This window comes from Paludibaculum fermentans (genome assembly GCF_051172195.1).
GTDB classification, from domain to species: domain Bacteria; phylum Acidobacteriota; class Terriglobia; order Bryobacterales; family Bryobacteraceae; genus Paludibaculum; species Paludibaculum fermentans_A.
Window position 1 is genome coordinate 1 of the sequence record NZ_JBPJAQ010000006.1, and the last position, 57,525, is coordinate 57,525.

At 62.6% G+C, this 57,525-nt stretch carries 47 protein-coding genes; 25 read left to right on the top strand and 22 right to left on the bottom strand.

Going from position 1 to position 57,525, the window contains the following annotated elements:
- The coding region (locus tag ACR9Y2_RS39700; protein WP_435047474.1) for a transposase at window positions 1–335 on the bottom strand (335 nt) is incomplete at its 3' end.
- A gap of 1,945 nt (window positions 336–2,280) precedes the next feature.
- Here ACR9Y2_RS39700 and ACR9Y2_RS39705 point away from each other — a divergent pair.
- Both ACR9Y2_RS39705 and ACR9Y2_RS39710 read left to right on the top strand, forming a co-directional pair.
- Entirely contained in the window at window positions 2,281–2,784 is a 504-nt protein-coding gene (locus ACR9Y2_RS39705; protein WP_435047475.1) for a hypothetical protein, read from the top strand.
- A 10-nt stretch (window positions 2,785–2,794) separates the two neighbouring features.
- On the top strand, window positions 2,795–3,763 hold the full coding sequence (locus ACR9Y2_RS39710) for a hypothetical protein (RefSeq protein WP_435047476.1): 969 nt from the start codon (window positions 2,795–2,797) through the stop codon (window positions 3,761–3,763).
- Between the two features lie 308 nt (window positions 3,764–4,071).
- Here the strand turns inward: ACR9Y2_RS39710 and ACR9Y2_RS39715 are convergent, their stop codons facing one another.
- The 3 genes from ACR9Y2_RS39715 to ACR9Y2_RS39725 form a co-directional block, all read right to left on the bottom strand.
- Window positions 4,072–6,711, bottom strand: coding sequence for an ADOP family duplicated permease (locus ACR9Y2_RS39715; protein WP_435047477.1), 2,640 nt, complete (start codon window positions 6,709–6,711; stop codon window positions 4,072–4,074).
- Window positions 6,708–7,046, bottom strand: coding sequence for a PadR family transcriptional regulator (locus ACR9Y2_RS39720; protein ID WP_435047478.1), 339 nt, complete (start codon window positions 7,044–7,046; stop codon window positions 6,708–6,710). Before ACR9Y2_RS39720 ends, ACR9Y2_RS39715 begins: the two co-directional genes overlap by 4 nt.
- Window positions 7,047–7,383: 337 nt before the next feature.
- A complete protein-coding gene (locus tag ACR9Y2_RS39725; protein WP_435047479.1) occupies window positions 7,384–8,748 on the bottom strand; it encodes a transposase in 1,365 nt (454 codons plus the stop codon).
- Window positions 8,749–9,385: 637 nt separating this feature from the next.
- Between ACR9Y2_RS39725 and ACR9Y2_RS39730 the strand changes: the two genes are divergently transcribed.
- From ACR9Y2_RS39730 to ACR9Y2_RS39745, 4 genes are all read left to right on the top strand, one after another.
- Window positions 9,386–10,507, top strand: coding sequence for a CHASE2 domain-containing protein (locus tag ACR9Y2_RS39730; RefSeq protein ID WP_435047480.1), 1,122 nt, complete (start codon window positions 9,386–9,388; stop codon window positions 10,505–10,507).
- Entirely contained in the window at window positions 10,479–11,336 is an 858-nt protein-coding gene (locus tag ACR9Y2_RS39735) for a hypothetical protein (protein ID WP_435047481.1), read from the top strand. The genes ACR9Y2_RS39730 and ACR9Y2_RS39735 overlap by 29 nt, the downstream gene beginning before the upstream one ends.
- Window positions 11,337–11,484: 148 nt before the next feature.
- Window positions 11,485–14,445 carry a CHAT domain-containing protein gene (locus ACR9Y2_RS39740; protein WP_435047482.1) on the top strand — a complete coding sequence of 987 codons (2,961 nt, stop codon included), beginning with the start codon at window positions 11,485–11,487 and terminating at the stop codon, window positions 14,443–14,445.
- A gap of 223 nt (window positions 14,446–14,668) precedes the next feature.
- Window positions 14,669–14,974 carry a hypothetical protein gene (locus tag ACR9Y2_RS39745; RefSeq protein ID WP_435047483.1) on the top strand — a complete coding sequence of 102 codons (306 nt, stop codon included), beginning with the start codon at window positions 14,669–14,671 and terminating at the stop codon, window positions 14,972–14,974.
- 235 nt (window positions 14,975–15,209) lie between these two features.
- Here ACR9Y2_RS39745 and ACR9Y2_RS39750 read toward each other — a convergent pair whose 3' ends face one another.
- Window positions 15,210–16,577 (bottom strand): acyl-CoA thioesterase/bile acid-CoA:amino acid N-acyltransferase family protein, encoded by a 1,368-nt coding sequence (locus tag ACR9Y2_RS39750; RefSeq protein ID WP_435047484.1) that lies wholly within the window; start codon window positions 16,575–16,577, stop codon window positions 15,210–15,212.
- 974 nt (window positions 16,578–17,551) lie between these two features.
- Between ACR9Y2_RS39750 and ACR9Y2_RS39755 the strand changes: the two genes are divergently transcribed.
- From ACR9Y2_RS39755 to ACR9Y2_RS39775, 5 genes are read left to right on the top strand one after another with little or no spacing between them, the layout of a single operon-like run.
- Window positions 17,552–18,058 (top strand): RNA polymerase sigma factor, encoded by a 507-nt coding sequence (locus ACR9Y2_RS39755; protein ID WP_435047485.1) that lies wholly within the window; start codon window positions 17,552–17,554, stop codon window positions 18,056–18,058.
- A complete protein-coding gene (locus ACR9Y2_RS39760; RefSeq protein ID WP_435047486.1) occupies window positions 18,055–18,510 on the top strand; it encodes a hypothetical protein in 456 nt (151 codons plus the stop codon). Before ACR9Y2_RS39755 ends, ACR9Y2_RS39760 begins: the two co-directional genes overlap by 4 nt.
- On the top strand, window positions 18,507–19,322 hold the full coding sequence (locus tag ACR9Y2_RS39765; protein WP_435047487.1) for a hypothetical protein: 816 nt from the start codon (window positions 18,507–18,509) through the stop codon (window positions 19,320–19,322). The genes ACR9Y2_RS39760 and ACR9Y2_RS39765 overlap by 4 nt, the downstream gene beginning before the upstream one ends.
- A gap of 17 nt (window positions 19,323–19,339) precedes the next feature.
- A complete protein-coding gene (locus ACR9Y2_RS39770) occupies window positions 19,340–20,377 on the top strand; it encodes a zinc-dependent alcohol dehydrogenase (RefSeq protein WP_435047488.1) in 1,038 nt (345 codons plus the stop codon).
- Entirely contained in the window at window positions 20,374–21,843 is a 1,470-nt protein-coding gene (locus tag ACR9Y2_RS39775) for a rhamnulokinase (RefSeq protein ID WP_435047489.1), read from the top strand. The genes ACR9Y2_RS39770 and ACR9Y2_RS39775 overlap by 4 nt, the downstream gene beginning before the upstream one ends.
- Before the next feature lie 25 nt (window positions 21,844–21,868).
- Here the strand turns inward: ACR9Y2_RS39775 and ACR9Y2_RS39780 are convergent, their stop codons facing one another.
- From ACR9Y2_RS39780 to ACR9Y2_RS39800, 5 genes are all read right to left on the bottom strand, one after another.
- The gene (locus ACR9Y2_RS39780) at window positions 21,869–23,077 is read right to left on the bottom strand and encodes a DUF7482 domain-containing protein (protein ID WP_435047490.1); all 1,209 of its coding nucleotides are present in this window, start codon (window positions 23,075–23,077) and stop codon (window positions 21,869–21,871) included.
- Window positions 23,078–23,169: 92 nt separating this feature from the next.
- Window positions 23,170–23,910, bottom strand: coding sequence for a helix-turn-helix domain-containing protein (locus ACR9Y2_RS39785; protein WP_435047491.1), 741 nt, complete (start codon window positions 23,908–23,910; stop codon window positions 23,170–23,172).
- 209 nt (window positions 23,911–24,119) lie between these two features.
- Window positions 24,120–25,250, bottom strand: coding sequence for a PepSY-associated TM helix domain-containing protein (locus ACR9Y2_RS39790; protein ID WP_435047492.1), 1,131 nt, complete (start codon window positions 25,248–25,250; stop codon window positions 24,120–24,122).
- 8 nt (window positions 25,251–25,258) lie between these two features.
- Window positions 25,259–25,939, bottom strand: a complete 681-nt coding sequence (locus ACR9Y2_RS39795; protein WP_435047493.1) for a Fe2+-dependent dioxygenase — start codon at window positions 25,937–25,939, stop codon at window positions 25,259–25,261.
- A gap of 15 nt (window positions 25,940–25,954) precedes the next feature.
- On the bottom strand, window positions 25,955–28,375 hold the full coding sequence (locus tag ACR9Y2_RS39800; RefSeq protein ID WP_435047494.1) for a TonB-dependent receptor: 2,421 nt from the start codon (window positions 28,373–28,375) through the stop codon (window positions 25,955–25,957).
- A gap of 357 nt (window positions 28,376–28,732) precedes the next feature.
- On the opposite strand from ACR9Y2_RS39800, the gene ACR9Y2_RS39805 reads away from it, so the two are divergent.
- The gene (locus ACR9Y2_RS39805; protein WP_435047495.1) at window positions 28,733–29,158 is read left to right on the top strand and encodes a hypothetical protein; all 426 of its coding nucleotides are present in this window, start codon (window positions 28,733–28,735) and stop codon (window positions 29,156–29,158) included.
- A gap of 20 nt (window positions 29,159–29,178) precedes the next feature.
- Here the strand turns inward: ACR9Y2_RS39805 and ACR9Y2_RS39810 are convergent, their stop codons facing one another.
- Both ACR9Y2_RS39810 and ACR9Y2_RS39815 read right to left on the bottom strand, forming a co-directional pair.
- Window positions 29,179–31,518 (bottom strand): ATP-binding protein, encoded by a 2,340-nt coding sequence (locus ACR9Y2_RS39810; protein ID WP_435047496.1) that lies wholly within the window; start codon window positions 31,516–31,518, stop codon window positions 29,179–29,181.
- Between the two features lie 40 nt (window positions 31,519–31,558).
- The gene (locus ACR9Y2_RS39815) at window positions 31,559–33,424 is read right to left on the bottom strand and encodes an ABC transporter ATP-binding protein (RefSeq protein WP_435047497.1); all 1,866 of its coding nucleotides are present in this window, start codon (window positions 33,422–33,424) and stop codon (window positions 31,559–31,561) included.
- A 7-nt stretch (window positions 33,425–33,431) separates the two neighbouring features.
- Between ACR9Y2_RS39815 and ACR9Y2_RS39820 the strand changes: the two genes are divergently transcribed.
- Both ACR9Y2_RS39820 and ACR9Y2_RS39825 read left to right on the top strand, forming a co-directional pair.
- A complete protein-coding gene (locus ACR9Y2_RS39820; protein ID WP_435047498.1) occupies window positions 33,432–34,448 on the top strand; it encodes a peptidylprolyl isomerase in 1,017 nt (338 codons plus the stop codon).
- 111 nt (window positions 34,449–34,559) lie between these two features.
- The gene (locus tag ACR9Y2_RS39825; protein ID WP_435047499.1) at window positions 34,560–35,471 is read left to right on the top strand and encodes a DnaJ domain-containing protein; all 912 of its coding nucleotides are present in this window, start codon (window positions 34,560–34,562) and stop codon (window positions 35,469–35,471) included.
- Between the two features lie 21 nt (window positions 35,472–35,492).
- Here ACR9Y2_RS39825 and ACR9Y2_RS39830 read toward each other — a convergent pair whose 3' ends face one another.
- Together ACR9Y2_RS39830 and ACR9Y2_RS39835 are read right to left on the bottom strand one after the other, a co-directional pair.
- The gene (locus ACR9Y2_RS39830; RefSeq protein WP_435047500.1) at window positions 35,493–36,704 is read right to left on the bottom strand and encodes an efflux RND transporter periplasmic adaptor subunit; all 1,212 of its coding nucleotides are present in this window, start codon (window positions 36,702–36,704) and stop codon (window positions 35,493–35,495) included.
- A 10-nt stretch (window positions 36,705–36,714) separates the two neighbouring features.
- Window positions 36,715–37,254 (bottom strand): hypothetical protein, encoded by a 540-nt coding sequence (locus tag ACR9Y2_RS39835; protein WP_435047501.1) that lies wholly within the window; start codon window positions 37,252–37,254, stop codon window positions 36,715–36,717.
- Window positions 37,255–37,283: 29 nt separating this feature from the next.
- Between ACR9Y2_RS39835 and ACR9Y2_RS39840 the strand changes: the two genes are divergently transcribed.
- The 3 genes from ACR9Y2_RS39840 to ACR9Y2_RS39850 all read left to right on the top strand — a co-directional run bounded on the left by ACR9Y2_RS39840 (window position 37,284) and on the right by ACR9Y2_RS39850 (window position 39,068).
- Window positions 37,284–38,042, top strand: coding sequence for a patatin-like phospholipase family protein (locus ACR9Y2_RS39840; protein WP_435047502.1), 759 nt, complete (start codon window positions 37,284–37,286; stop codon window positions 38,040–38,042).
- A 34-nt stretch (window positions 38,043–38,076) separates the two neighbouring features.
- On the top strand, window positions 38,077–38,415 hold the full coding sequence (locus ACR9Y2_RS39845) for a hypothetical protein (protein ID WP_435047503.1): 339 nt from the start codon (window positions 38,077–38,079) through the stop codon (window positions 38,413–38,415).
- A 71-nt stretch (window positions 38,416–38,486) separates the two neighbouring features.
- On the top strand, window positions 38,487–39,068 hold the full coding sequence (locus ACR9Y2_RS39850) for a 2'-5' RNA ligase family protein (protein WP_435047504.1): 582 nt from the start codon (window positions 38,487–38,489) through the stop codon (window positions 39,066–39,068).
- Here ACR9Y2_RS39850 and ACR9Y2_RS39855 read toward each other — a convergent pair.
- The gene (locus ACR9Y2_RS39855) at window positions 39,046–39,531 is read right to left on the bottom strand and encodes a DUF6982 domain-containing protein (RefSeq protein WP_435047505.1); all 486 of its coding nucleotides are present in this window, start codon (window positions 39,529–39,531) and stop codon (window positions 39,046–39,048) included. The two genes, ACR9Y2_RS39850 and ACR9Y2_RS39855, sit on opposite strands and share 23 nt — an antisense overlap.
- A 94-nt stretch (window positions 39,532–39,625) precedes the next feature.
- Here ACR9Y2_RS39855 and xerD point away from each other — a divergent pair, with 94 nt between their 5' ends.
- From xerD to ACR9Y2_RS39880, 5 genes are read left to right on the top strand one after another with little or no spacing between them, the layout of a single operon-like run.
- Window positions 39,626–40,525 carry a site-specific tyrosine recombinase XerD gene (xerD, locus tag ACR9Y2_RS39860; RefSeq protein WP_435047506.1) on the top strand — a complete coding sequence of 300 codons (900 nt, stop codon included), beginning with the start codon at window positions 39,626–39,628 and terminating at the stop codon, window positions 40,523–40,525.
- A 43-nt stretch (window positions 40,526–40,568) separates the two neighbouring features.
- Window positions 40,569–41,891, top strand: coding sequence for a hypothetical protein (locus ACR9Y2_RS39865; protein ID WP_435047507.1), 1,323 nt, complete (start codon window positions 40,569–40,571; stop codon window positions 41,889–41,891).
- 16 nt (window positions 41,892–41,907) lie between these two features.
- Window positions 41,908–43,161 carry a BamA/TamA family outer membrane protein gene (locus ACR9Y2_RS39870; RefSeq protein WP_435047508.1) on the top strand — a complete coding sequence of 418 codons (1,254 nt, stop codon included), beginning with the start codon at window positions 41,908–41,910 and terminating at the stop codon, window positions 43,159–43,161.
- Window positions 43,107–44,699: a hypothetical protein gene (locus ACR9Y2_RS39875; protein ID WP_435047509.1), complete on the top strand. Its 1,593-nt coding sequence runs from the start codon at window positions 43,107–43,109 to the stop codon at window positions 44,697–44,699. The genes ACR9Y2_RS39870 and ACR9Y2_RS39875 overlap by 55 nt, the downstream gene beginning before the upstream one ends.
- Window positions 44,700–44,701: 2 nt before the next feature.
- On the top strand, window positions 44,702–45,481 hold the full coding sequence (locus tag ACR9Y2_RS39880; RefSeq protein WP_435047510.1) for a phosphatase PAP2 family protein: 780 nt from the start codon (window positions 44,702–44,704) through the stop codon (window positions 45,479–45,481).
- On the opposite strand, the gene ACR9Y2_RS39885 is transcribed toward ACR9Y2_RS39880, so the two are convergent.
- From ACR9Y2_RS39885 to ACR9Y2_RS39905, 5 genes are all read right to left on the bottom strand, one after another.
- Window positions 45,431–47,614: an ATP-binding protein gene (locus ACR9Y2_RS39885; RefSeq protein WP_435047511.1), complete on the bottom strand. Its 2,184-nt coding sequence runs from the start codon at window positions 47,612–47,614 to the stop codon at window positions 45,431–45,433. The two genes, ACR9Y2_RS39880 and ACR9Y2_RS39885, sit on opposite strands and share 51 nt — an antisense overlap.
- Before the next feature lie 144 nt (window positions 47,615–47,758).
- A complete protein-coding gene (locus ACR9Y2_RS39890) occupies window positions 47,759–48,112 on the bottom strand; it encodes a DMT family transporter (protein WP_435047512.1) in 354 nt (117 codons plus the stop codon).
- Complete coding sequence (locus ACR9Y2_RS39895) at window positions 48,109–48,486, bottom strand: hypothetical protein (RefSeq protein ID WP_435047513.1); 378 nt, start codon at window positions 48,484–48,486, stop codon at window positions 48,109–48,111. Before ACR9Y2_RS39895 ends, ACR9Y2_RS39890 begins: the two co-directional genes overlap by 4 nt.
- Window positions 48,487–48,493: 7 nt before the next feature.
- Window positions 48,494–50,026 (bottom strand): hydantoinase B/oxoprolinase family protein, encoded by a 1,533-nt coding sequence (locus ACR9Y2_RS39900; RefSeq protein WP_435047514.1) that lies wholly within the window; start codon window positions 50,024–50,026, stop codon window positions 48,494–48,496.
- Window positions 50,023–51,147, bottom strand: a complete 1,125-nt coding sequence (locus ACR9Y2_RS39905; protein ID WP_435047515.1) for a DUF309 domain-containing protein — start codon at window positions 51,145–51,147, stop codon at window positions 50,023–50,025. Before ACR9Y2_RS39905 ends, ACR9Y2_RS39900 begins: the two co-directional genes overlap by 4 nt.
- A gap of 9 nt (window positions 51,148–51,156) precedes the next feature.
- Between ACR9Y2_RS39905 and ACR9Y2_RS39910 the strand changes: the two genes are divergently transcribed.
- Window positions 51,157–51,942 carry a 3-keto-disaccharide hydrolase gene (locus ACR9Y2_RS39910; protein ID WP_435047516.1) on the top strand — a complete coding sequence of 262 codons (786 nt, stop codon included), beginning with the start codon at window positions 51,157–51,159 and terminating at the stop codon, window positions 51,940–51,942.
- A complete protein-coding gene (locus ACR9Y2_RS39915) occupies window positions 51,939–52,343 on the top strand; it encodes a hypothetical protein (protein ID WP_435047517.1) in 405 nt (134 codons plus the stop codon). The genes ACR9Y2_RS39910 and ACR9Y2_RS39915 overlap by 4 nt, the downstream gene beginning before the upstream one ends.
- Before the next feature lie 7 nt (window positions 52,344–52,350).
- On the opposite strand, the gene ACR9Y2_RS39920 is transcribed toward ACR9Y2_RS39915, so the two are convergent.
- Window positions 52,351–54,639, bottom strand: a complete 2,289-nt coding sequence (locus tag ACR9Y2_RS39920) for an NADP-dependent malic enzyme (RefSeq protein ID WP_435047518.1) — start codon at window positions 54,637–54,639, stop codon at window positions 52,351–52,353.
- Window positions 54,640–54,749: 110 nt separating this feature from the next.
- On the opposite strand from ACR9Y2_RS39920, the gene ACR9Y2_RS39925 reads away from it, so the two are divergent.
- Complete coding sequence (locus ACR9Y2_RS39925; RefSeq protein WP_435047519.1) at window positions 54,750–55,550, top strand: hypothetical protein; 801 nt, start codon at window positions 54,750–54,752, stop codon at window positions 55,548–55,550.
- Window positions 55,551–55,577: 27 nt separating this feature from the next.
- Here the strand turns inward: ACR9Y2_RS39925 and ACR9Y2_RS39930 are convergent, their stop codons facing one another.
- Window positions 55,578–56,060: a hypothetical protein gene (locus tag ACR9Y2_RS39930; protein WP_435047520.1), complete on the bottom strand. Its 483-nt coding sequence runs from the start codon at window positions 56,058–56,060 to the stop codon at window positions 55,578–55,580.
- Between the last annotated feature and the right edge of the window lie 1,465 nt (window positions 56,061–57,525).

Genomic DNA, 57,525 nt, shown 5'->3' on the forward strand with positions numbered 1-57,525 from the left:
CCTTCCTCCCAGAAAAAGGCGACTCTCTTCGGAGCGGCTTCGAAAATGCACTTGAGCTGCCCTTCTGGTACCGGCGGCGGTGCGAACGCGGCTGCGCGACTTCCGCCACAGGCTGCTCGGACGGGCGCCTCGTGCGGCACGGCAATCAGGTGTATGTGATTGGCCATCAGGCAGTAAGCCAGAATCGGGAGGTTGCTGACGGCCGCCTGTTCCCTTAACAAGCTCAGGTAGGTCAGCCGGTCACGGCGGGAATGGAAAACCGACTGGCGGTCGATACCACGTTGAGTAATGTGATGCGCTACACCAGGCGCAATGAATCGAGCGGATCGAGGCATTCTGATCAATCAGTACGCTGCAGGATGATTATTTCTCATCCAAATACGAGAATGACAGGCCAGGACGTCCACCCTCCACCCTTCCCAGGATGCGACAAATGGATGCTTGGCCACGCCGGCATTCGGCGATGGTCCAATCTGAAGCTGGGGACGTCAACAGAAGACTTATCATGGATGCCCCTTTCCTGTTCGACATTCGACATCATGGCTCACCGGCATCGCACAGCGGCCTTCTGCTTCGGAGACGTTTCAATTCGTCGCCCTTGATAGTAGCTCTCTTTCGGATTGCTTTCTGATGACGCTGCAAAGACGATGACGTAAGTAGTTCGCAGTGCCCTGCTGTTCGCCAAACGTCTCCGGTCCAGGGGTTGACGGCAAAGTATCCAATTAGTGGACTTCCGGTTGGATTCGGCCAAGTGGCTGCGAAGAAATAGAAGTCAGGATCAAAACTTCGAGGGGAAAATGTGAGGTCCGATCCACGATTGTGGTTCGACAGAGCTTCATATACCAGCTTGCGGGCCTCATCAATATCGACTTTCTTCGCCCCGGAAGGCTGAGCGCACGATTCGAGAAGGGTGCCTGTGAAGGCTGCGAAGATGAGTAAAGTAAAAATCATCATGGAAAAGGGGCGTCCTCGACTGCCACTCTCGATTTTTCTATATATCTTTCCAGACCATACACTCCAGCATTCTACTCCAAGCGACAACTTCCGATCACCGTGACCCCGCCTCATTCACCCTCTGGCTCTCGGTACCTCGACCTCCCTCGCTGGAGCCAACTTTCCGGCACCTTTGCCCAAAGCTCAGCCCGTTGCGCGTGCATTTCCTTCGTAAACGCCTGATCCCCAAACGGCTGACCAGAGTGTGTCGCACGGCGCAGCGCTTTAAGCTCGATTTCCACTTCCGGTTCCGCCAAACGTGCCCACAACGACCCCGGCGAGCGTGCAAATACTGCGCGCACCGGCCGTGCACTCGCTGCATCACTTCGGCTAGCAGTCTTTGGCGGAAGTCCCGCTAGCAGCGCGGCAAGGGCTTGCGAGCCCAGGGCGCGAAGAGCCGGCCGAACTAGTGCCGGCCACTCGGAGGCCGGCTCGACCCTGCCATGGGCCGCAACCCCTTGTCGCCCTTTGGGTTCGCTCCGCCGCCGGCCTTCCTCCCAGAAAAAGGGGACTCGCTTCGGAGCCCCCATGACCCTGCGAGCCGCCAAATCAGATGAAGCCGCAAACGGAGCCGTGAACGTCAGTGAGCGGATAGCCACCGAAAGGCTCCACTCCGTTCAACAGCGCGACCCATCGCGTGAGCGTTTTCAACGGAGCGGCCCCCACCGCGCTGCGAACCGCGCACGGCAGGGTTTGTGAAGAAATCCCACCTCGCGAAAACGGGCAAAAATGCTCGCGAGAATGGCCTCGCCAGAGGCCCTAGGAGCGATCGCAGCTGGTCGCCCAATGGTTTGCGTACCCCCCCGCGGGGGGCTTGATTGCGCGTTTTGATTTTTTCACAGTCCCGGCAGTAAGCGGGCACCCGGCAAAGTCGCATTTTCAACGGAGCGACTTCGAAATTGCGCTTGAGCTGCCATTCTGATACCGGCGACGTTGCGAACGCGGCTGCGCGACATCCGCCGCAGGCTGCTCGGACCGGCACCTCGTGCGCCACGGCAATCAGGTGTATGGGATTGGTCATCAGGCTGTAGTTCAGAATCGGGGGCTTGCTGACGGCCGCCTGTTCGCGCAACAAGCTCAGGTAGGTCAACCGGTCACGGAGGGAATCGAACACCGGCTGGCCCTCAACACCACGTTGGGTAATGGGATACTCTGCACCGGCGCAATGAATCGAATGGTGGAGGAATTCTGATCAATCAGTACGCTGCAGGATGATTTTTCTCATGCAAATGCGCAAGCGAGTGGATTGGGGGAGGTGGCGGCGGTGGTGGTGGTGGCGGTCGCTCATTGCCGTTTCTTTCTACTGCGAAGTGGAAGAACGATCCGGCGGGCGCTGTCCGCGAGTGGGATCTCCTGATTGCAGCCTCCATTGCAAGGGCCATTAAGAAAACCGTAAGCTACCTCATGTACTTGGAGGTTATGGAAGAGTGCATCACCACCGATGCTTTTACAGGTTCGCTGGAACTCCGGAGGCACTACTCGCTGAAGGATCAATTTGGAAGGGAAATGCCGGGCAGCACGTTTACGGAGTTCAACGCGGTAGTAACGGGCGACACGACATCAGGAAACGCGACGTTTCGCAGCGACGATTGGGATTACATTTTGGCGGGCAACCAAAGCCAGTACAACTTCTACCAAACGTTCGTTGGGAACGGTGGACCAGGAATCGGCCGTTCGCCGATCTTCGTTTGGGATCACGGTGTCGCCTACGGAACGCTGGCAGTTGAAACCACTCGAATGTCGATCAAGATCAACGGCGTCGATAAATCGAACATACGCCGCTGTGATTGAGGCCTTCACGATGATGCTCAGAAACTGGCTTCTGCTAGGGACGGCAATCCTCAGCCTCGTCCAGGTGGGCTGCGCACAGGGGACGCGATATCCTCTACGTCTGTATGATTTCGACGAACGACAACTGCTCGAAAAGGCCACGACCGTTGTTGTGGCGAAGACAGTCGGGTTTGAATGGGAAGCGGCCAGTCAGTCAATCCATTGGAGCAAACAGTATGGCGTCCAAAGTGCGCGGCTTGTGAAGGTGAAACTCTCGGTCGAGCAGGTGATCCGTGGGTCCGCGGAGGGCGCTGAAATGACGGCGTACTACTGGGCGCCGGAGTACTACACCAACGGCAGTTCGTTGCACCTACCTATGCAAGGGGAAAGAGCTGTACATTACTTCGTGACCGATCAGGGTGTTTTGCGATATGTGACCGATCTGGTGCGGAGCACAAGCCCGGTCTTCACTGGTTATCACCATCAGCCCCCGAAGGCACGTGGCACCGGAGCTGAAGCCAAGATCGCCGCAGTGCTGCTCACACCGGGTGAAGGCACGGACATTGCCATGTTGGTTACGAATCTCTCAACGGCTACGGGGGGGGCATTGCAACTTGTGGGTTATGTTGGGACTCTGCCGTTACTCGCAGCCCTGGCAGACAACCCCGTTGAGGAGATCAGGTGGGAGGCGTGCGTAGAGTTTTATCGCGGTAGCTTCGAAGGGCATGACGGTTGCATCGACAAGCTTGCGTCTGAGGCTGTAGAGCACGGGCGAAAAGCAGAGCTCCTTCGCCTCCAGAGCCAAAGAATGCGTGGAAACCAGGCGTTCCGGCAGGCATTCCTTTCTGATCCCTTCCGGACAGCGAAGCAGTATGCGGTTCTTCCAGGAGATAGTGGGATTGCTGACTTTCTGAATATGCTGACGCAGCATCCGGACAAGGGAATCGCCGATCGAGCTCGAGAAGCGCTGCGAACGTGCTGCCGGAACGGCCCAGCATAGCGAACGCGCACCGTCGAGCGCTTTCGGCCGCGTCCGCATCCGGCACGCTGGTGAACAGTACTGGCGGCGGCAGTAGCCTCCGCTGCGGAAGAACCGGAAGGGGAACGGCGACAGCTTAGAGTGAACCCCTCAACTGAGCTGAGCAATCCGAGGCGTCCTGAGGGTGGACCGCCCTGAGCGCCGGCGGAATCTCAAGGACAACCGAAGCAGCACGGCTCCGAGGGAATCCGCCTGTCGAGACGGTGAAAGGGCCAAGCCGGGTGGTGCCCGTTTACCGGTCCTCGGGCCGTTGTGATTTACACCTTGGGTCAGCCGTCCTCACGGAGGATTCTCACCGGGTCCAGGCGGGCGGCCCGCATTGAGGGGACAAAGGCAGAAGCCAGGCCGACCAGGGCCATCGTGAGGCAGGCAGCGGCCAGGACGGCCGGGTCCAGGGGAGGAACGGCGTAGAGAATGCCCTTCATCAGGCGCGTGAGCGCGAAGATGCCCGCGAGGCCGCAAAACAGGCCCACCAGGATCATGGAGCCGGCTTCGCCCAATACCTTGCGAACAATGTTGCCTCGCGCGGCTCCGAGGGCCAGGCGGATGCCGAGTTCTTTCCGCTGACTGGTGACCGTGTGCGCCAGCACGCCATAGAGGCCGAGGGCCGCCAATAACAGGGCGACCACCGCGAAGGCGGCGATGACGGACGCCGGCTGGGAGGCGCCGCTGAGGCTGCGCTCCCGGATTTGTTCCACAGTTCGAAATTCGCCGGGCGCCAGGTGAGGGTCGATCGTCCGGATGACCTGCCGGATGGCAGGTACCGAGGCGACGGACTCCGCGGTAGTCCGGAGGACAAAGCTGGCGTGGCGCGGGGGCACCTGGTCGATGGGGATGTAGGCGACGGGCGCCTCGGCCGCTGCCGGATTGCCCGTCAGCTCGCTGCGGATAATGCCGACTATCTCCGTGCTCACCAGTTTCGAGTCGAGCTTCACCCAGTCCGGAGTGACGACATCCAGGGAGTGGCCGACGGGGGCAGCGAGCCCAAACACCTCGGTGAGCCTGGCGGCCAGGGCCTGATTGACCACCACCACGGGCGGAGATCCCGCGCGGTCACGGCCCGTGAGACCACGGCCGGAGAGAAGAGGAATGCCCAGCGTCGAGAAGTATTCCGGGCTGACGCGCTTGTAGCCGATGTCGACCCACTTGTCGCGGGATGCATTCAGGATCGCCATGCCCTCGCCAACCCGCTCCAGCGGCGGCGCGGAGGAGACGGACGCGTCCACCATTCCAGGCAACGCCCGCAGACGGTCGGTTGCGTCCCGGTAGAAGCGTGATGCCTGCTCCGCGGTGGGATATGCGGACAAAGGCAGATCCACGGTCGTCGTGATCACGTTTTCGGTCCGGATGCCGGTGCTGACCGATTGGAGATTGAAGAGACTTTTCAGCAGCAGCAGCGCTCCGCAGATGAGGACCAGGGAGACCGCAACCTCGGCGGAGACAATGGTGCGCCGCAGGCCGTCCCGCCGCTGGGAAGAGCCGCGCTGGCCCTGGTTGATGAACGAAGCGATGCCGTGGGAGGAGGTCTGGAGAGAGGGCAGCAGGCCGACGGCCAGGGTGATGCTGAAGGCGATGGCAGCGGCAAAGGCGAGCACGCGGAGGTCAAGACCGACCTCGGCGGTAAACGGCAGCAGGTCGCCGAGCAGTGGCACGGCCGCACGCAGCAGGAGGTGGGCAACCGCTACGCTGGCCACGCCTCCGGCGAGACAGAGAACCAGGGTTTCCGTGAGAAGCTGGCCAACGAGGCGGCCGCGGCTGGCGCCGAGCGCGGCCCGGACGGCCATTTCCTTTGCGCGTGCGGCCCCCCGGGCCAGCAGAAGGTTCGCCACATTCGCGCAGGCGATGAGCAGTACAAAGACTACCGCCCCGAAGGCGATATACATCGACCGCTTCAGCTTCTCGCCGACAAGATCTTCGCGGAACGGGTCCACACTCACAGTCCAGTCGCGCTTCCAGGGCGGAGAGAGCTCACTGAGACGCGCGTCGATGGCGAGCATCTGCTGATTGGCCTGCTGGATGGTGACGCTGGGGGCGAGGCGTCCGGCCACAAGCAGCCAGTGGAAGCCGCGTGTTCTCTGCGAGGGGGTGAACTGAAGAGGCTTCCACATGGCCGCCTGTTCGCGATCGAACGGGCCGGGTGGCAGCACGCCCACGACGCGGTGCGGTTCGCCGTCGAGGAGGACTTTGCGCCCGATGATGTCAGGACGGCCGCCGAAGCGGCCCTGCCAGGAAGCGTGGCTCAGGACGAGGACCGGCTCGGCTCCGGACGAATCATCCCCGGCCTCGAAGGTTCGGCCCATGCGCGCGTTCACGGCGAAGACCTGGAAGTAGGCGGCAGTCACCAGTTTCAGGGGGACACGTTCAGGCTCACCCTCGGCGGCGAGTGTGGCGGTCGTGGAACTCTCGGCCGCCAGCGCCTGAAAGACCGTGTTCATGCGCTGCCAATCGAGGAAGTCGAGCGTGTTGACGGAATTGCGATGCGCGGAAGACGGAGTCTCCCAGACGCGGACTATGCGATCGGGCTCAGGGAATGGGAGCGGGCGCAGGAGCGTGGCGTCCAGAAGGCTGAACATGGCCGTGTTGGCGCCGATGCCGAGGGCGAGTACGCCGATCGTGATGCAGGCTAACACGGGGTCGCGTTTGAGGGAGGCGGCACCCAGCCGGAGATCCCGCAAGATCGTCTCGAGCCAGTTCACGGTGCGGGCGTCGCGGTGGTCCTCCTGGATCTGGGCAATGCCGCCGAAGTGGCGTCGTGCCTCGTCGGCAGCCTCTTCCGCTGTGAGGCCACGGGCCATCGCCTCGCGCTGCGCGAGTTCCAGGTGCGCCAGGATCTCACCGTCGAGTTCGGACTCGAGGCGCCGGCGCTGGAGGGAGGCGAGCAGGCGTTGGAGGAGGGTGGGCAGGCTCATGGCTTGGCCTCCAGGAACCTTTCGACCAACAGCGTGGTTTCGTGCCATTTGGCCACTTCGGTTTCCAGGCGCTTTTGGCCGAGCTTCGTAAGGGCGTAGACCTTTACTTTGCGATTGGTCTCCGAGACGCTCCATTCAGTGGCGATGAGGCGGGCCTGCTCCAGCCGGATGAGGGCCGGATAGATGGAGCCCTGGTTCAGGCGCAGCAGGTCGCCGGAGACCTGTTCCATACGGCGGGCAAGTCGATAGCCGTGCATGGCGCCCATGGTGCTGAGGGTCTGGAGGATGAGGAGGTCGAGAGTGCCGTAAGGGATGTCGGTCTTGGGTTCTGACATGTGGTCCGCCTACACGTTGATGGTAAGCAGGGTACCGGTAATCTGTCAACAGGTAGCTTCAGGGAAGGCTGAAACGTTACGTGGGTGATTCGGGGGCACTGGTTTGTTGGCGGCAGGCTGACCAGAAGGTCCGCCGTCCTCCTGAATTGTTGGACGTCGCGGAAGGTGACAGCCTGAGAGCCTGTCGGAACGAGATCCAGAGCGAAACCCGACCCAGTCGGCGATCTGGCGCCTCCCAGCGGTCATATTCAACGACAGCCGAGGCCACCGGGCTTCCTGGAGCGCTTGTGCGCTAAATTGCACCGGAGTTTCCGGGAATTCGGTCAACATCTCAGCCTCACGCAAGCTCCACTTGCGGTTGGTGGCGGTGCAGCTTCCACACGTTCATCGCCATGCAGATCATTTGCCACTCCGCTCTCACCTTTTCCAACCCTCGGAACAGAAATCGGCGGTAATGTCTCAGCTCCTTGATGAGTCCGAACACCGGCTCCACAATGCCGCTTCCCTTCTTGTATTGCGTCGCGTCGGGCTCGCTCGTCAGCCACTCCCTCATCTTCACCGCCAGTGGTCCTCTGGCCCCATTGCGAGGCAACGTCCCGGTCCGTCGCCACGTCGCAAATCCATCCGGCGGCACCATCACGTCCACTCTGCGCTCGCCCAATTCCCCAATGCGTCCTTCATTCCAGTAGCCGGTGTCGGCCACTGCCAAACTGCACTTGGCCTGGACATTCGTCTCCACTGCATCCACCATCGGGACCAGTTGCTGCCGGTCATTTTGTTGGATGGTCACTTCCGCCGCCAAGATCACCTGCTGCTTCTGATCCACCGCGATTTGCGTGTTGTAGCCTTGGATATAGCGGTTATTCGCTCCATCAATCATCACGCCCGACTGCGGATCTGCCAGATTGCCTAGCTCTTTCTGCGGCGGCACGCCCTTGGCCGACCGGCACCACCGCTTACGCTGTGATTCGTTCTTCGGCCCGCCGCCCTGCGTTTCCTGCTCTTTCGCGGCCTGTTCGGCGCGCCGCCGGGCTTCTTCTTCCAGTTCTTTCTTAGCCGCGCGAATACGGTCTAATTGCTGCTGCGCCGTCGCCAAATCCGCCGGCAATTCGTTCCTTCTCCGCCCAGGCCCAAACTCGTTGTCTTCCAGTTCGTCCTTCGCCGGGGCCTCTTTGAGGATCTGCTCCACGGTCTCCAGCCACCTCTGCTCGCGTTCGCTCAGTTTGGCGTAACTGTGCGATCTGCGATGGCTCGCATTGGCCGCGAGTTTGCTGCCATCAATGGCGATCTGGCCCAACTGCACCATGCCGGCCTTCCGGCAGAGAGCGAGAACCTGCAGAAACAATCTCGCGAGTTCCTGTAAGTGGACCTGGCGGAACGTGGAGATAGTGTCGTGATCGGGCTGCTGATCTGCGGCAAGGTAGCGAAAGGGCACTTCGTCGTAAGTGGCGCGCTCCAACTGACGAAAACTCCGCTTGCCCACGGCATAGGCGTAGACGAGGAGGCGCACCAAGAGAATCGGATGATAAGCGGCTTTACCGCGGCCGTCCTTGCGCGCGTGCGTGTCGAGGATGGGGCTCAGATCGAGGGCGTCGACGACGTTGGCGACAAAGCGGGCCAGGTGGCCCTCGGGCAGCCAGCCCTGCAGGGAAGGGGGAAGGAGAAAAGGCTGATCCAGATCACAGGGCCGAAATCTCTTCATTGAGGATAGAGGTTGGATGTAGACAAGACCAATGAGGCTTCAGCAAATCGGCGGCGGGGCGCAGTCTATTTCCGACAGGCGCTCGGGGCCTCCACCTTTCGCTCTCACTAGACAAAGCGGAAGTGTTTCCTTGGTGTTGGCACGGAGGGGATTGAGGAGTGAGGCGGTGGATGGCTAGTCCGAGTACGGTCTCGGATGAGTCGTGCTTTTGAGGCGGATGGGAGTATCCGGGCTCACTGCGGCTGGTTTCCGAGGTGTGGGCTAATCTCGCCCGGTCCGTGGCTTCAATGGGGCCGCAATCCGGGAGTCGCGGAAGGGCAGGGGGAAGGTCAGACTGAAGGTCATCATGTACACAAATGGGTACTGTTGCGCGAGGTTCAGTTTATGCTATAACGACCCTTTCCTCCTAATTGATTAGCTGCCTCGATGGCCTATGAACACTGCACTCAGACGATTCTCGAACTGGGCCCTGCATCGGCGGAGGCTCGTCCCATGGTTGCTGAGTGTCGCAATCGGATTCGCGCTGGAACGGGGGGCGCATTTAGTAGGGTCGATATCCTTGGATCCGCATCGTCCTGATGTCATTACCAGCGTCGCATTCGACTATGTAACGAAGCACTGGCGGTGGAGACCCGGAGTGCAGAACGTGGCATTGATGACGCTCCAGCAAGGCCGCGAACCCCAATCGCTTATGGGCGTTGACCCAGGGCCGCGGCGTGAGTATTTGATGAGACTCGTAGATGTTATCGATAGCCACTATAACCCGCAGAAGATAGTTGTCCTGGACTTCGCGTTTGAGGCCACGAAAATCGACCTGACGGTCAAGGACGCTTTGCGGCAGACAATCGCAAGAGTGAAGGACCCTCAGGACATCGTCGTCGCGTGCGACGATCGGGACGTTGCTCGACTGCGCCATCTCCCTACGGAAATACTCAGACAACTCGAAAGACACAACGCGGTGCTTCGGCAGGAAGGTGAGGAATTGCCGCATCCCACCGGCAAGAACGTGGAGTGTGGTCTGTCCACCTTCCCCGCCGACACACGACGGATTCCGTTGGGCTGGCGCTCATATCTGGCAGCTCCACCAGTTCAAACGGCCCGGCTGGAGCTACAATACGAGGGCGTTCGAAAATCATTGAGCTACATCGCCGCGGAACGGTTCTTCAAAGATGAAAGATCTGGACTTCCGTCCCATGAGCTGGCAGATCCACCGTATTCGATTCTCTACCAACGAAATGAGTTCCTTGAGGTGGCCGCTAGCTCCGTGTTAAGGTGCACACCCGAGCAGTCCTACGCTTCAGATTGGGCGGCTTGCAGCCCTGACAAGACAGTGCTTAATCAGCTCGGAAGAGCCTCTGTTGTCTTGCTGGGCAGCGTGCGTGGTGAGGACTTCCATCCGACACCCGCCGGGCCGATGCCAGGGGTGGTGCTTCACGCCAACTACATCGAGGCGCTCACTTCCAAGACGCTTTTTTTCCCCTCCGAATGGGCCGGCATCCTCGTCTCATTCCTTCTGTTTTGCGCAATCGAATGGTCGCAGGAGCACTACGGGTTGGTCCGCGCTTGGTCGTTAACGCTGGCAGCTTCTGCCTGTACCTTCGCACTCGCTTACGTTCTATTTGTTCTTTTCAGGGTGTATTTGACTCTATGGCTTCCGAGCCTCATTGTCCTCCTGTTGAAATACACCGTTCCGCGTTTGGCACGCCACTATGAGTCCCTGACGGCTACATATGAAACGATCAATCCTGCTCATCGTTAACACACTTCTCATTGGGGCGCTCACGGTAGACATCGTATCCGCCACCCAAGGGCAGAAGTCCACAGAGCTGCCACGGCCCGAAGCAATCAAGGCAGCATTGCGCCGACTTGCAGGTCAGCTATCCAAAGAAGACCGGGCGACGACTGAACAGAACCTTGCGAGACGCGGTAAAGCCGTAATCGATCCGGTCCGCGAATTTATCGATGAGCTCCTGAAACGAAAGGCATCGGCCGGCGAAAGAGAGAAAGCCACTTCCGTTCAAGCAGCTTTGTCCGCTGCGAACGTGCTGATTCGGGTCGGCGATGAAGAGGTGGTTCCCATTCTGAGGAAGCTGCAACAGGACCAAGACTTCAGAGACTGGTGGCCAATGCTCCAGGCTGCTATTCTTCGGAAGCTTCCAAAACCACAAGAACATCCTGACGACCCAGGTGGTCCCGATGTACTGCCCGGCCTGGGCGGTGTGCAGGTAACCGAGAAGATTCCACTCGGCCGAACGACGGAGTACCCAAGTGTCGAACTGCCCATATACACAGGATCTATGGGAACGAGCGCTGGCGTACTGAAACTGCCTTCGGGCAAGTACGACATCCTACTGCGGCTGGCCCTCCCTCCCAAAGCGCGGCGAGTGCGAGAGGCAAGCGTATCGGTGGAGGACAAAAAGATTAAGGGGCCGCTGGCGGCGGGCATTGCCATCGTGGATGGCCATGCGACCCTCTGCCTACACACGAGCCAACCCCCTCCGGCCGGCAGCAGATTGGAAATCTCACTCATGGTGGTTCTGGAGCTAGAGAATGTCCGTCAATTTACATACGTCTGCACTTTTCCTTAGTGTTGCGGCCTGCATTTCAGCAGTCGCACAATCGACAGGTGGCTGTGAACCAGCACGCATCCAGAATTTGTCCGGGCCTGTCCTTACGCGAGTGGCGTCACCATTACGCCATCTTCCGCGTTGCACTCTACACTCATACAGTCTGGCAATGAGCGCGGGTGAAGTAGCCATCGTCGAGATCGCCTATCAGGGCATGAACGTTCAGGCTATTGTTCAATACGGGCCATCATTTGGAACGCAGGCGCAACATTGGGCGGGGGGAGTCGAAAACAGCGCAGGTGTTAGAAATGTCATCGTCTCCAACCCGAGCGAGTCAGGCGAGCATGTGGAACTTCTTCTCCTCCGCAATCCCCGCCCCGAACTGGAGGAGGCCAAATACTCCATCCGGATCGTCGAGCGGATCGCCGCTTCCGCACGCGCACGATCCATCCGGAATGGAGCCAATTGCTGGTACTCCGCACAGGTACTTTCGAGCAAGTTCCAAGGATCTAAAGAGCAAAGCCAAGAACTGCACCGGCTTCTGAACGAGTCTCAAAGCGCGTTTGAATTGATGGCATCCCCCCGCGTCGCCCTTGAAATCAATGCGTTCCATTTGTGGTGGCGGCTTGTGGCGGAGAACGGGCACAGCGTTGAACTAGCTAGCCAAATCGAGAAGTTTGCGGCGGCGGCAGACAGTCTTCGCCAGCCGTTTGGACAGGCGTTCGCACGCTATTTGCTCGGGCGATGCCGGCTTGAGATTGGCGCGACAGAATCGGTCGAGAGTACACTTTTGGACTCCACTCGCCGGTTTGCCGCACTCAAGGACCTGCACGGCGAGATCACCTCAGGCAAGTTCCTTCTGCGGTTCTATGAAGAGTCATCGCAGCGAAACAAGTACTTTCAGTTGCTGGATCGATTGAAGGAACTTGCACCACGAACCGGCGATGTCATGGAGGAAGTGGGCATTCTCGAATCAGAAGCACTTATGTTTGCGCAACTCGGCCAGCACGATCGCGAGATCTCGCTACTCCAACAGGCGCGAGAGAGGATCAGTAGCACCGACAGTCGCTATATCCGAGTCCGTCGTGCCAGGTTGGAGTTGAATTTGGCTACCGCCCTACGAGACGCCGAACGCTGGGATGCAGCTGTTGAGGCGTTTCGGGCGGCTCAGGCTGACAGCGACGCGAACATCGAGCCGTTTCTCGATGCTCAAATCCAGATCGAGCTGGCGATGACCACGTATAGAAACAATCCGGCGAGATCGATTCTAGACTTGAAATCGGCTGCAAACCGGCTTAGGAATCTGAACAACCCCGTAATGTTGGCTTACGCACAACACTGTATTGGGAGCGCACAGTACCATTCGGGACAGTACGCTGAGGCACTCGCATCGCTCGAAGAGGCCTTGAAACTGAGGAGCAACTTTTCTCGATCCTCTCAGGATGTCGTCGCAACCTTAGTGTTTCGCGCCCGGACCTTGAAGGCTCTTGGCAGGCTGGACGCTGCCGAGGAAGACGCAGATCGGGCCATCAGTATTGAGCGAGACTTGCGTTCTGATGTGCCGGGCGCTGCGCAGCGTTCCGCTTATGTATCGGCGCAGGTGCACCACGCTGATTTTCTGATTGATCTGCTCATGGAAAAACAGGCGGATGGTCCTGCTGGTGTGAAGGGGTTGCGGGCACTTGCGCTGGTCGACTCATTCTACAGCCAATCGTTGCTCGACGCCTTGACACGCGTGCGTCCCGCCTCGCTGCCAAAGGTGCTCGTTCAGAGATTAGAGGAAGGGAGATCGAGACTGGCGGAACTTCGGGCACATCAATCCTCAAAATCTGATCTGGAGGACGACTCTACCAGGAAAGAAGCAACTATCCTCGCGCAAAACCTGGATATGATACGGGGACAGATTCTTACAGGACGAAAACCTCCACCTCTTTCGGGATCGGCGATGGGGTTCCAGCCAGGACCCCAATTGCTTCCTGACAGGGGCTCGGTAGTCCTCGAATACTGGTTGGGCGAGGAACGGGGTTACGTGTGGACAATTCTTCCGGACGGTGTCTCCGTTGCCCGTTTGCCAGGAAGAAAGGAAGTTGAAGGCCGAGTCCGCTCCTTCATGAAGATTGCGCCATGTGCTTCAAAGGACGTTGGAGGTTCTGATGCGTGCGGTGCAGCCTCGGAGCAGGAGCAAATGGAGGCATATGAACGATCCTCATCAGCGCTCTCGCAACTAGTTCTTGGTCCGGTTTATGGAAAAATCAGAGGAGCTACACGCATTGCGGTCGTACCGGATGGAGCGCTGCAATCAATCCCATTCGGAGCGCTGGCGATACCAGAGGGTGGCAGATTCCGACCGCTGGTGGATGCGCATGAAGTCGTTGTCGGGCTGTCCGCGTTCGCTCTTCAGGCTCGGAAACCACCTGTGGGAACTCCTTCCCCCAGGGTGGCGTTGTTCGTCGACCCTGTCTTCGCACAGGACGATTCCCGTCTACGGAATCTGGCGGCGGCCGCGCGAAAGGTGCCGCTATGCGCTGCTGGGCTCACCTTTAGCAGGCTGCTTCCTTCCACCGCTGCCAAAGCCAAATCAATTGCGGCATCTCTACCCGAAAGCGCAGTTTCTGTCTTCGATGGGTTCAAAGTGAGTCGAGAAAACCTGTCGGAGACTTTGATGGCGCCGTTTCAGCACATAGTCGTGTCGACGCACGCCGTCGTAGATCAGAACGATCCGGATCAGGGATTCATCCAACTGTCCACATTCACGGCAGACGGGCGACCAGCCGAAAATCCTTGCCTCCGCATAGAGGATATCTACGATCTCCATCTTGCTGTCGATTTCCTGTACCTAAGTTCCTGCTCCTCGGCGCGAGGCCGCGAATTCCGTGGCGATAGTCTTCGGAGCTTGGCTCAAGCGTTTATGCATGCCGGTGCTGGCAATGTCGCAGGCGCACTTTGGGAAATCCCGGAGAGGGAGAGCATGGAACTGCTTGTCGCCTTCTACCAGAGTGCGGCTGAGCTGTCCCATTCCGAACATCCGGCCCGATTATCGCAATCGCTTCGTGCGGCTCAACTCAAAGTGCGCCGCCTGCAACCACTCCCCTATTACTGGGCCGGAATCGGCCTTCTAGGTGGATTTTAGAAAGGACAAAATGCGCCAATTACGCCACCTACTTATTCTTGGCATTCTCATCTTCTCCGGGGTTACAATTCCAGGGCAAGTGACACAAGGCAGGAACACCTCGCGAGCGAGTAGCCCTGCCGCGCCAGCAAAGTCGTCGAAAGCCGCTGCGGAGGCAAAGAGCATAATCTCAGATTTGATGGCGCGACCATCACCGCCCGAGCGGAGTGCGTTGGAGCAGCGCTTGTTTGAAATCGGCGAAGCTGCGGTCCCGGAGATCACACGATTCATCAACAACGTGGAGCGCGCAAAAGGTGAACCGGGCTACCAGAGCCTCACTACGCTAAGCGGAAGCATCGGTGGAGGACGCCCCCGACTCACCGGCGTGGATTTGGCCGCGATCTCGTGCGCGCGCGTGATCGTAAAACTGAAAAGCCTTGCTGGTGTCCCGGCCCTTAAGCTTCTGGCCCGAGATCCGGAGCTCGACATGTACCAAGAAGACCTGATTGCGGCGATCCGCAGCATTGAAGCAACGAAGCACGCACAGTAGAAACGCGGGACGGCCTGAAGTGCACCTTCCCGCACACCACAGAAAACTAAAGACTTACTACCCAATGCCCTAACCATCTAGCGCTGGAGCGCCAGCAGTCCCGTAGTCTGCTATTGCTCTCATCAGCCAGCAACTTGTTTGGACGCCAGAACATGCCAAGCCTCACCAGCCCCACACGTCGCTCGCAACGTACTCCGTAGTCCACATTCAACCTATCGGAATTGCCCGGCAAGTCTCACGGTGAAGGGATCGCCGCAAGAAATTGCAGCATTCTCGGCCACCATTTCGACTGTACGGAAGCTGTTGCTTCCGGAGTGCCGCCAATCTCATCCGCCATACTGCCGCGTAGGCCGCCGGTCGGCAGGTAGGCCGAAGGGATCCAATGACCTGCCCCTTCGTACGAGATGTGGTCGTCGGAGTACGGATGACGGTTTCGCTGGAGTCGATCCATCGCACGCTTGGACATCCAGGCGGACGGCCACTTTTTATCGTCAGAGCCGGAAGCCAGCAGCACGGGGCCACGGATTCTCTCAACCGCAATTTGCACATCTTCTGCGCGATTGCGGCTCAGGCTGTCAACAAACATGGGCTCCAACGAGAGCGCCGACCCGCGGATCCTGCTCCATACCGCGCGCGCCGCGAAACCAGGACCAATGTGCACTGGAATATAGGGCAGGGGCACACCGGCGTTGGTCCAGGCAGGCCCTCCTGGCAGCATGCTGGCCGTCGCACCTTCCCAACGCACGTGACTGGAGGAAATCCCGACCACACCGTTGACCTCCGGGTACATCGAGGCCACGATCAGGGCGGCTTCCGCGCCTCGGGAAGCCCCAACGAGAGTCACACCGCCACGCTCAAGCGCAGGCAAGGCCAGCATGGCATGAAGCGCGCGTCCGAAGTACTCCATCGGAATTCGCTGCATAGCTGGCGGCAGCTCAGCCGCGCCAAAGTAGGCAAGCGCCAAAACGACAAATCCGCGCGACGCCAGCATCGGCCCGCCAGGCGACGGAAACCCACCTTCCGAGCCGCCGAGGAGAATGATCCCGCGGTGCTTTCGGGCATCGCCAGGCTCGTATAGGATGCCGGCCGTGCCGTTATTCCGGAAAGGGGCTGCGCGAACACCCGTCCGTGCGAAATGACGCAGCAGTTGAGCAGTTCCGAGTACGCGAGAATCGGACACAACCTCCAGTTCGGTAACCAGTGGTTTGAACAAGTCCACAACGGAGAAGAACGCAACCGGCGGCCGCTTGGATCGGTCAGGCTCCATCGACCAGAAGAGGCCCATGGCGTCCACGCCTCGGTAGGAGCCCGAAACCGGCGCTTGTGCGGAAACGTCGATCGACCCATCCTGTCGAGTGCGAAACCGCGCGGAACTGGACCACCAGCAATCACTCTGATCCTTCGACCGCGCACGAATCACCACCTCGCGATCTGGAGGCAACCCCGCCACCTGGATCGTCACCCGCTCATCCATCAGCGCTGGATTCGGAGAGAGGACGAAGCGGGCTTGCGGTTCGTGACCCGCTCCCAACAGATTGCGATTCGCGCAGGGCAACAGAGAGATACCCATCGCCCACACGACGATGGCAGTTCGGTTCTGCATCCAATCTCTGTTCGCCATCCAATCAATGGTACGCAGATGATGATTCTTAGGTTCAGGCTGCGGCCACAAGAAGTCTGCCCACCTGCTGGCCGCTGGTACGCGGCACCCGGACTGGCCAGCCGTTTCTCCCCGGAATCCGCTCTCACTCAAACCCGGTCACGCGCTTTCAGAATAAACACAGATGGCCCCTAACCGATTATTTCGCAATATCTTACCGATGCAGCGACATCCACGCCGGCAACCACTTCCTAGGACTTCGTCCACTACAATCCCGGCCAAGGAGATATATGAAAGGACGAACGGGATCGAATCAGGCTGGAACGAACGGAGCCGTGCGCCTAAACGGAGCCCTGAGAACAAACGGAGCCGTGAGCGTAAGCGAGCGGATAGCCCCCCAGGAATCCCCAACCGACCCATCCCAACAACCCAAGACCCCGAGCCCCGCCCCAGTCCCCGAGCGTCAGCGACGGGCTGACTCATCCCAATCCACTCGCCCAGAGGCATCAAACCCAACGACCACCTCCCTCCCAGTCCCCGAGCGCAAGCGCCCGGCCACCTCCCCAAAATCCACTCTCCCCGAGGCATCAAACCCAACGACCGCGCCGGCCTACCTCCCAGTCCCCAAGCGTAAGCCCCAGGCTACCCACCAGCAATCCACTCTCCCCGAGGCATCAAACCCAACGCACCCCTCATCCGCCGCACCCACCTCAGCCCCCACAATCCACTCCCCCCGAACAGTCAAAGCCAACTCCGTCCATCAGGACGCCATCAGCCTCATCCAATCCTCCACCCCCTCCGATACCGCTGAATCAAAACGCCTTTTCACCAGCATCGCCAGCCCAGCCCCTCCACACCCCAGGACAATCGCCGCCGCCGGCATACAAACCCGCCGCCTCTGCAATTTTTCCTCTCAACGCTTCGCCAGTCGCTCGCGTATAACAAGGCGAGTGGATTTGGAAGGACTTCAGCTTTCGATGGCCTGGCAACGCGCGGACCGGACCGCTGCCTTCGAGCAGCTCATGCTCCGGCACGAGCGCATGGTGCTCCGCGTCGCCCTGCGCATGCTCGGCCGCCTGGAAGACGCCCAGGACCTCTCTCAGGAGGTGTTCCTGCGGCTCTACAAACATTTCCACCAGATCGAGGAGGAACGCGGCCTCACCAGTTGGCTCTACCGGACCACCATGAACGCCTGTTTCGATCACTTGCGAAGCCGCAGGCCCATGGAACCCATCGATTGGGAACCGCCGGTCGCCGCGGCCCAACAGACCGATCTGGAGCAGGCCGAACGCCGGCGCCTCATGGCCGAGGGCCTCAAGGTGCTCGCCGAAAGGGAACGGGCCGCCGTCATCCTGCGCGAGATCGAAGGGCTCGATACGGCGGAAGTCGCCGCGATCCTGGGTACCACGGAAGTCACCGTGCGCAGCCAGGTCTCAACAGCCAAAGGCAAGCTGAAGGCCTTTGTGGAGAGGAGAATGCGATGAGCTGGACGGACGACGACCTCGATCTGGCATTGCGCGATCTAAAGGATGAGGAATTGCCTCTCGGGGCAGCCGAAGCAGTGCGGGCGCGGGTGCTGGCCGAAGTGGGAAAACCGGCCCGGCGCAAGTGGTGGCTCTGGGCACTAGCCCCCGCGGCCGCCGCAGCGCTGGTGCTGGCAGTGGTAATCCCGTTTGAATCGAAGCCGGTAGCGCCGCCGCCGCTCATCGCCAAGGCGCCCGCCCCGCCGAAACTCGACCCGCGCCCGGCAACCATTCCGGCGCCGCCAGTAAAGAGAGTGATGGCCCGGGCAGCGAAAGCCCAACCCCGAACCACACCCGCCGCAGCTCAGCCCGTGCCCGCCGCGCCCGGAGAAACCCAGTTTGTGAAGCTCATCACGGACGACCCCGACGTGGTCATCCTGTGGGCGATGAATTCTAAAGGAGCAGAACGATGAAGAAGTTATTTGCGCAGCTATTAGTAATGACCCTGATCCTCACCGGACTCCTGGCCGCACAGGACCGCAAGTGGCAGCAGAAGGTCTTCGATATCAGGAATGCCGACGCCCAGGCCCTCGCCCGGCTGGTGCAGGGAGTCATGCGCGACCGCGACACGCGCGTCATTGAGAACGTGGCGCTCAAGGCCATCAGCGTCGGCTCCTACGAAGCCAACGACCTCCTGGCCGCTGAAGAGTTGATCAAACGCTTCGACGTGCCGCGCGGCGAAAGCCCCACCGGGGCGCCCCGCAATATCGAGGTCGTCGCCTACATGGTCCTCGCCGGCAAGACAGGCACGGTCGGCGACGCGGTTCCATCCGAACTCGATGGCGTCGTCAAGCAACTGAAGGCCGTCTTCGGCTACAGCGACTACCGGCTCATGGACACCGCCGTTCTCCGCGTCCGCGAAGGCCAGACCTCGGATTCCAGCGGCAATGCCGGCATGGTCGACCCCAATCTCCCCTCCGCCCCCTGGACCTATCAGATGAAACTCAAGGCCACTACCGCCCAGACTAGCCCCAAAGGCAATGTCCTCCGCATTGATGGCTTCCGCTTTGGACTCCGAATCCCCTATGTCTCCGGTGGGACCCAGTCCTTCCAGTCAGGCCAGGGCGCCACCCCCATCGTCACCCCGAATTGGAACTACACCGAAGTCGGCTTCAGCACCGACCTCGACATCCGCGAAGGACAAAAGGTGGTCGTCGGCAAATCCAAGGTCGATCGCTCCGGCAACGCCTTCATCCTGGTCCTTACCGCTAAAGCAGTCGACTGAGATATTCTGGTCGCTTCATGCGAAGCGTTCCACTTGTCGCCCCGAAGCGTCTCGAACTCATCGAAGCACCTCTCCCCGACGGCCCGCGTTCCGGCGAACTTCTCGTCAAGATGCGGGCCGTTGGTCTCTGCGGCTCCGATCTCCACTGGTGGGCCGAAGGCCGTATCCACGCCGGCCAGGCCAAGTACCCCCAGGTGCTCGGACACGAGCCCGTCGGCGAAGTGGTCGAGGTGGGCACCGGAGTCCACGGCTACAAGGTCGGCGACCGCGTCAGCCTGGAACCCTCCATCACCTGCGGCCACTGCGAACACTGCATCGCCGGCCGCCACAACCTCTGCCGCACCTCCAAATTCATGGGCGGCCCGGAGGAGCAGGGCTGCCTCCGCGACTACTGCGTCGTACCGGCCCATAACGCCGACCCCATCCCCGACTCCCTCACCTGGCACCAGGCCACGCTCATGGAACCGGTGGCCGTCTGGGTCCATACTTACGAACTCGCGCCCGTCCGCCTCGGCGACACCGTGGCCGTCATGGGCACCGGCTCCATCGGCCTGCTCGGCATCGCCATGGCCAAACAGGCGGGCGCCGAAATGGTGCTGGCCTGCGACCGCGTCCCCCACCGCCTCGAACTGGCCAGGGCCATGGGCGCCGATGTCGCTCTCAACCTGAACGACGGCGACTTCCGCGACGCCGTCATGGAGAAGACCCACGGCCGCGGCGTCGACATCGTCTTCGATGCCGCCGGCGATCCGCGCACCATCAACCTCGGCATCCAATGCGCTCGCGATGGCGGCCGCTTCGTCCTCATCGGCATCCCGGTGCCCATGCAGTTCGATGTCGACCTCCATACGGCAATGTCCAAGGAGCTCAACATCCAGGTCATGAAGCGCTCCAACCACAAGGGCCGAGCCGCCGGAGCCCTGCTGGCCGGTGGCCGCATCCCCACCAGCCTCATCACCCACGTCCTGCCCTTATCACAGGCGCAGCACGGCTTCGAGATGCTGCATGAGTACTCCGACGGTGTCGGCAAACTGATCTACGACTTCACGCTATGAGCCACTACGTCGCAATCGACCTCGGCGCCGAAAGCGGTCGCGCCATGCTCGGCACGCTCGCCGCCGGCCGCCTCCAACTCGAAGAGTTGCACCGCTTCCTGAACGAGCCCGTCCGCCTGCCCGACGGCATGTACTGGGACGCCTTCCGCCTCTTCCGCGACATCCGCGAAGGACTGCGCAAGGCCGGCCGCGAACGCAACCTGAAGCTCGACGGCATCGCCGTCGATACCTGGGGCGTCGACTACGGCCTGCTCGACGCCAACGGCGAACTCGTGGTCAACCCCCGCCACTACCGCGATCCGCGCAACAACGCCGCCTACGACGCCGCCCTCGCCGCCGCCGGCAAGGAGAACATCTTCGAGCAGACCGGCCTGCAGTTCATGGCCCTCAACTCGCTCTACCAGCTCTATGCCGCCAAGCTCGCCGGCTCCCCCGGCCTGCGCTCCGCCGAGAAGCTCCTCTTCATGCCGGACCTCCTCAGCTACTGGCTCTGCGGCTCGAAGAAGAATGAGCTGACCATCGCCAGCACCTCCCAGTTCTACAACCCCACCCTGCGCCGCTGGTCCACGGAACTGCTCGAGACCCTCGGCCTGCCCACCCACATCCTGGGCGATATCGTCCCGCCCGGCACACGGTTGGGCACCCTGCTCGATGACCTCCAGGACACCTGCGGCCTGGGCGAGACCCCGGTCTTCGCCACCGCCGGTCACGACACAGCCGCCGCCGTAGCCGCGGTGCCCGCCACCGGCGACCGCCCCTGGTGCTACATCAGCTCCGGCACCTGGTCTCTCATGGGTGTCGAGATCGACGAGCCCATTGTGACGCCCAAGGCCCTGGAATTGACGCTCACCAACGAGATCGGCGTCGAAGGCAAGACCCGCCTGCTGAAGAACATCGCCGGACTGTGGCTTGTCCAGGAGTGCCGCCGCGCCTGGCTGCTCGAAGGCCAGGACTACAGCTATCCCGAGCTCACGAAGCTGGCCGCCGAGGCTGCACCCTTTGCCGCCGTCCTCGATCCCGACCAGTTCCTGGAGCCGGGCCACATGCCGGAACGCATCGCCGCCTACTGCCGCAAGACCGGCCAGAACGTGCCCGAAGGCCTCGGCGGCTTTGTCCGCGTCTGCCTCGAGAGCCTCGCCTTCCGCTACCGCCAGGTGCTCGAGAGCCTGGAATCATTAGTCGGCCACCGCATCGAGGTCATCCACATCGTCGGCGGCGGCTCAAGGAACACGCTGCTGAACCAGTTCGTAGCCTCGGCCACTGGCCGCACCGTCATCGCCGGTCCCACGGAAGCAACCGCGGCCGGCAACGTCCTCGTCCAGGCCATGGGCGCCGGAGAGGTGAAGGACCTGAAGGAACTGCGCGAAGTCGTCCGCAACTCCTTCGAACTCGAGACCTACGAAGGCCAGCCCGACGCCGCCTGGGATCAGGCCTACGAACGCTATGTGAAGGTGCGGGGGAGCTGACGAAGCTCCCTCCCCTTGACTGGCACTAGTTCAACCGCTGCACCGGAGGGCAGTTCACGATGAACTGGCTGTCTCCAAACTTGGAGCCGCCTGGCCCGGTCAGCAGCCCGTCCTGCACGTAGGTGAGGATCTGGAACTCCTCCCGCAGTTGGCCGCGATAGCCGCGGGCAACCGCCGGCTGGGTCCATTCGTAGAGGTTGCCGTTCCACAGCGGGCTGTAGTCGGGCGCGATGGTCGGAATGCCGCCAAAGACGTTGTTCGGCCGGTACCCATCCGTGAGCGCGGCGTACAGGCCCTGGCGCATGGGGTTCGCGCAGCCGTCCTCGGAAGGTCCGTTGACCGCGATGAAGATCCGCTCCACCGGGCTGCTGAAGCTGTCGTCCCGGCCCGTGACCAGCTTCTGCAGGCGGGGCGCGAAGGTGGCGCCTTCAATGGCGGCAACGTTCGCCAGGCTCGCTTCGGTGGAGATATACCAGACCGGACGGCCAAAGGAGAAGCCGTTGACGAGCTGCAGCGTGACGGTCATCTCAGTGGTGTCGATGGCGAGCACTTCGTCGTGCACCTTGGTGTAGTCAGGGTTGCCGGCCGGGAAGTTGATGTCGGCCGCCTCCAGCCCGAATGCGACGACCGGGGCGTTGTAGATGATGTTGCCGAGCTTGATGAGAGGGCTGTAATCGTCGTCGCCGACAGACCCGGGCTCCGCCGCGGACGGCGGGAATGGCGCTGCCGCGGAACCGGCCACCACCTTGCGGGCCGGAGTGAAGTCCACCGTCCCGCGATCGAACACGACGTTGTTCGCGGCGTCGAACCAGGCGTTCCGGGCGCCGTTGGCCGTGAAGTTCAGCTTGGCCGAATAGTTGATGCCCAGGAAGTCGGCAACCTGCGCGTCGTTGACATCAGTGAGGATGAACCAGACAGGCTTGTTGCTGCCATTGAGAGTGCCGCGGTAGAGCGGCAGCGTGATGGTGCCGGCCTTCTCGTCGACCACACCGGACTTGAGCAGTTGCACCGGCCCCACCAGGCTCGGGTTGGTGGAAGAAGGCGGCGGCCCAAAGTACGAAAGACCCACCGTGGCGCCCACTGAGGCGGACGCCGGAAAGACATTGCAGCCCGGGCCAGGCCCGAAGACGCCCGGACTGGGTTGGGCCATCACGGCCACAGGCAAGGCGCCCAACATGAGCGCTGCCAAGGTGCGAATGCGGCTCCAGGTGCCGCTCTGAATCATCGACTTCATCTCATTTCCTTTCTCTACCAGAGCGGACACGCCCTGGCCACTGGTGTGAGATTACCGGCAACGCCGGGTCGCTTGATTGCAGAATCCCGGCCTCATTGCAGGATTCCGGCATCCATCGACAATCTCGCCGCCCGGGCCCTGACCTGGCCCGGCGTGGTGCCACTGTGGCGGCGAAACATATTGGTGAGATGGCTCTGGTCACTGAAGCCGAGCGCATGCGCGATGTCGGCGATGGGCATCCCGGAAGACTCCAGCAACTCCTGGGCCCGGGCCAGGCGCCGCTGCAGCAGGAACCGGTGCGGCGGCACGCCTGTGGATTCGCGGAAGGCGCGCGCAAAGTGGTCTTCACTCAAGCCGGAGACGGAAGCGAGCCGCGTGAGCCCCAGGTCCTCGTCGAGGTGCGTCTCCACAAATTCCATGACGCGCTTCAGCACGGCACGCGCCATGCCTCCGCGCTGCGGCCGGCCAGGCTGGGCCGCGGCGTATCCCTGCAGCAGGCGCGTGACCAGCGCCCAGGCGACGCTGTCGACATAGGCCCGGCCGGAGGAGTTGCCGCGCAGCAACTCCTCAGTGAGGGCGAAGAGCAGATGACTGATGCGCGGGTCGCGGATCCCCTGGTCCGCCCTGATCTCGTATGAGGGCAGGTCCATCGAATCCGCTACGGATCGGAGCAGCGCCGGAGCCAGTTCAGTGACGACGATCCTCCGCTCGCCGAGCCAACGCGCCGCGGGTACGTTGGCCCCCGCCGGTGCAACACAGAAGTCGCCAGGGGCAAGCGAACATGTACGAAAGCGGCCGGCGAGCCCGATCTCGACAACCATCGGTTTGCTCACCTGCAGAACCAGGCTGGTGCGTTGCGCGGTGCGCTCCGCCAGATCGCCATCCGTGATCTGGAACTCGGAAATGGTTAAAGGCTCGCTGGCCAGGGCCGGAGCCGGAAGGGCCGGCAGAGACGATGAATGTACTGCGGGCTGTGTGGACAGAGAATACCTCCAGCCATTGGGATCCTCTTCCCTGGCCGGAATATTCCCGGCAGGCCAGCCTAAGAGACCGCCGCCGCTCTGTCCGCCTGCTTCGGCTCCCGATCCCTCCGCCTGCGCCAGGCCACGAAGCGTCGCAGGGACAGGGCGATGCCGGTGTATACCAGGAAGACGGCGCCCAGCGACACGACGCCCGCGACGGTCTGGCCCAGCACGCCGCCCGCCTCGCCGGTGTGGATCCAGCGCAGCCACGTGCGCAGCCGCCGGCCCGCATTCTGATCGGAGAACCGCTCCACCTTGACCACCTCGGCCGTTGCCCGATCGATCGTGACGGTGGTCCGTAGATCCGGCCGCCCGCGTTCCGCCCGGTCCAGCGTCACCGCCAGCGGCCCCGTCAGACGCACTGTCAGGATCCGCCAGGACGGGTCCAGCCTCTTGGCCGCTGCCAGCGCCCGGTCAATCCCTGCGTAGGATGGTTTGGAAGGACGCCCCTCGCGCGGCGGGCCGCCGCCAACCACCGGGGCCTCGCTGCCGGTCATCTTGTAGACCAGCGCGTTCGCCCACGGATAAGACATCACCACCCCGCTGGCCACCACGAAGAACAGCGGCGCCAGCGACCAGAAGCCGATCACGTTGTGCCAGTTGAAGTCCCGCGCCTTGCCCGTCGCCTTGCCGTTGAACCACGTGATGGCCCTCACGGACGCACCGGTCCAGCGCCGCGGCATCCAGAGGTACAGCCCGCTCACCACCAGGAACAGGAACGCCAGGTTGCACGCCCCCGTGATCGCCCGCGCTGTCTGTCGCCCCGGGCCATCCTGCCCGAGCCAGCGATGCCACGAGGTCATCGACTGGAAGAACTTACGGGCGCCCGTATGCCCCTTGCCCAGCGCGGCGCCGGTGTGTGGGTCCACATAGACCAGGCCCTCGCGGCCATAGGCCAGCAGGACCGGGGCGCCGGCCTCCGCCCGCAGCGTCACCGTGGTGGGCGCCGATGGCTGCGCCGCCAACAGCGTCTCCAGCGGCATCGCCTGGCCGCCCGGCTTCGAAGGCGCAAGCTGTCCGCGGTCGAACCAGTCGATCATCTGACGCTCGTAGGTGAGCAGCACGCCCGTCACGGACATGACCAGTACGATGGCTCCGGCCACACAACCGGAGATCAGGTGGAGCCAGAAGAGGGTTTTACGGAATGTCATGACAACCTCTACACGTCAGCCCAGCGGCGCAACAGATTGTGATACACGGCGGTGAGGCCAACGACGGAAGGATGCTGCGGAGCCTCCTCCGATAGCCTTTGGATCGCCATGTCCAGGTCGAACATCAGCGTCCGTTCGCCGTCGTCCCGCACCATGCTCTGGATCCAGAAGAACGAGCAGATGCGTGATCCCTGTGTAACCGGCCTGACATGATGCAGGCTGGTGGAGGGGTACAGGATCAGGTGGCCCGGCGGCAGCTTGACGCTGTGCGCCCCGTAGGTATCCTCCACCACCAGTTCCCCGCCCTCGTATTCCTCGGGCCCTGCGAAAAACAGCGTCGCCGACAGGTCCGTCCGGATCCGGTGCGGCGTTCCGCCCACCTGCCGGATCGCGTTATCCACGTGGTTGCCGAACGACTGCCCGCCCGCGTAGCGGTTGAACAAAGGCGGAAACACCCTCGCCGGCAGCGCCGCCGCCATGAACAACGGATTCCGCTCCAGCGCCGCCAGGATCAGGTCGCCCATCTCCCGCGCCGCCGGATGATCCTCCGGCAGTTGCTGGTTGTTCTTCACCAGGCTGGACTGTGGCCCGGCCGTCACTCGTCCGTCAATCCAGTTCGATTCATCGAGCAGGCGGCGGCAGTAAGCCACCTGCTCGGACGTCAGTACATCCGGGATCTGCAGCAGCATTGATGTGTCCCGTGACTAGAACCGGATGCCGAAGCTGACCAGGGCCGATCGCGCCGCACCAGGCACTACGTGGCCGCCGCCCAGGCGGTCGTAGTAGTAGGCATTGTTCAGGTTGTTGAGGTTCAGCCGCAGGTCCAGGTGGCGGTTCACGGCGTAAGACGCGTAGGCGTTCAGCGTCCAGTACTTGTCCACCCAGCGCGTGTTCGTGTTGTTGCCATACCGCTTGCCCACCACGCGCGGGCCGCCTCCAAACATCAACCGCTGATAGCGGTAGCTGGCCCACAGGTTGAACGAATTCCTGGGAGCGTTCTGGATCGCCCTGCCCACTTCCGCCGGAGTATTCGACTTCACGATCCCGGCATCCATGAACGTATAGGCGCCGAACAGGCTCAGGTTACGTGTCAGCTTGCCAGACACACCACCCTCGAAGCCTGATACGCGTTGCGTGCCCTGCAGCACCTGCGGCGGATCGTCCGGATTCAGGCCCGGCGTGCGCGCATTCGTCTTGTCCACCCGGAACACGGCGCCCGACAGTGAGAACCGCTCGCCGAAGAGGTCCCACTTCGACCCGCCCTCCACCGTGTAAGTCTTCTCGGGCTGGATCGAGGTATTCGCAACACCATACGTCAGGCCTTCCAGCGACGGGTTCATCGAAGTTCCATAGGACGCGTAGAGGCTGCCATGCTCGCCCGGCTTGAATACCAGGCCCGTGCGGCCCGAGAGCATCTTGTCGACACGCGTCACCGCCGCCGGCGTGGTGTTCACGCCATCGACGTCGAACCGCTCCCAGCGCAGCCCGCCGCTCGCCTCCCACTTGCGTCCGAACTTCAGCGTGTCGAAGGCATACACGGCCTGCGTGTTGCCCTTCACATCGCCAATGTTGGGGCTGCTCGTGTAGACCCCGGTGAACGGGTCTTCCGCATTCGGATTCAGCAGCGTCGTGGTCGACGTGCCCGTCACTGTCCGTGCCGTGCGGAGGTTCGCCTCGTGTGTCAGCACGACCCCCGCGTTGTAAGCATGCCGCACCTTACCGGTGGCCGCCGTGCCGCGCACATCGGTCTGGTTGTCGTAGATGTCATCTTCGGTGTACCAGGCGCGCGCCTCGCGGTTGATGGTGGTCGACGTCGTGTTCAGGAACCGGGGCGGCGTGGCCAGCGAGTCGCGCTTGGATTTGCCATAGCGGAACTGGTTGCGGAACGACAGGTTGTCGCTGAAGTCGTGCTCGAAGCGGACCGTCGCCATGTCTGAATTCAACCGCTCGTAGTCGCGGTTCCGCAGGCCATAGAAGGTCTCACGCGGCACCGGGGCGGGCTTGTCCAGGTAGCCTGTCAACACCGTGTTCGTGTTCGGCACCCACGGGATGCCGTAGTCCGGGATGTTGTCCTGCTTCAGCTTGTAGTAGCTCAGCGTCAATCGCGTGGGCGACCCCAGCCCGAATGCCAGCGAGGGCGCGAAGCCCCAACGCTGGTTGTTGACGACGTCGCGGCCGGCCACTCCGCCGTCGTGCGACAGCAGGTTCAGCCGGAAGCCTGTGCGCTCGCCCAGGAACCGCACGGGCGTGTTCACGTCGGCCGAGAAGCGCTTCGTGCCATCTGTACCGAACATGACACTGCCGCCGTATACGGGCTTCAATCCCGGCGCCTTGCTCACCATGTTGATGGAGCCGCCGGCTGACCCGCGGCCGGTGAACGCCGACTGGGGTCCCTTCACCACTTCCACCTGCTCCATATTGAAGGGATCGCGAGCCTGCGGACCCAGGTCGCGCGACCCGTCGACAAACAGGTCGTTGCGGGCGCTGAAGCCGCGCAGGTTCAGGTTGTCGCCGGCCGGCGTACCGCCCTCGCCCGCCGTCATGGTCAACCCGGGCACGTTGCGCAGCACGTCTCGCAGCGTTGTGGCGCCCTGCTGCTCAATCAACTCCTTCGGGATCACCGTGATTGTTTGCGGCGTATTGCGCAGCGGCTCCGTGTAGTGCGGCGAAGTCATCTGGACCTTCTCCTGCACTTCCAGTGAGGAGTTGACGCCTTCCAGGTCCAACGCCACCACGCCCGTGCGGGCATTGGTGAATACGACCCGGGTCCCTTTCAGCGCCTGCTGCAACGCCTGCTGCAGCGTGTAGAGCCCCGAGACGCCCGGCGACGCCAGGTCCCTGATTCCGGACTTGCGAATCTCAAATTGCAAACCACTTGCAGTCTCGAGTGCCGCCAGCACCTCGCCCAACGTGCCCGCCGGAATGTCATACCGCCTGACTTCCAACGAAAGCGCCTGCGCGGCCGGCGCAGGGGCGGAAGAGCCGGTCTGCGCGTTGGCGACCACACTGCTGCCAACGGCTGTGTAAGCCACCAGCACACCGGTCGCCAGCCAGCGGTAGGCGACAGGCCATCCCTGGGCGTAATTGCGCCGCGGCGCGGTGCGGCGCTTGATCTTGATACGCATGTGTCCCTCTCTGTGCAGCCATCTTTGGCCGCCATGCTTTGAAGTGAGGAACCGGCGCGCCTATAATCGGACGAGGTCGCCGGCCCTGACAGGTTGTCGATCTTCCGGGTTTGGGCGCCCCTCGGCCAAGAGTGAAGCATCCAGACCCGGCTCTCTTCCGCGAACTCTCCTCGTCCGCCTCAGATATGCCTAAGTTGCAAGTCAATTGCAGATCTTTTAGTTAATATAGGGCAAGAACGCGCAATCTGCAACTGACTTTCAAGTGGAAATTCTGAACCCGCTTGCATTTCAGACCGACTTGTCCTCTACTGGCGAGCAAGGGCCGTGGAAGCCGGCCCGCCAGGAGGAACCCAAGCCATGTCCGTCGTGAAATTTGCGCGAACCGAGGCGCAGATCCAGGAGGATCTGAAGACCCTGTCCTTGTTCCTGAAGACCACCTACAGCGTCGAGGTGCGCGACAAGATACTGAACCTGATCGACAGCCGGCTGAGCCTGCAGGGCAAGCTGGTCACCGCGATGCTCAACTACGCCAAGGGACAGGCCATCTCGCTGGTCCTGAAGAACCTCAACGTGGCTGCCTCTGTCTCCAATCTGACCTTCGCGCTGTGGATGCTCTGCGTCACGGAAGCGCAGCTCGAAGACGAGTCCGCCGGGCGGCAGATGAACCCTTACCGGCCGGACAAGAACTGGAACGAGTATGTGAACATCCTGGTTCTCGGCTGGAAGCGCGGCGATTTCCGCTACCTGCCGTTGAGCTCGGTCTATCCGAAGGGCTTCAACTAAAAGCCCCGCCCGCAGGCCCGCTACATCCAGATCAGCGACACCAACTGGACCTGGATGCCGGTCTTCTTCGGCTTTACCGTGATGGTGCCGAACTCTTCGTTACCCACTTCGGGGATGGTTGCGATCTCGTCGGCCAGTTGCTGGTTCAGCTCCTGCATCTGGACCTGCACGTTCTCGACCGTGTCATTCGCCAGGCCGACGTCTCCGCGCTCCTTGCCGATCTTGGTCGCTGCCCGCGCGGCCGTGCCGATGCGGTTGATGTTGGCGGTGCTGATCGTTTTGCGGCCCATGAACGCGCCGAGGATCGAGGTACCGATGGACAGCACGGAACTCAGCGTCTGCGAGGTCGCCTGCGCCTTCTCCTGTTCGAGCTTCAACTGCGCGCGCTGCAGGCGGTCGTTCAGCGTTTGGAGCTTCGGCGCATAGCGGGCCCGCAGATCCTGAACCTGCTCATCCCGGGCTTCGCGAGCCGATTGCTGGATGCGCAGCCGGAAGTCGCGCTCCGCCTCCCCGATGCGCGAGACTTCGCCGGTCGACGGGCTCCGCAGCAGCTCCAGCGACTGGTTCTGGAACAGCCAGGTCGCGAAGGACTTCTGCCAGATGGCATAGTTCTTCCCACGCGCCGCGATTGCGGGCAGTTCCGCGAACGACGCTCCGTCGGTAGGCGTCTTTTCCAAGTCGTTCAGTGGAACATCCAAGGCCTCGGCCTGCGGCCAGTCGACCGGAATCGCTTCCTCCGTGATGGGGCAGGCGTAGAGGCAATCGCGTACCTCATCGACGCCCAGTTTCGCGTCGGCAAACTGCACGCGCGCGGCGCCCAGGATCCGCGGCTCGTAGCAGAGCACTGAGCCCTTCAGCGGCACGAACAACTGGCTGACATCGGGAGGCAGGACGGGTACCGTCGACGACTCGCCGGGCGCGGCCGCGACGGCGGCGTCATCGGCAACCGCGGCCTCCGCCCGGAGCGCGCCCTGCATCAGCCGTTTGATCTCGGGCCGGGCCAGCGGCCCACGCAGGTAGGAGAGTGTCCACCTCGTCTGGAACAACACGGGCGCGTCCTCGTGCACGTTGTTCATGAGGAAGACGCGGTTCCCGAGGCCGGCCAGGATCTGCTCCATCTCGCCCCGGTCAAACTTCGCGCCAGCCGACGCCGCGGCGCCCTCCAGGCCTTCCAAAACACGAGCCTTGTCGCGTTCCGTTTGCAGCCGTCCGATGAACCAGGTGCCGGTGTTGCCCAGGCCCTTATAATCCAGGTCGACCGGGTTCTGCGTAGCCAGCACTACGCCAAGCCCGAACGCGCGCGCCTGCTTCAACAGCGTCAGCAGTGGCTTCTTGGAGGGCGGGTTGGCGATGGGCGGGAAGTAGCCGAAGATCTCGTCCATATACAGCAGGGCGCGAAGGGACGACGTACCCGACTGGCTGCGCACCCACGACAATGTCTGGTTGAGCAGCAGCGAGACGAAGAACATGCGCTCCGTATCGCTGAGGTGCGCAATCGAGAAGATGCTGATGCGCGGCTTGCCCTTAGGCGTCCAGAGCATGGCGTCGATGTCGAGCGGATCGCCGCTGAGCCATGCCTCAAACCCGGGCGAGGCCAGCAGGTTGTTGAGCGCCATGGCCAGGCCAAACCGCTCTTTCGCAGGATAGAAGGAGTCCAGGTCGAGAACGCCGACTCGTTGGAACGGCGGTTTCTGGATCTGCCCGATGATCGCGGCGAGGTCGAGACTCGTGCCGGCCCGCCAGGCCGTGTCCAGAATCGTGGACAACAGGATGTGCTCGCGCGACTGCACCGGATCCGCATCGATGCCGGCCAGCGCCAGCAGCGAGGTGGCCGTGGAGCTCACGCGGTCGCGCAGCGCTTCGCGATCGTCCAGGATCGCCTGGGACGGAGCGTCGAACGACTTGAGGATGGAGACGGGGATGCCGGCATCAGAGCCCGGCGTATAGACCGCGAAATCGCAGGCCTCGCGCAACCGTTCGATGCGCGCGCCGTCCTGCCCCCACTGGGCCAGGCCCTTGCTCCACTTCGCGGCTTCGGCGGCGGCGAACGCGGGCACATCCAGCCCCTTGTTGCGCGCCTCGTCCGGGTTCACCCAGGGCTCGAAATCCTGCGCCGCCAGATTGGGAAACGTCAGCAGCAGGTTCGCCAGGTCGCCTTTGGGGTCGATCACCAGGGCCGGAATCCCGTCGATCGCCGCCTCTTCCAGCAGGCCCAGGCACAGACCGGTTTTGCCGGAGCCGGTCATCCCCACGCACACGGCATGTGTCGTGAGGTCCTTGCTGTCATACAACAGGGTCTGGTCTGTGTCCTTCAAACGGCCGAGGTAGAAGGCGCCGAGCTTCTCATAGTCAGGCAACATACCTGCTCATTGTAGAAGGACTCGCAGGCCGGTGACGCGGCTATTTGGCGGGCTGTGGTTCGTCGAAGGTGTCCCCTTCGCCAGGCGCCAGAAACAGGTTGGTTTCGATGCCGTGCTGCCGCGTGTAGAGGTCGTAGTAGCGCCCGCGATTGGCATACAACTCGTGGTGCGCGCCCTTCTCCACCAGCAGGCCATCTTCCATCACCAGGATCTGGTCGGCGCGCCGGATGGTCGACAGGCGGTGCGCGATGACAAACGTCGTACGGCCCTGCATCAGGTAGCCCAGCCCGTGCTGAATCAGCGCTTCGGTCTCGCTGTCCAGGCTGGAAGTGGCTTCGTCGAGGATGAGGATCCGCGGATCGGCCAGGATCGCCCGGGCGATGGAGACACGCTGTTTCTGGCCGCCGCTGAGCTTGACACCACGTTCCCCCACGACGGTCGCGTAGCCTTCGGGGAAGCGTTCAGCGAACTCGTCGACGCGGGCGATGCGGCAGGCTTCCATGATCTCGGCCTCGGTCGCATGCGGACGGGCAAAGGCGACATTCTCCCGGATCGTCCCGTCGAACAGGAACGTCTCCTGCAGCACGACGCCCAACTGGGTGCGGTAGCTGGAAAGCCGGACCTTCGAGAGATCCTGGCCGTCGACCAACACCGTGCCCGTGGTCGGGGCGTGGAAGGCGGAGATCAAGCCGATGGTCGTGGACTTGCCGGATCCGGAGGAACCGACCAGGGCGGTCACCGTTCCAGGCGGCGCATGGAAGCTGACGCCGTGCAGGACTTCCTTGCCTTCCTCATAAGAGAAGTGGACATCCTCAAACAGGACATCGCCACGGATGGGGCCCATCACGGCAGTGCGCCTGGGGTCGGCATCCTCCGCTTGCTCGTTGAGGATCTCGCGGGTTCGTTCCAAACCGGCCAGAGCTTCAGTCAACTGGGTCCCGATGCCGACGATCTGGAAGACCGGGGCGACCAGGATGGCGAGGAAGGCCGTAAAGGTGACGAAGCCGCCCAGGGTGAGGGTGCCGTTCAGGATCTGCCGGCCGCCGACGAACATGACCAGCGCGCCGACCAGTCCCAGGAGGACCGTGGCCGACAGGCTCATGATGGAGACGCCGGTGAGTGACTGCAGTACATTGTCCAGGATCCGCTGCGCGCCGGCCCGGAAGACGTTCTCTTCCCGCTCTTCGGCGTGGTACCCCTTGATCACGCGGATGCCGCCCAGTGACTCAGTCAGCCGGCCAGTAACCTCGGCGGTGATCTTGCCACGCTCCCGAAAGATAGGGCGAAGAGTCTTGAAGGCGCGCTGCAGGACCAGCGAAAAAGTGAGCACCACGGCCAGCGCCAATCCGGTGAGCAGTGGGCTGATGCGCAGCAGCATGAAGAATGCCAGGAACGCGGTCAGCAGTCCGCCGACGAATTCCACCAGACCCGTGCCCACCAGATTGCGGACGCCTTCGACGTCGTTCATGATGCGGGAAACGAGCTGGCCGCTCTTGTTCGTGTCGAAATAGGTGACGGGCAGGCGGCCGACATGCGACTGCACTTTGCAGCGCAGTTCGGCGATCAGTTTCTGCGCTGACTTGGACAGTAACTGTGTGAGCCAAAAGGAGGTTACGCCCTGGATGGTGGTGGCCGCCAGCACGGCCAGGATGAGCGGAGTGAGCAGCTCCGGCTTGTGTTTCCCGATGATGTCGTCGACCAGATACTTGGTGGAACTGGGCAGCACCAACCCGGCGCAGCGGCTGACGATGATGAGGGCCAAGCCCAGCAGCAGTTGATTCCGCCGGGGCTTCATCAGTTCTTTGACATCGGGCCAGACAGCCTTCCAGCTTGTCGGCTTCTTCGGCCCATCGCCCTTGAGGCGCGACGGGGTTCTCTCTGCTTTGGCGGATGGGCGGGTTACCATGAGGAATATGCGAGTTCTCCTTATTGTGATGCTTGGCGGCGCCGTATGGGCGCAGGCACCTGCCGCCGCCCCCGCGAAGCAGGCGCCGACACAGGCATCTCCGGCCAAGCCGGCTGCCGCAAAACCGGCCGCCACTCCGGCCGCGGCTCCCGCAAAGCCCGCTGCCGCTCCCACTGCCGCCGCGAAGCCGGCCGGCGCTGATCCGATCGTTTTCTCCGCCGGTGCGAAGAAGATGACGAAGGCGCAGTTCGACGACATGATGGCGAACCTTCCCGCCAACCTCAAGAATCAGTTGGGCGGCAACACGCCGGAAGCGCGCCGCAAGCTGGCCGAGCAGTTGGGCGAGATCTACGTCTACGCCGCCGAGGCGCGCAAGCTCAAGATCGACGAGAAGCCGGCCGTGAAGCTGCAGCTCCAGTTGCAGACCGAGGGTTTCCTGGCGTCCAACCTCTATCAGCAGTTGCTTGAGCAGAACAAGCCGACCGAAGCCGCCGAGAAAACCTGGTTCGAGTCCCATAAAGACGAGTTCGCCAGTGCCAAGGCGCGCCACATCCTCATTCGTTTCAAGGGCTCCCGCGTCCCCCTCAAGAAGGACCAGAAGGACCTGACGGAGGAAGAAGCGCTGGCCAAGACCAACGAAATCCGCGAGAAGATCGCCAAGGGCGAGGACTTCGCGACGCTCGCCAAGGCGGAATCGGACGACACCGGCAGCGGCGCCATGGGCGGCGACCTGGGCGGAGCGTTCGGCAAAGGCAAGATGGTGCCCCAGTTCGACCAAGCCGTCTTCTCCCTGCCCATCGGTGAGCTGAGCCAGCCGGTGAAGACCCAGTTCGGCTACCACCTGATCCAGGTGCAGGAGCGCGGAGCGAAGCCTTTCGACGAAGTGAAGCCCGAAATCGAGCGTCGCCTGCAGTCCGAATCCGCCCAGAAGGCGATGGAAGCCATCAAGGCCACCGGCAAGCCGGTGTTGGACGAGACTTACTTTGGTGCGGCCGGCGCCAAGGTGCCCACGGAAAAGCAGTAGCCTGCCAGGCGGGACCCGGGTCCAGCCGGCGCGAGTCCCGCCAGATTAAACCGGGGCTGAATCATGAATCTACCCTAATCAGATCGGTGCAGTTTGCCGAACTGTATGGAGATGACTGAGAACAGTCCCAGCGAGCGCCGCAACCGGAGGCGGATCCTCAAAACCCAGCCCGTCGAGGTCCGCATGACCTTCGACGACGCCTACAACGTCCGGCAGGCGGCGGCCGCCATGCTCGTCGACGTGAGCGAAGGCGGCGCGGGTTTGCAGACGAGGATTGCTCTTCCCATCGGCCTGGTCCTCCAATTGAAGGCACCCGGCGAAACGTCCGCCGCCGGCTTCGAACTGGCCGAACGCGCCAAGGTCTGCTGGTGCCGCACCGGCGCCATGGGGTTCTTTCGTGTCGGCCTGCTGTGTGAAGGCGCCGCGGCCGATAGTGCCGGAGTCCACCTGGGCACGCTGCCGGAGGAAGATCTCTACGAGCTTTTACAGCTCAACCCCAAGGCGCTGCACGACACCATCCACCGCGTGTACCGGCTGCTGGCCCAACGCTATCATCCTGACAATAAAGAGTCAGGCAATGAAGAGGTTTTCAAGAAGCTGACCAAGGCTTTCGAAATCCTGGGCCACCCGGCGCGCCGCGCAGCCTATGACGCCGTCTACGCCCAGACGCTGAAGGCCCGTTGGAAGGTATTCCATTCGCCGGAGTCGGCCCGTGGGCCGCAGGCGGAGAAGTCGAAGCGCTATGGCGTCTTGAGCGTGCTCTACCGCAAGAGGATGCAGGATGTACAGTCTCCGTCGATGAGCCTCTTCGAACTGGAAGACCTGCTGGGTATCCCGCGCGACCACCTGGAATTCACCCTCTGGTACCTGAAGGAGCGCGGCTTCGTGACGCGTTCCGACAACAACCGCTACCAGATCACCGTCTCGGGCGTGGATCAGACTGAGCTGATCGAGGCCGAGACGCAGCATCTGCGGGTTGCGGAAGACCACCAGTTGCCGGCCGCCATGCCGCATTCGGCCTGAGCACGGCGGAATTCGGCTGGTTTAGGGATACACGGGCGTCACGGCCATCCCGGCTGCAATGGGGGCTTCGGAGGGCAAGGCCACGCTGTCGCCGTCACTGACGCCGCTCTGGATCTCGGCTTTCGTCTCGCTGGATACGCCCACAGTCACTTTCCGCCACTCCAGTTTGCCGGCCTTCAGCACAAACACGCCCAATTCGCCATTCTCGCGGCGCAAGGCCGCCTTGGGGATGGTGACGGCGTTCTCCACCACCTGGGCTCGGATCTTCGCGTCGATATTGGCGCCGGGCGGCAGGTCGTGATTCGGGTTATCGGCCAGGGTGACCACCTCGCCCACCTGGCGGGTACCCAGGGCGATCACCTGGGTGGGGATCTCGTCGACGACGCCCTTCCACTCGCCTTTGGGCTCAGCCTGCCAGGTGATGGCGACCGGCAGCCCCTTGCGGATGCGGCCCAGGTCCGGCTCATCGATGTAAACGGTGACTCGTAGCTTGGAAGTGTCGCCGACCTTGGCCACGAGGTCGCCCGCGCCGAGCCAGGCTCCTGATTTCGCAGCCAGGTCGTACACAACCCCAGCCCGCGGAGCGCGGATGACCGACAGTTCCTTGCGCCGCTGGGCCAGTTGGAACGCCGCCTCGGCATCCTTTACGCGAGCCTGGGCGACGGCGATATCCCCCTGGCCGACCAGTGCGGTGCGGCGTGCCTGCTGGCCGGCGATCTGCGCGTCGAGCTGCGCCAGTTTGTCCTTGGCGGCATCGAGTTCAGAGCGCGTCGCGGCCTGGTTCGTGACCAGCCGTTCCAGCGAGGCGACCTCGCGTTTCGCCGGCTCGCGCTCCACCTGGAACCGCTTCAGTTGTCCTTCAATTTCAGTTAGTTCCGCGGCTCGTCCGCCCCGTTGCAGGTTAGCCAGCTCAGCCTTGGCCTGCTCCAGCCGCGATTGCGCGGCGGCCAGTTCAGACTGCGCATCATTGTTATCGAGTTCCGCCAGGACGGCCCCCGCGGCCACGCTCTGGCCGCGCTGCACCAGCAGGCGCAGCACCCGGCCCTCGCGCTCGGCGTGAACGGGCGACCACTCCACCGGCTCAGTCTTCCCGTTGGTCGTGAGCATGCTCACCAGCGTCTCTTTATGGGCGCGGGCGAAGGGCGATTCCGGCGGCGCATTGCGCTTGGAAGCCAACCACAGACCGGCCGCGGCGACGATGACCAGGAACAGGATCCAGAACCAGCGTTTCATGAAACTGCTTCTATCGTCGCACGCGCGCGCACCAGGCAAACAGTAACTGCCATTCTAAACGTTGGACTTCGCGAGCTACCTGTTCGGTTGCGCCGCCGGGCTGTTTTCTTGCCGCGGCGCAGAATTCGATGAAGGCAAACGGGTCCCACGCTGCGCTCGCAGGTCGGTAACCCAGGGCGACCGCCCCTTCCAGGAGCTCTGGAAACACCGGATGGGCGCCCACGCGCCGGAACCAGTAGCCGGAGTTCCCATCATCGGGTTCCTGCCGGTGCACGATCGCGTGCCAGTAACTGCCCTCCGCCGTCAGCAACTCCTGCGCCACGCTATGCGCCTGTTCAAAACAGGAGAAATACAGCCACAGTCCGGCCAGCCCGCCTTGCGGCGAACGTGCGCCCGGGAAAAGTGCGGCGGCATCGGCCGATTCCAGCCGCTGCACGGCCTGCGCGCTCGACGGGGTCTTGCATTCCAGCGGCAGCAGCCGATCGCCCGATCTGTCCAGATCGAGGATGGCCGTAACTGCCGGCTGCAGGAACGAGGTGTCCAGTGCCATGATCTTTCCAGGAGCCTACCACTATTCCAGTGGAGAAAAATGACAAATCCGCGCTCGTCTTCGGCGGCGGAGGCATGTTCGGCGCCTACCAGGCTGGAGTCTGGTCTGTCCTGCAGGATAAGTTGGAATTCGACCTCCTCGCCGGAGCCTCCATCGGCGCCGTCAATGCCTGGGCAGCGGCCGCCAATTGCCCTGGCGGCGCCTGGATCGACGAGTGGCTGCGGCCGGAAATGAGTTCCCTGCTGCAGTGGCGCTGGCCGCGGCATCCCCTGGGCGGCTGCATCCAGCGCGACGCGTTCGAACGTAGCATCCAGGACCTGCACGCCCGGCTGAAACCTGTGAAGCCGTGTGCTGTGGCCATCACCGACGTGTTGCGCCGCCGGGCGCGGGCGGTTCTGACGCCGGATGTCGAGTGGCACCACCTGGCGGCCTCCTGCGCCTTACCCGGGATCTTCCCGCTCTACCGCGTCGACGGGCGGCTCACGATGGATGGCGGGCTGCTGGGTTCGGTGCCCCTGTGGGCGGCGGTGGAGCAGGGGGCGACCACCATCGTGGCGGTGAACCTGTTGCCGAGCGGTGGACCCTGGTGGCTGCGCTCCGCCCGGCAGGCGTTATTGAGCTTCGCCCACCCGGGTGCGCCGCCGCCGGCAGCGGTGAAACTGTTGTGGATCGAACCCGCCCAGCCGCTCGGCACAGCCCGCGACGCCCTCGTCTGGACCAAGTCCAATGCGGAGAGGTGGATTGACCTGGGGCGAAGAGACGCAGAGCGCGCCCTTCAAACATTTTGACTTGGCCCTGTTTCAAGAGGGAGAATGTGGCGGTATGCCACTGTTCCGACTACACCGGATGAAGGAAACCCCGCGGCAGCAATTCCGCTGGGCTCCGCACACCAGCGGCGTTACCGCCATCAAGCCGCGGGACTTCGAACCGGCGGGCGAACTTCAGGCGGCAGGCTTCTACGATGCGTGGATGAATCTGCGCGGCACCGAAGGCGCCCTCGAAATCGGCGACGTGCTTGAATCCGAAGCGGGGGAGATCCGCATCTGCAAATATGTAGGATTCGAAGAGGCCCGCTGGGTTCTGCCGGAAGTGAAGAGCGGGCTGGAATCGGCGCCATTGGCGGCCGGGTCACCGGTAATGCAGTCCGCCGGACTAGGCTGATCATTCCCGTTCGGCGGTGGAGTGCGAGAGGGCTGAATCTATCCCTCTAACTCCGGTTAGAATGGAACCTGATGGACGCTTCATCAAATGGGCATTTGGTGGGGAGGTGCTGCTTTGGCTATTACGCCCTGGTGCAGTACATCCCCGACCCACTGGGTGCCTTTCTCAATGAGCTCCGGGCGGAACTGGTCCCCGGATGCAAGCTCAGGGCGCATGTTACCCTCCTGCCGCCCCGCCAGTTGACAGCTTGTCAGGACGAACTGGTCCAGGACCTCGCGCCTAAGATCCAGCGGCTCAGCCCTTTCGAAGTCACCCTCGGCGATGTTCAGCTCTTTCCGGGTACAAATGTAATCTACCTGGACCTGGAACACGGCCGGCGGGCGATCGAGGAGTACCACCAGGAACTTTCCAGCGGCCTGATGGCCTATAACGAACCGTTCCCCTTCCATCCGCACATCACCCTGGCCCAGGAATTGAAGCCGGAAACGGTGGCACAGAAGTTCGAACTGGCTCGAGAGCGTTGGGCTTCCTACAAGGGGAGCCGTTCCTTCGCCGTCCATCATGTCGTCTTTGTCAGGAATAGCAATCCCACGCGCTGGGATACGCTGAGCGAATACGAACTGCCGGAAGCTACTCTTCTGCGAACAGCCTGATCTGCTGGGGCTCGGCTTCGGGTCCGGACTTCTTCCGTTTTCCGCCTACGACGCCGAGCACGACCACCTGGCTGAGGGCCTGCCTGGGGACGAAAACGCGTTGCGCGTTGCCGGCTGCTTCCGGGGGGCTCAACGCATACCCTTGCGGTTCAAGTACCAGTAGGTTGTTGGGGATGACGCCTTCCATCAGGTCGCCGTCCCGAAACTGGAGTTCCACCCACAGGCCTGTCGTCTTGGGCCGCGCCAGGAATTCGCGACGCTCAGACAATACGCCGGAGCCCTCCAGGTCGCGCACGAACGAAACAGCCTTTACCTGTGCGTAAGGAATGACGGAGACGCTGCCATCCGGACTGAGGATTTCGATGCCGGCCGCCTGCAGGTAGGTCTGCGGATGCACGAAACCGCGGATGCGTTCGCGATCGAAGCGTTCCAGGATGACCTTTTTGGCAGTGGAGCCACTCAATTGGGGGTTATTCGCTGAGCGTGGGGGACGATTGGGCCACGCCGAGCGGTCCTTTACTTTCAAACAATTACGCAAGTATTGTATCATTGCAGCGATGACAACCGAGGGCGCTCTCAGCCCGGCGGCTGAGGCTTTTTTGACCTACGCGCGCGTGGAGAAAGGGCTTGCGGCCCTCACGTTGTCTGCTTACTCCCTTGATTTGAAGGACTTCCGGCGATTCTGCGAGTCCGTCAAGGAGCTGGGACTGCCGGGCGAAGAGACGGTTCGCCAGTATTTCGACGGCCTGCCGGCCCGCGGCCTTTCCAGCCGTTCCATCGCTCGCCGCCTCAGCACATTGAGAAGTTTTTATCGCTTTCTCCTCAGCGAGGGACGCATTAGTGAAGATCCCACGGCCCTGCTGCCCTCACCCCGGCAGTGGCAGAACCTCCCTAAGTATTTGAATCCACAGCAAGTGGAGGACCTGCTGGCGGCGCCCGACGCATCGACGCCTACGGGCTGCCGGGATCGTGCGATGCTGGAAGTTCTCTACGCCTGTGGTTTGAGAGTGTCGGAGCTGTGCACTCTCAAGGTGACCGATGTGAATCTGCAGCTCGGATTCTTGCGTGTGACGGGAAAGCGAAACAAACAGCGTCTGGTGCCGATTGGCAGCAAAGCCAGGGCGTGCGTCCAGGAGTACCAGGATTCCGCCCGCAGTGCCATCCTGAAGTCGAAGTCGAGTGCTTATCTGTTTGTCACACAGCGCGGCGGCGCGATGACCCGCCAGGGATTCTGGAAGTTGCTGGGCGGCCACGGCCGGAAGGCCGGCATCTTTCACAGGCTGACGCCCCACGTTGTGCGCCACAGTTTTGCGACTCACCTTTTGGACCGGGGAGCGGATTTACGCAGCGTGCAATCGATGCTGGGGCATGCCGACATTGCCACCACACAGATCTACACGCATGTGCTGAGGTCGCGGTTGCGCACGGTGGTGGATAAGCACCATCCGCGAAGTTGACCGGAGTTCGGCCAGTGACGGGGATGCCGGAGATGGAAATGCCATGAGCGATTACATGTTCATTCTGGAGAGCCACCTCAGCGCGGAGCAGAACACCGTGCTGGCGTCGGTGCAATCCGCGGCGGCCGAGGCGAACCTGAGCCTGTTCCTGACAGGCGGCGCAATGCGCGATATGCTCGGCGGCTTCCCCATCCGGGACCTCGACTTCACGGTCGAGGGTCCGGCCCTGAAGCTGGCCAAGAACATGGTCAAAAGCGGCATCGCGGAGATCGTCTCCATCGATGAACACCGCAAGATGGTCGAAGTTCGGTTCCCGAATGGCGTTCGTTCGGAGATCAGCATGGCCCGGCAGGAAAAATACGGCAAGCCGGGCGCCAAACCGCAGATCACGCCGGCGTCGGTGCACGAGGATCTACGCGGCCGCGACCTGACGATCAACGCCATCGCCCTCTCTCTGAACCGCGCCTCGCGCGGCCTGATGATCGACCCCACCAACGGCGCTTCAGACCTGGAACGCAAGGAGTTGCGGGCGATCTCCAACTACTCGCTGTACGACGACCCCGTGCGCCTGCTGCGGCTGATCCGGTTCAAAGCCAGGCTCGGATTCACGATCGACGATCGCACGCTGCAGCAGTTCAACAATGCCCGCGAAGCTGGCATGGTGAAGTACATTCCGGGCCGCGCGCTGTTCTCGGAACTGCGCCAGATCGCGCTGGAATCGAATCCCTACGACATCCTCAAGGAACTGGAAGACCAGGACCTGCTCAAGCTCTTCAGCCCGGCCCTGGCCGGACCGAAACTGAATGCCGCCGCCTTCCAGAAGATCGCCAAGAGCAAGGCGATGATCCCGTTTGGCGCCAGTTTCAGTGTCGACTGGTATGGGCTTTCGATGTACTGCATGACACAGTTGCTCTCGGTGAAGGAGCGGGCCCAGCTCATCGAGACGACGAAGATGACCAAGGAAGAGGCCGATCCCTGGCAGAAGCTGGATGCGCGAGCGAAGAAGCTGGAATCGATCCTTAAGTCGGCGAAGCTCTCCCGTGCATCGCATGTATATGACGTCCTGAAGAAGGCGCCAGGCGAAGAGACCATGCTGCTCTTCCTGAAATCGACCGAACGGTTGGTGCAGGACCGCATCAAGAATTACTTCACCAAGTACCTGGCGACAGCGATGGATGTGACGGATGCCGAGGTGACCCAGGCGACTGGGCTGGAACCGGGCAGTCCGAAGTTCGCCAAGGCCAAGGACGACAGGATCAATGCGCACCTGGATGGACGCATCCGGAAGCCGGCACCGCCGCCCGAACCGGAACCGGCTCCCACCCCCCCCCCAAAGGGTATGGTCCGCGGCTCTCGGTTTCGCTAAACTTACCATAACCGTCTTGATCAGAAACGTAACACTCTTCACTCTTCTGGGCGCTCGAATTGTGTTCGCACAAGCCCCGGCGCCAGCACCTGCCGAAACGCGGGAAGAGGAGATCGCCCGCGAGCAGGCGCAGAAGGCCGAAAGCCTGAAGAAGCCCCAGCTCGAAAAGGGCGAGGCCCTCTTCGACAAATACTTCAACTCGGCCCTGCGTGGACTGTTCGCACCGAAAGTGGGGCTGGGTCTTCGATTAGGGGGGTTGGCCACAGGTTCGGGCTTCGCCGCGGGCGTTTTGTACAACCGCCCCGACCTGCTCCACGAGAACCTGATCTTCCGGGCCTCCCTCGCGGGCAGCGCCAAACGTTACTGGGCCGGAGCCACGGAACTGTCCTTGCCGCACTTGGCCGGGGATCGTGTCCGGGCCAACTTCTACGCGCGCCACTCCGACGCGCCGCGTAATCCGTATTACGGTCCCGGGCCAAATTCGCAGAAGTCGTACAAGTCCTATTACCGCGAGGAGGACACCTCTTTCGACGGACGGGTCTCCTGGAGGCCGGACCGCCGCAACTGGGACGTGGGCATGTATGCCGGCTACCTGCGGGTCAATGTGGGCCCCGGCACCAATGGCGAGTACCCCTCGTCGGAGACGCTGTTCACACCCGCCATGGCGCCGGGCATCCAGCAGCAGACGAACTTCGTACGCTACGGCCCGTTCGCCCAGGTGGATTTCCGCGACAATGCCGGCAACCCGCACCGGGGCGGCAACTACGTCGTACGCCTGTTGAACTACGACGACCAGAACGGCCGCGGATACAGCTTCCGGCGATTCGACGGCTGGACGGAGCAGTACATCCCCTTCTTCAATGAGAAGCGGGTGATCGCCCTGCGCGCGCTGACCGAACTGAGCTGGACGGACCGCGGCAACGTCGTGCCGTTCTATCTCCAGCCGACGCTGGGCGACGCGAACGATCTGAGAGGCTACCAGTTGCTCCGCTACCGCGACAACAACAGCGTGCTGCTCTCGTCGGAGTACCGCTGGGAGGTTGCTCCGGGGTTGGACATGGCGGTCTTCATGGACGCCGGCCGGGTCTTTTCGCACCCCAGCCAGCTCAGCCTGAATAATTTGCGGTATACCGGCGGCCTCGGCTTCCGGGCCAAAACACGGGACGCGGTGGTGCTGCGGCTGGATGCAGGTTTCAGCCGTGAGGGGTGGATGCTATGGTTCAAATTCGACAACGCTTTCTCGCGCGAAATCTTCCGGTACTTGTTCTAGCCGCGGCCGCTTGCCTGCCCGCGGCCTTCGGGCAGAAGCCCCGCTTCTACCCGGACGACCCCATCGCGAGCGTGCCCAAGCCGGCGCCCGTCAAGAACGTGGAAACGCTGGACCCGAACGACCTGTACGACTTCTTCTATCAGTCACTGAGGAAACCGGTGACGGCGATCGGACCGTCGCGGGGCATCAACACGCTGGGCGAGGTGCCCGACAGCGACTGGTTCACCAACCGTCACAGCCTGGATCATCGCCTAAGCCTTGAGAGCTTGAAGCGCGGTCCCGGCGACAGTAACGCTCCGCAACCGCCATTCCTGATTGTGGGCGCCAAGACAGACGGCATCACGCCCGGCTTCCGCATGACCGACGCCAAGGGCCGGCTGTACTTCGTCAAGCCGGATCCTCGCTCGAACCCCGAAATGGCGACTGCGGCCGATGTGCTGGGCTCTCATTTCTTCTACGCCCTGGGCTACAACACGCCGGAGAATTACATCGTCAGCGTCAGGGATGAGGAGTTGAGCATCAGCCCCAAGGCCAAGGTGACCGGCGTGAACGGCAAACCGCGGCCCATGACCCAGCGCGACATCGAACGCCTGAAGTTCAAGATGGCGCGACAGAAAGACGGTAGCCGCCGCGTCATCGCCAGCCTGGCTGCGCCCGGCAAACCGGTGGGTCCGTTCTTCTATGAAGGCACGCGGTCCGACGACCCCAACGACCTGATTCCGCACGAGACCCGGCGCGACCTGCGCGGGCTGGCCGTCTTCTGCGCCTGGCTGAACCATACGGACGCCAAGGGCCGGAATTCGCTGGACCTGCTGTCCGGTCCGGAAGGCGCCCAGCACATCCGCCACTTCCTGATCGACTTCGGCTCCATTCTGGGATCAGACAGCGACATGCCGAAGGACGCGCGGTTCGGCCACGCTTATATCATCCCGACGGGCCGCAATGCCCTGAAGAAGATGGGGCAGTTCGGCCTGGCGCCGGAACCGTGGGAGACTGCGGCCTTCCCGTCCCAGCCCGCCATCGGCCGCCTGGAAGCCAAAGTGTTCGATCCCGTGAAGTGGGTTTCCAACTACCCCAATCCGGCCTTTGTGCAGATGCAGCCGGGCGATGCCTACTGGGCCGCCAAGCGAGTGATGGCTTTCACCGACGAAGACATCCGGACGATCGTCCAGACCGGACAATACTCTGATCCCTCAGTGGTCGACTACCTGACCAAAACCCTGGCGGAACGGCGCGACAAGATCGGACGGGTGTACTTTACCCGGGTGTTGGCGCTGGAGCATTTCGCCCTGGAGGGCGGAACGCTGAAGTTCGAAGACCTGGCGGTGAAGTTCAACTTCGCGCCGCCCAGGCAGTATGAAACCTCGTGGTTCACCTTCGACAATGCCACGGGCACGATGACTCCGGCGGCGGGGCTCGACCAGGTGAGCAGCGCGTATGCCGCGGCTCGAATTACGATGCGGGGCGACACGACGAAGAAGGTGACGGTCTACATCCGTCGCGAGGGCGGGAAAATCGTGGGGATTGAACGGGAGTAGACATGCGCAGGTGGCACGTATTGGTTAGTCTGGCCCTGGCGGGCCTCACCGCTTTTGCCCAAACCCCAACGGATACGCCGGCAGAGCCGGACCAGTCGCCGCCGGCTCCCGTGGCCACGCCCGGTGCGCCACAGCCTGGGAATCCGGCTACGCGCTTCCTGCGGGATGTGACGGCCGACCAGAAGCGGATTTGGACTTCGCCGTTCCACATGACACAGCGGCAGTTCTGGACCCTCGCCGTACCCCTGGTGGGAGGAACGGTGGCATTGAAGTCAGTGGACCGGCGCATCACCGGTGAACTGCCCAACTCAAACGACCAGATTCTCTGGAGCGGGCGGGCGTCGAGAATTGGAGCCGGCTATACCCTGGCGGCGGGCACCATCTTCCCCACGCTGATTGGCCAGGCAAAAGGCAATGCGAAGGCAACATCCCTGGGACGCTCCGGAGTAGAAGCGCTGGCGAATGGTCTGCTGGTGACTTACGCGACCAAGTGGATCTTCTGGCGCGAGCGTCCGGATGTGCCGGGCGGAAAAGGCAGCCTGTGGAGCGGCGGATCGAGTTTCCCGTCCGGCCATGCGATGAGTTCGTTCGCCGTGGCAACAGCCATCGCCCAGAACCGGAAGTGCCCGAAGTGGATGGCGATTACACTCTACAGCGCGGCGGCGGTCATCAGCCTGTCGCGCGTCTCCTCGCGGCGTCATTTCGCATCGGACATCTACTTCGGTGCGTTCTCAGGCATCCTCATTGGCCGCTCGGTCGCCCGTGCCGCTGAGGACCGCTGAGGCGTCCGCCGGGCCGGTGGTGCGGAATGCGGTGCGCGGCTCGACCCACGCGGTCAATACCCGGCTCAATTCCGCCAGGTCGATAGGCTTTGCGAGGTAATCGTCCATTCCAGCAGTGAGGCAGCGCTCGCGCTCCCCGCTCATCGCAGCAGCTGTCAGGGCGATGATCGGAGTGTGCCGCAGGCCCTTCTCCAGCTTGCGAATCTCGCCCGCGGCCTGGTAGCCGTCGATGCCCGGCATCTGGCAGTCCATGAAGATGGCGTCGAACTCCGCCTCGCGCCAACTGCTGATGGCGCCCTCCCCATCGTTGACGATCGTCACCTGGTGTCCGGCGCGTTCCAGCAACCGTTTGGCGATACGCTGATTTACGGCATTGTCCTCGGCCAGCAGGATGCGGGCCACCAACTGCTTCTCGTGTTGGGCGGGCAGGCAGAGCGGTTCATGCGGAGTTAGGTCGTTGCCACTCAGCCTGGCCAGGGAAGGCGGTAGGGGGAGGGTGAACCAGAAACTGGCGCCGCGGCCTTCGGTGCTCGAGATGCCGATGGCGCCGCGCATGGCCTCCACCAGTTGCTTGGCGATCGCCAGGCCCAAACCGGTGCCTCCAAAGCGGCGGCCGATGCTGCTGTCGGCCTGTACAAACTTCTCGAAGATCCTGGTCTGTTTCTCGGGAGCGATTCCAATGCCGGTATCGGACACGGTAATCGTTGCCACTGGAACCGGACCCTCCGCGCAGGTGACGATGACCCGCACCATACCATCGGAGGTGAACTTCAGGGCGTTGGAGATCAGGTTGCTGAGCACCTGCCGGATGCGGACCGGGTCGCCCAGTGCGAGGGGCGGCAGGCTGTCCAACCCGTCGACTTCGAGCCGCACTCCTTTGCCGCCGGCCTGCGGCTCGAACACACGCACGGTGTCCCGAATGAGCACCGCGGGCTGCATCGGCCGCGACTGGACCACCAGGCGGCCGCGTTCGATGCACGACAAGTCCAGCAGGTCATCGACGATGCCAACCAGGATCTGGCCCGAGTTCTGCATCATGTCGAGCAGGTCTCTCTGTTCGGACTGCAGGGGCGTGTCGGCCAGGATCTGCGACAGTCCCAGGATGCCGTGCAACGGGGTGCGAATCTCGTGGCTCATATTGGCCAGGAATTGCGATTTGGCGGTATTGGCGGCCTGGGCCGCGCGCTTGGCCCTGCGCATCTTCTCCAGCGCGAAGTAGAGCAGGATGGAGAGCACGCCCAGCACGGCGGCGAGCATCAGGGACAGGCGGCGGGCAGAGTTCGCCTCCTGGGCCCGGTACACCGTTTCCGCTTCTCCGCTGTAGTAGTAGTTCCAGGGCCGCAGCATGCGGGACATGGTGCCATCGGCGAACATGCCGTCGATCTCGGCGCTCATGCGCTCAGCCAGATCCGCGTCTTCCTTTGTCGAGGCCAGGCCAAGCTGGCTCGGCGGCAGGTCCAGGCCAATCGTGGTGAAGTCCGTACCAGTACAGCCGGGCGGGCGCACCAGCGCTGCCCGCTGGGCGGTCCGGGCCTCCATCAGGGCGCCGTCAACCTCGCCCTGGCACAGGGCCTTGAGCGCCTCCTCCCGGTTCTTCTTGGCGATGATCTCCGCCGCGGGGAATTGACGCCGGGCCAGCGCGATGACGAACGGCAGGTTGGCGACGGAGATACGATGCATGCGGCGTTCACTACCGCTGGTGGCAAACTCCGGCTTGGCCGCGACGACGATGTAAGTATTCTGAAGATAGGGCTTCGTGAAGTGGATATCCGGCCAGAATTCGGGGCGTGTGGACAGCAAGGGCCACACCTGGGCCTGATGAGATGCAAGCGCTGCTGACGGGCCGACGGGCAACAGCCGCCATTCCAAGGTGATGCCAGCTCGCCTGGCCGCCTCCTGGACCACCTCAACAATCATTCCCTCCGGCTGTCCGGCGGAATTCAGGGAGTGGTAGGGATAGGCGTTGTCCGTCCCGATCACACAATGAGACGGCGCATGCCTGGATCCCTGACGAAGCTGGACGACGGCGAATAGGGCAAGCGGCAGCAGTGTCACCGCCAGGGTGACAGGGACCCACCACGACTTTCCACGAAACCACTTGTGGATCAGCACTTTCACTCGCCGCAGGCTCACCTTCTATTTATCGGTGAATCCAGGGACTCGCGAACCGGGAAAAGACCTGAAATCTTAGTCTAAAATGCTAGCCTGGGTAGCCCTACTGTACTACAGACTAAGCAATTGGACTGAGGGGGATTGAGGTCTGGTGATCGAGCGGGCTCAGTTGCCGAGTTTCAGCAACACGACGCCGCCCACGATGAGCAGGAGGCCGCCGATCTTGCGGGCCGAAAAGGGTTCGCCGAAGAAGAAGCGGGACCAGACGACGGTCCAGACATAGCCGAGGGCAACCATTGGATAGAGGACGCTGAGTTCCCCCACGCGCAGGCCCAAGTAGTAGAAGACGAACGAGAGCAGGTAGAGGACGATGCCGACAGCGAGACGCCAGTTGTAAATCAGCGACTTGAGATCGCGGTGGAGGCGTCCGGCGCCCCACTTCAGGAAGACAGCGCCGAAGCTGCCGATGAAGCTGGCGGTGAAGACGAGGAGAATGGACGAGAGCGGGGTGGCGGTCATTCGCTTTTGCCCTTCCCCAACAGGGCCACGCCTAGGCAGATGATGGCGATGCCACCGATCTTGAAGACGTTCATTGATTCATGGAAGACCACAACGGAGAGGATGCTGACCCAGACGTAAGTGAGGGAAATGACGGGGTAAAGCAGGGACAGCTCGCCGTCGCGCAACGCCAGGATGAGCAGGCAGGTACTGATGCCATACAGGCTGAGCCCGGCCCAGAGAGGAAGATTGGTGAGCAAGGCATGGACAGTGAGGACGTCCAACCCGGTGCCGCTCTTCTTGATGAAATACTGGGCGGCCACTCCGAACAGAGTGCACAGGAAGACGAGGCCCACGGACTGTTTATGGGAGAAACGGTAAGACTCTTGCGGCACGAAGTTCCTATTCTAGCCCGAAGCCGCCGCCGCCCGGGGTCTCGAATCTGAGGAGATCGCCGGGTTGGACATCCAGGCGGGTTTTCCCGGGGAGGAGGCGGGATTTCCCCTTGCTGCGGAGGAGCGTGCGGCCGAGGGCGCCTGGTTTTCCGCCTTCCAATCCGTAGGGCGGGCGAAGACGGCGATCGGCCAGGATGGTGACATCGGCCGGGGCGAGGAACTCGAGTTCGCGGACGATACCGTCGCCGCCATGGTGACGGCCCGCGCCGCCGGAGCCGCGTCGAACATGATAGGCGCGGACGCGAATGGGGTGGCTGTGTTCGAAGGCCTCGACGGGCGTATTCCAGGAGTTGGTCATGTGCGTATGCACGGCGCTCTGGCCATCGCAGCCGTGGGCTGCGCCCATGCCTCCGGCGATGGTTTCATACCAGGCGAAGCCTTCGCCGCCGAAGCTGAGGTTATTCATGGTGCCTTGCGAGGCGGCGGGGATGAGTTGCGGAGCGGCGGTGGACAGGGCGCCCAGCAGGACGTCGGTGATGCGTTGGGAGGTTTCGACATTGCCGGCGGCCATGGCGGCCGGCGGATTGGCATTGACCACGGAACCGGCTGGGGCGATGACGGTGATGGGGCGCAGCAGGCCGGCGTTGGCGGGCACGTCGCCGTCGAGCAGGCAGCGAAAGACGTAGAAGACGGCGGAGAGGGTGATGGCGTAGTTGGCGTTGACGGGGCCGGCCACCTGGGGGTCGGTGCCGCTGAAATCGACCGTGGCGCGGCCGTCGGCGAGGGTGATGGAGGCGCGGATGGTGACGCCCTCGTCGAGCGAATCTTCAAAGCGATAGCAGCCCGCGGGTAGCGAGAGGAGGGCGGCGGTCATGCGGCGCTGGGCATAGTCCGCGAGAGCCGTGATATTGGCATTCAGGCGAGGTAGACCGTAGCGGGCAGCGGCCTCGGTGAGGCGGGCGGCTCCGCGTTGCATGGCCATCCACTGGGCGAGCAGGTCGCCTTCGCGCTCGCCGGGGGTACGGACGTTGGCGAGGATGAGGCGCATGAGGCCGTCATCCAGCTTCCCTTCCCGGACGAGGAGGATGGGCGGCAGGCGCAAGCCTTCCTGATAGATTTCGCGGGCCAGGGGCATGGAGCCGGGACTCATGCCGCCGACGTCGGAGTGGTGGGCGCGCGAGGCGACATAGAAGGCGGCGGGTTTGCCCTTATCGGGGAAGACGCCGGCCACGGCCGTGATGTCGGGCAGGTGGGTACCGCCGGCGAAGGGGTCGTTGACGATGGCGACGTCACCAGGCCGGAGATCGAACTGGCGCAGGACGTGCTCCACGCTGAGCGGCATGGCGCCGAGGTGCACGGGCATGTGATCGCCCATGGCGATGGTGCGGGCCTGGGCGTCGTAGACGGCGCAGGAGTAGTCGCGGCGTTCCTTGATATTGGCCGAAAAGGCGGTCTTGCGGAGGACGACGCCCATCTCCTCGGGAATGGAGACGAGGAGCTGGCGGAAGAACTCGAGTTCGATGGGGCCGGGGCGCTTCACCGGGGGGGCGGCTCCTGGATCTTGGGTGGCTCCCGCGGTGTGGGCGGCTCGGGCTTGCAGACTCCGGCGCGGACGGGGAAGGAATAGACCTGGGTCCAGCGGTTGTCCTGGCGGCGTTCGAGGCGGAAGGTTTTCGAGGCGGTATCGGTACGGATGCGCCAGTCGGAGCTGGCGGTGGTTTTGGGCCGGAGGGGCGGGACGGGCTTGGGGCTGACTTCGCGCGTCATCCAGGTGTCGCCGCCGGTCATGGTTTCCATCTTCTGAAACGGGACGCCGCGCGCGCCTTTGCGGTTGACGACCAGGAGGCCGTGGGACTTGGAGTCGAACCAGAACTGGTCGATGGAGCCATAGAAGGTGTCCTCGAAGAGTGGGAGGCGGCGCCAGGTCTTGCCGCCGTCGGTGGTCTTGAGGAAGAAGGGATCCTTGGGGAGGGAGCCGCTGATGGTGCCTGCGGCCCAGCCGTTTTCGAAGTCGGCGAACTGGAGCTGGTCGAGGGCGGCACCGCGGATGCGGGCGGTTGGCTCGGTCCAGGTTTTGCCTTCGTCGTCGCTGGCCAGCAGCAGGGAGGAGAGCGTGGTGGCGGGAGTGTGGAGGTTGCCGGTGAGGAAGATTTTCGCTCCGATGACTTCGACGGCGGTGAGTTCGAGGAAGACGGGGCACGGCTCATCAGCGGAGCACTCGAGACCGAACTCGAGGATCTCCTGATCACCGCAGATGGCGGTGATTTCCTTCGCCTTCGGCGGTTCCTGCGCGAGCGCGATGGAGACGGTGATGATTGCTGCCCAGGCCCTCATGTCTTCACGCCGATTGTAGCCCTCCAGCCAATGGGCGCGCCACGCCTGGGCGTCGAGGTAGAGACGGCGGGTGTCGATGCCGTGGCAAACAGGCAGGTAGCCGGCGAGCTTCCGGATGGCCTTGTCGAGCTGCTTGAAGGCGCCGGCAGGGTTGTTCCGGGCGGCGTGATGACAGGCGACGGCCAGATGGATCAGAGCCTGGAGGAAGAAGCGGTCGGCGTAGGCGGCGTGGAGCCACACGGCCTCAAGTTCCTCGTGGGCTTCAAAGAAGGCGCCCTGGTTGAAAAGCCCGATGCCCCGCTGCAGGCCGGGCGTCACATCACGCATGATAAAAGTATGCGCACCGCCCTTCTCCTTGTGCTGCTGGCCGGTTTGGCCACAGCCGCTGACGCCGTAAAACCTACGAAAAGGATCAAGCTATTCAATGGCAAGGACCTGACGAACTTCTATACCTTCCTGAAGGACTCGCACCGGGAGGACCCGAAAAAGGTCTTCACGGTGGCCAATGGGATGATCCACATCAGCGGGGCGGAGTGGGGCGCGGTGACGACCGAGAAGGAGTATCGCGATTACCATCTGATTGTGGAGTGGAAGTGGGGCCAGGAGAACCTGGCGCCGCGCGTGGGCAAGGCGCGGGACAGCGGGATCCTGCTGCACGGGACGGGCGTGGACGGGGCGGCGGGCAGCGGCTGGCTGGAGTCGATCGAATACCAGATGATCGAGGGTGGCACGGGCGACATGCTTATGGTGAAGGGCGCGGCGAAGCCGAAGATGACGGTGGAAGCGATCACGAAGGAAGACAAGCAGCTCTACTGGGAACAGGGCGCGCCGCGGGTGACGCGCGATTCGGGCCGGGTGAACTGGTATGGGCGCGACATCAAGTGGACGGACACGTTTGGGTACCGGGGTCCGGTGGATGTGGAGAAGCCGGTGGGCCAGTGGAACCGGAGTGAAGTGATAGCCGAGGGCGGCCACCTGGTGTACTACCTGAACGGGGTGAAGGTGAACGAGGGATTTGACGGCGACCACACGCAGGGCAAGATCCAGGTGCAGAGCGAGGCGGCGGAGGTCTACATCCGGAAGATCGAGCTGGCACCGGTGAAGGGCGGCGCCAAGAAATGAAGTGGCTGCGCGGGCTGGTGCATCGCGAGAAGGGTTCGGCGCCGTTGCGCGGCGTGCCGGCGATCCGGCGGCAGAAGAACTACCTGGCGATGAGCGGCTACGCGTATGAGTACTTCTACGAGGGCATGCGGGATGAGGCGAGCCGGCGCGAGCACGTGTTCACGGTAAGCGGCGACCGCAAGACCTGGTTTCCCGTGCAGGTGCTGGTGCCGGACGCGAGCGTGACGCAGTGGGAAGCGGCGCACGGGCGCGTGCTGGCGGACAACGAGCGTTACGCGATTGCCAAGATGGCGTTGTTCGAGGCGTTCGACACGCGGGAGAGCCCGGCGGAGATGAACGCCGCAGTGGAGGTTTCGGCCGAGCAGGTGGAAGAGCTGCTCGGCCGGCTGGGATTCGAGTAAGCGGCGATCAGGCCGGCACTTCGGCGGGCACCGGTTTGCGGGGGCCGAGCACCTGGGCTTCGACGACGGCGAGCGCGGCCATGTGGACGATGTCGTTGACCTCGCAGCCGCGCTGGAGGACATGGACCGGCTTGGAGAAGCCCATGAGGATGGGGCCGATGGCCTCGCAACCGCCCAGCCGCATCAGTAGCTTGTAAGCGATGTTGCCGGCCTCCAGATTGGGCGCGATGAGGACGTTGGCGGCACTGGGCATGCGGCAGAACGGGTAATCGGTGAGCATCTCGGGCACGACGGCGGCGTCGGCCATCAATTCCCCCTCGACCACGAGTTCCGGACGGCGCTGGCGGACCATTTCGGCGGCGGCGGCGACCTTCTGCGCTAGCGGGTGGCGGGAGGAGCCGAAGGTGGAGAACGACAGCATGGCGATGCGCGGATCGATGTCGAAGCTGGCGACGGTGTCGGCAGCGGCAATGGCGATCTCGGCGAGGTCGGCGGCTGAAGGCTCGATGTTCACGGTGGTATCGGCGATGAAGTAGAGCTGGCCCTTGGGGGTGATCATCATGTACATGCCGGAGACCTTGGTGGCGCCGGGCCGTTTGGCGATGATTTCGAGGGCGGGTCGGATGGTGTCCGGGTAGTTCTGGGTGATGCCGCCGATCATGGCGTCGGCGTCGCCGAGGTGGACCATCATGGCGCTGAAGCGAGTGGGGTTCAGCATGAGGTGGGGGGCCTCGGTGTGGGTGACGCCCTTGCGCTGGCGGAGCTGGATGTACTCGGTGATATAGGCGTCGGCGAGGGGGCTGGTGGCGGGGTCGACGATGTCGACGTGGCCCTTGATGCGCAGGCGCAACTCCTCGGCGCGGGCGAGGATGCGGTCTTCCGGCCCGATGAGGACGGGGCGGGCGATGGCTTCATCGATGAGGACCTGGGCGGCGCGCAGGATCTTGTCCTGGGTGCCTTCGGGGAAGACGACACGGCGGGGTTCGCGTTGAGCCTTGTGGATGACCATGCGCATGATCTCCTGGCTCTTGCCGAGGCGGCGTTCGAGCTGCTCGCGGTACTCGTCGAGGTCGACGGTGACCTGGGCTACACCGGTCTCCATGGCGGCCTTGGCGACGGCGGGGGCGACGAAGGTGAGGACGCGGGAGTCGAAGGGCTTGGGGATGATGTAGTCGACGCCGAACTCCATGTTTTCGACGCCATAGGCGCGGCGGACGGAGTCGGGGACATCCATGCGGGCCAGTTCGGCCAGAGCATGGGTGGCGGCGAGCTTCATCTCGTCGTTGATGGCGGTGGCACGGACATCGAGGGCTCCGCGGAAGATGAAGGGGAAGCCGAGTACGTTATTGACCTGATTGGGGTAATCGGAGCGGCCGGTGGCGAGGATGAGGTCCTGGCGGGTGGCGACGGCGGTCTCGTACTTGATCTCCGGGTCAGGATTAGAGAGGGCGAAGACGACGGGGCGGTCGGCCATGGCAAGCAGCATCTCGGGGGTGACGCAGTTGGCCTGCGAGAGGCCGATGAAGACATCGGCGCCGTGCATGGCGTCGAGGAGGGTGCGTTTCTCCGTGGTGCGGGCGAACTTGACCTTGTACTTGTTCATACCCTCGGCGCGACCGTCATGGATGACGCCCTTGGTGTCGCACATGAGGATGTTTTCGAGTTTGGCGCCGAGGCGGATGTAGTGGTTGGCGCAGCTGATGGCGCTGGCGCCGGCGCCGGAGAAGACGATTCGGACGTCTTCGAGTTTCTTGCCGACGAGAGAGAGGGCGTTGACGAGGGCGGCTCCGGAGATGATGGCGGTGCCGTGCTGGTCGTCGTGGAAGACGGGGATCTTGAGGGTGCGGCGGAGCTCCTCTTCGATCTCGAAGCATTCGGGGGCCTTGATGTCCTCGAGGTTGATGCCGCCGAAGGTGGGCTCGAGCAACTGGCAGGTGCGGATGACTTCGCGGGGGTCTTCAGTGGCGAGTTCGAGGTCGAAGACGTCGATATCGGCGAATCTCTTAAAAAGGACGCCTTTGCCTTCCATGACGGGTTTGCCGGCGGCGGGCCCGATATTGCCGAGGCCGAGGACCGCGGTGCCGTTGGACACGACGGCGACGAGGTTCCCCTTGGCGGTGTAGTTATAGACCAGCGACGGGTCTCTATGAATTTCAAGGCACGGGACGGCAACGCCTGGCGTATAGGCCAAGCTAAGATCGCGTTGCGTGCGGCAGGGCTTGGTGGGTACGACCGAAACCTTGCCTGCAGGTGAAGATGAATGGTATTCGAGAGCTTCCAAATCCCGGAGCGACATGGCCGGATTCCTTTCCACTACTTAGATACACCCTTTTGTTCGCCGCGGATAGTGACCGGCCGGGTAACCGAGCCAACCCCTAACCCGTTATCATCTGTTAGGAAGGTACCATGAGCACGCCCCCGGCGCCGCCACACGCCGAACTAATCGACCGACCGTTCTCCTTTTACCCACCAATCAGTGGGGTGGAGAACAACGAATGGCGGCTGCGGGAAGCCACCTGGAGCGAGATGATGGTCCGGAATACGCAGGAGGACCTGGAGATTGCGATTCCGCGGCAGTATTTCGGGGGCATCTCGGAGACTGACAAACCTGTGATGATTGTCGGGCTGACGCAGGAGCTGGAGTACAAGACGGGTGCGGTGTGGCCGATGAAGCGGAAGGTGTACTCGATGCCGGTGGCGCCGATGACGCGTCCGCCGGGGCCCAAGGTGGCGGTGGATCCGTCGGAGCCGACGGGGCTGGGCGCGATTATGGGCACGGGCGCGATGGGGAACGAGTCGCGAATCGGGAAGATGATCATGGTGACCTTCTTCTCGGTGCTGACGCTGGGGCTGATGATCTGGGCGCTGGTGAAGTTCACTCCTGACACGAAGCCGACCTATGTGGCGAAGGACCAGGGGTATCTGGAGCTGAACCGGGATGACGACTACTTCAGTATTGTGCGGAAGCTGGGGCAGCCATCGGCGGACCGGTTCAAGCCGGACAGCGGGGAGCTGCAATACCGGCTGCTGGAGTATAAAGACCGCGGGTATTCGGTGGTCCTGATGGGCACGAAGCAGGAAGACGTGCGGTATATCGGGGCGATGGGGATGGGGCCGGACGGGAAGGGCTGGGCGCCGCTGCATTCGATCGATTACGCCAAGGGGGCGAATACGATGGGAATCCTGCGGACCATGCCGAGGTTCTGAGACGGCACGGTCCGCTGAAGAGGGCCGTTAGTATTTGGCCTGTTGACGGGCGAAGGGTCCGATGACGGGGATCTCGAAGTGTTCGCCCTGGTAGGCCTTGTACATGAGGAAGAGCCAGAAGGCGAAGCCGGCGAGCGAGACCAGGGAACGCACCATCATGAACATGACGTACATTCCGGGCACGAACGCGGTGATGAAGCTGAAGACGATCCAGAAGGCGAACCAGGCCGCACCAAAGAGGATAGATTGCCAGGCGTGGAAGCGGACGCGCGCGCTCTGGTTGTAGGGTGCGATGGCGAGGAAGATGATCCCCGTGATGAACCCGATGAGGTAGCAGAAGGCGCAGGCCATGTTCTCAGTGAGGCCTGGGGCGGCGGCGGGTGGGGGCGTGTACTGGCCCTGGGGTGGAGCGCCGGGGGGCGGTCCGGGCGGGGGCGCAGCGACAGACGTGCCGCAGTTGGGGCAGAAGCTGCCATTCACATTTGTGCCGCACTTGGGGCAAAAGGGCATTCGATCCTCCTAGTTGGTCGTACATTGCGCGATGGATGAGGCTGGCGCCGCGGGTTGGCGGGCGCGCAGGATATCCCGGAAGCGGACGGGACCGGTCCGGATATGATTGCCGGGTGTCGAATTGAGATCTCCTACTCCGAACAGGAGGGCCAGTCAGACAGGCCTGGCTCATCCGCACAATGTAGCAATAGTAATCTGCGTCCTGCACAAAGTCACCCCCCTTTGGATGGTTTGAGTTCCAGAGGTGTGGGCGGTTGTGCAGGACGGGCGGAGCGCTGAGGTTTGGATGTCAAGGATCGGGGTGTGGACGAAGCGGCCCGGGCGGATGGCGCAATGGGTTTGTTCCCTCAAATTGTTTGGTTGGTGGGATTGGTTTGGGGTGGTGGGTTTGTTCGCTCAAATCTGGTGGTTGATGCCATCCGAGTGCCGCAGTGGGTTTGTTCCCTCAAATTCTGCGGTTGCGGTGGCTGAGTGCGGCGGTGGGTTTGTTCCCTCAAATTCCTGAGCTGTTGGGATTGGGGCCTCCCTCCGAGTTGGCTGGGGGTGAGGGCCGGGCGATTGAGGGTGTCGGTGCGGAAGTGGGCGGTGCTGTCGATCTCGCCTTGGGTCGCAGAGAGTTGGCGTTCTAGTTGTGGCTGCTGGTTATTGAGTGGATAGAAGGCGGGGCTGATCCCGCTTGAGTTGTGAGATGGGCGGGATTTCTGTTGCGGCCCTGCGGGTGTTTGGGTGCTCCTGCCGGTGCTTCCCGTGTGTTTCGAATTTGTTGTTCTTTTCATTGTTTGCCTCGATGGAAACGGTAGACGGTGTTGGGGTGGATTTGGAGGAGGAGGCTGGCGGGGTGGTGGGGTTTTGGTTTGTTTTTATTGGTTTGCGGTGAGAAGAAAAATTTCGTGGGGTTGTGACTGGGGTTTGGGGTGGGCGGGAAAGAGGTGAGAAGTGGGGGTGGTTGGGTCGGAGGAAGAGGCGGGGGTCTCTTTTGATTGGCTGGGTGGCTTTTTGGGGGCCGCGGGATTGAAGACGCGCGAGTTGGGGCACTGGCCCTTTCGCTGATTGGTTGGGGGCTTGCTGTTGTTCCCCCGCTCCTTTTAGTCGCGGCTCTGAGTGCGGCTGGCTTAGCTTTGGCGGCCTACTGGGCTGGGCGGGACCAGTTGAAGGCGCGGCGGCCGAGGCCCGCTCCTTGCCAGCCGCGGTTCGTTGCGCGGTGGAGACCACTTCCTGACGGTCGTGGTTCGTTGCGGCTTGGATGGCAATGGTAATTGCAGCCCGTGGGGCCGAGGTTCTGCGGCGAGGGGCGCTTGCTCTATGGCTTGGCCAGCTTTGATGTCTCGATTCCCTTGGAACTTCGAGCACGACGAATTAGTAAATTTTAATCTAACAGTACATCTGAGGATTCTGGAGGGGCTTGTTTGAGCCCGCCGATCAGGATGAAGGCGAGGCAACTGGCAGCCCCAGGCGATGCACGGGG

What these genes read in the sequence shown, in the direction of transcription:
- ACR9Y2_RS39850 (WP_435047504.1), top strand. Translation starts at nt 38,487, where the DNA reads ATGGACGCTTCATCAAATGGGCATTTGGTGGGGAGGTGCTGCTTTGGC.
- ACR9Y2_RS39915 (WP_435047517.1), top strand. Translation starts at nt 51,939, where the DNA reads ATGAAGTGGCTGCGCGGGCTGGTGCATCGCGAGAAGGGTTCGGCGCCG.
- ACR9Y2_RS39770 (WP_435047488.1), top strand. Translation starts at nt 19,340, where the DNA reads ATGCGAAGCGTTCCACTTGTCGCCCCGAAGCGTCTCGAACTCATCGAA.
- ACR9Y2_RS39715 (WP_435047477.1), bottom strand. Translation starts at nt 6,711, where the DNA reads ATGAGCCTGCCCACCCTCCTCCAACGCCTGCTCGCCTCCCTCCAGCGC.
- ACR9Y2_RS39905 (WP_435047515.1), bottom strand. Translation starts at nt 51,147, where the DNA reads ATGCGTGATGTGACGCCCGGCCTGCAGCGGGGCATCGGGCTTTTCAAC.
- ACR9Y2_RS39740 (WP_435047482.1), top strand. Translation starts at nt 11,485, where the DNA reads ATGAGCGCGGGTGAAGTAGCCATCGTCGAGATCGCCTATCAGGGCATG.
- ACR9Y2_RS39795 (WP_435047493.1), bottom strand. Translation starts at nt 25,939, where the DNA reads ATGCTGCTGCAGATCCCGGATGTACTGACGTCCGAGCAGGTGGCTTAC.
- ACR9Y2_RS39815 (WP_435047497.1), bottom strand. Translation starts at nt 33,424, where the DNA reads ATGGTAACCCGCCCATCCGCCAAAGCAGAGAGAACCCCGTCGCGCCTC.
- ACR9Y2_RS39760 (WP_435047486.1), top strand. Translation starts at nt 18,055, where the DNA reads ATGAGCTGGACGGACGACGACCTCGATCTGGCATTGCGCGATCTAAAG.
- ACR9Y2_RS39725 (WP_435047479.1), bottom strand. Translation starts at nt 8,748, where the DNA reads ATGAAGAGATTTCGGCCCTGTGATCTGGATCAGCCTTTTCTCCTTCCC.
- ACR9Y2_RS39830 (WP_435047500.1), bottom strand. Translation starts at nt 36,704, where the DNA reads ATGAAACGCTGGTTCTGGATCCTGTTCCTGGTCATCGTCGCCGCGGCC.
- ACR9Y2_RS39875 (WP_435047509.1), top strand. Translation starts at nt 43,107, where the DNA reads ATGGTTCAAATTCGACAACGCTTTCTCGCGCGAAATCTTCCGGTACTT.
- ACR9Y2_RS39890 (WP_435047512.1), bottom strand. Translation starts at nt 48,112, where the DNA reads ATGACCGCCACCCCGCTCTCGTCCATTCTCCTCGTCTTCACCGCCAGC.
- ACR9Y2_RS39910 (WP_435047516.1), top strand. Translation starts at nt 51,157, where the DNA reads ATGCGCACCGCCCTTCTCCTTGTGCTGCTGGCCGGTTTGGCCACAGCC.
- ACR9Y2_RS39755 (WP_435047485.1), top strand. Translation starts at nt 17,552, where the DNA reads ATGGCCTGGCAACGCGCGGACCGGACCGCTGCCTTCGAGCAGCTCATG.
- ACR9Y2_RS39920 (WP_435047518.1), bottom strand. Translation starts at nt 54,639, where the DNA reads ATGTCGCTCCGGGATTTGGAAGCTCTCGAATACCATTCATCTTCACCT.
- ACR9Y2_RS39865 (WP_435047507.1), top strand. Translation starts at nt 40,569, where the DNA reads ATGAGCGATTACATGTTCATTCTGGAGAGCCACCTCAGCGCGGAGCAG.
- ACR9Y2_RS39720 (WP_435047478.1), bottom strand. Translation starts at nt 7,046, where the DNA reads ATGTCAGAACCCAAGACCGACATCCCTTACGGCACTCTCGACCTCCTC.
- ACR9Y2_RS39775 (WP_435047489.1), top strand. Translation starts at nt 20,374, where the DNA reads ATGAGCCACTACGTCGCAATCGACCTCGGCGCCGAAAGCGGTCGCGCC.
- ACR9Y2_RS39735 (WP_435047481.1), top strand. Translation starts at nt 10,479, where the DNA reads ATGAAACGATCAATCCTGCTCATCGTTAACACACTTCTCATTGGGGCG.
- ACR9Y2_RS39810 (WP_435047496.1), bottom strand. Translation starts at nt 31,518, where the DNA reads ATGTTGCCTGACTATGAGAAGCTCGGCGCCTTCTACCTCGGCCGTTTG.
- ACR9Y2_RS39835 (WP_435047501.1), bottom strand. Translation starts at nt 37,254, where the DNA reads ATGGCACTGGACACCTCGTTCCTGCAGCCGGCAGTTACGGCCATCCTC.
- ACR9Y2_RS39765 (WP_435047487.1), top strand. Translation starts at nt 18,507, where the DNA reads ATGAAGAAGTTATTTGCGCAGCTATTAGTAATGACCCTGATCCTCACC.
- xerD (WP_435047506.1), top strand. Translation starts at nt 39,626, where the DNA reads ATGACAACCGAGGGCGCTCTCAGCCCGGCGGCTGAGGCTTTTTTGACC.
- ACR9Y2_RS39790 (WP_435047492.1), bottom strand. Translation starts at nt 25,250, where the DNA reads ATGACATTCCGTAAAACCCTCTTCTGGCTCCACCTGATCTCCGGTTGT.
- ACR9Y2_RS39750 (WP_435047484.1), bottom strand. Translation starts at nt 16,577, where the DNA reads ATGCAGAACCGAACTGCCATCGTCGTGTGGGCGATGGGTATCTCTCTG.
- ACR9Y2_RS39925 (WP_435047519.1), top strand. Translation starts at nt 54,750, where the DNA reads ATGAGCACGCCCCCGGCGCCGCCACACGCCGAACTAATCGACCGACCG.
- ACR9Y2_RS39800 (WP_435047494.1), bottom strand. Translation starts at nt 28,375, where the DNA reads ATGCGTATCAAGATCAAGCGCCGCACCGCGCCGCGGCGCAATTACGCC.
- ACR9Y2_RS39825 (WP_435047499.1), top strand. Translation starts at nt 34,560, where the DNA reads ATGACTGAGAACAGTCCCAGCGAGCGCCGCAACCGGAGGCGGATCCTC.
- ACR9Y2_RS39710 (WP_435047476.1), top strand. Translation starts at nt 2,795, where the DNA reads ATGATGCTCAGAAACTGGCTTCTGCTAGGGACGGCAATCCTCAGCCTC.
- ACR9Y2_RS39780 (WP_435047490.1), bottom strand. Translation starts at nt 23,077, where the DNA reads ATGAAGTCGATGATTCAGAGCGGCACCTGGAGCCGCATTCGCACCTTG.
- ACR9Y2_RS39845 (WP_435047503.1), top strand. Translation starts at nt 38,077, where the DNA reads ATGCCACTGTTCCGACTACACCGGATGAAGGAAACCCCGCGGCAGCAA.
- ACR9Y2_RS39805 (WP_435047495.1), top strand. Translation starts at nt 28,733, where the DNA reads ATGTCCGTCGTGAAATTTGCGCGAACCGAGGCGCAGATCCAGGAGGAT.
- ACR9Y2_RS39880 (WP_435047510.1), top strand. Translation starts at nt 44,702, where the DNA reads ATGCGCAGGTGGCACGTATTGGTTAGTCTGGCCCTGGCGGGCCTCACC.
- ACR9Y2_RS39820 (WP_435047498.1), top strand. Translation starts at nt 33,432, where the DNA reads ATGCGAGTTCTCCTTATTGTGATGCTTGGCGGCGCCGTATGGGCGCAG.
- ACR9Y2_RS39930 (WP_435047520.1), bottom strand. Translation starts at nt 56,060, where the DNA reads ATGCCCTTTTGCCCCAAGTGCGGCACAAATGTGAATGGCAGCTTCTGC.